At 61.1% G+C, this 57671-nt stretch carries 42 protein-coding genes (1 of these 42 only partly in view); 15 read left to right on the plus strand and 27 right to left on the minus strand.

Translation table 11 applies throughout. The features are described from left to right. The first annotated feature begins 499 nt into the window (after nucleotides 1-499). Complete coding sequence (gene pgi / locus IG627_RS06375; protein WP_193191232.1) at nucleotides 500-2125, plus strand: glucose-6-phosphate isomerase; 1626 nt, start codon at nucleotides 500-502, stop codon at nucleotides 2123-2125. On the opposite strand, the gene IG627_RS06380 is transcribed toward pgi, so the two are convergent. From IG627_RS06380 to sbcB, 7 genes are all read right to left on the minus strand, one after another. Beyond that, nucleotides 2102-3520: a serine hydrolase domain-containing protein gene (locus IG627_RS06380; RefSeq protein WP_377518283.1), complete on the minus strand. Its 1419-nt coding sequence runs from the start codon at nucleotides 3518-3520 to the stop codon at nucleotides 2102-2104. The genes pgi and IG627_RS06380 overlap by 24 nt on opposite strands. Before the next feature lie 201 nt (nucleotides 3521-3721). Further along, nucleotides 3722-4246: an ArsR/SmtB family transcription factor gene (locus IG627_RS06385; RefSeq protein ID WP_193191235.1), complete on the minus strand. Its 525-nt coding sequence runs from the start codon at nucleotides 4244-4246 to the stop codon at nucleotides 3722-3724. A 178-nt stretch (nucleotides 4247-4424) separates the two neighbouring features. Further along, a complete protein-coding gene (locus IG627_RS06390) occupies nucleotides 4425-5048 on the minus strand; it encodes a MarC family protein (protein WP_193191237.1) in 624 nt (207 codons plus the stop codon). Further along, complete coding sequence (locus tag IG627_RS06395) at nucleotides 5048-5806, minus strand: slipin family protein (RefSeq protein WP_193191238.1); 759 nt, start codon at nucleotides 5804-5806, stop codon at nucleotides 5048-5050. The genes IG627_RS06390 and IG627_RS06395 overlap by 1 nt, the downstream gene beginning before the upstream one ends. Before the next feature lie 40 nt (nucleotides 5807-5846). Further along, entirely contained in the window at nucleotides 5847-7337 is a 1491-nt protein-coding gene (locus tag IG627_RS06400; protein ID WP_193191239.1) for an NfeD family protein, read from the minus strand. An 89-nt stretch (nucleotides 7338-7426) separates the two neighbouring features. Continuing rightward, entirely contained in the window at nucleotides 7427-8443 is a 1017-nt protein-coding gene (locus tag IG627_RS06405) for an aspartate carbamoyltransferase (protein ID WP_193191241.1), read from the minus strand. Between the two features lie 208 nt (nucleotides 8444-8651). Continuing rightward, nucleotides 8652-10091, minus strand: coding sequence for an exodeoxyribonuclease I (gene sbcB / locus IG627_RS06410; protein ID WP_193191243.1), 1440 nt, complete (start codon nucleotides 10089-10091; stop codon nucleotides 8652-8654). A 276-nt stretch (nucleotides 10092-10367) separates the two neighbouring features. On the opposite strand from sbcB, the gene IG627_RS06415 reads away from it, so the two are divergent. From IG627_RS06415 to IG627_RS06425, 3 genes are all read left to right on the plus strand, one after another. Continuing rightward, the gene (locus IG627_RS06415) at nucleotides 10368-10817 is read left to right on the plus strand and encodes a VOC family protein (RefSeq protein WP_193191244.1); all 450 of its coding nucleotides are present in this window, start codon (nucleotides 10368-10370) and stop codon (nucleotides 10815-10817) included. Nucleotides 10818-10912: 95 nt separating this feature from the next. Then, nucleotides 10913-12649, plus strand: coding sequence for an arginine--tRNA ligase (gene argS / locus IG627_RS06420; protein WP_193191246.1), 1737 nt, complete (start codon nucleotides 10913-10915; stop codon nucleotides 12647-12649). Nucleotides 12650-12706: 57 nt separating this feature from the next. Continuing rightward, entirely contained in the window at nucleotides 12707-13588 is an 882-nt protein-coding gene (locus IG627_RS06425; protein ID WP_193191248.1) for a dTDP-4-dehydrorhamnose reductase family protein, read from the plus strand. 27 nt (nucleotides 13589-13615) lie between these two features. Here IG627_RS06425 and IG627_RS06430 read toward each other — a convergent pair whose 3' ends face one another. The 4 genes from IG627_RS06430 to IG627_RS06445 form a co-directional block, all read right to left on the minus strand. Further along, nucleotides 13616-13936 carry a hypothetical protein gene (locus IG627_RS06430; RefSeq protein WP_193191251.1) on the minus strand — a complete coding sequence of 107 codons (321 nt, stop codon included), beginning with the start codon at nucleotides 13934-13936 and terminating at the stop codon, nucleotides 13616-13618. Nucleotides 13937-14149: 213 nt separating this feature from the next. Next, nucleotides 14150-15868: a diguanylate cyclase domain-containing protein gene (locus IG627_RS06435; RefSeq protein WP_193191259.1), complete on the minus strand. Its 1719-nt coding sequence runs from the start codon at nucleotides 15866-15868 to the stop codon at nucleotides 14150-14152. Between the two features lie 123 nt (nucleotides 15869-15991). Beyond that, nucleotides 15992-17248 (minus strand): hypothetical protein, encoded by a 1257-nt coding sequence (locus IG627_RS06440; protein WP_193191262.1) that lies wholly within the window; start codon nucleotides 17246-17248, stop codon nucleotides 15992-15994. Next, nucleotides 17214-17669, minus strand: a complete 456-nt coding sequence (locus IG627_RS06445) for a substrate-binding domain-containing protein (protein WP_226864788.1) — start codon at nucleotides 17667-17669, stop codon at nucleotides 17214-17216. The genes IG627_RS06440 and IG627_RS06445 overlap by 35 nt, the downstream gene beginning before the upstream one ends. Before the next feature lie 482 nt (nucleotides 17670-18151). Between IG627_RS06445 and gcvP the strand changes: the two genes are divergently transcribed. Then, entirely contained in the window at nucleotides 18152-21043 is a 2892-nt protein-coding gene (gene gcvP, locus IG627_RS06450; protein ID WP_193191264.1) for an aminomethyl-transferring glycine dehydrogenase, read from the plus strand. 327 nt (nucleotides 21044-21370) lie between these two features. Here the strand turns inward: gcvP and IG627_RS06455 are convergent, their stop codons facing one another. From IG627_RS06455 to purU, 4 genes are all read right to left on the minus strand, one after another. After that, a complete protein-coding gene (locus IG627_RS06455; protein WP_193191266.1) occupies nucleotides 21371-22108 on the minus strand; it encodes an MHYT domain-containing protein in 738 nt (245 codons plus the stop codon). 69 nt (nucleotides 22109-22177) lie between these two features. Further along, nucleotides 22178-22957 carry a 4-vinyl reductase gene (locus IG627_RS06460; RefSeq protein ID WP_193191268.1) on the minus strand — a complete coding sequence of 260 codons (780 nt, stop codon included), beginning with the start codon at nucleotides 22955-22957 and terminating at the stop codon, nucleotides 22178-22180. 518 nt (nucleotides 22958-23475) lie between these two features. Then, nucleotides 23476-23913 (minus strand): hypothetical protein, encoded by a 438-nt coding sequence (locus tag IG627_RS06465; RefSeq protein WP_193191270.1) that lies wholly within the window; start codon nucleotides 23911-23913, stop codon nucleotides 23476-23478. A gap of 65 nt (nucleotides 23914-23978) precedes the next feature. Continuing rightward, nucleotides 23979-24815, minus strand: coding sequence for a formyltetrahydrofolate deformylase (gene purU, locus IG627_RS06470; protein ID WP_193191273.1), 837 nt, complete (start codon nucleotides 24813-24815; stop codon nucleotides 23979-23981). Nucleotides 24816-24906: 91 nt separating this feature from the next. On the opposite strand from purU, the gene pepQ reads away from it, so the two are divergent. From pepQ to IG627_RS06490, 4 genes are all read left to right on the plus strand, one after another. Then, complete coding sequence (pepQ, locus tag IG627_RS06475; RefSeq protein ID WP_193191275.1) at nucleotides 24907-26217, plus strand: Xaa-Pro dipeptidase; 1311 nt, start codon at nucleotides 24907-24909, stop codon at nucleotides 26215-26217. 319 nt (nucleotides 26218-26536) lie between these two features. After that, entirely contained in the window at nucleotides 26537-26944 is a 408-nt protein-coding gene (locus IG627_RS06480) for an ATP-binding protein (protein WP_193191277.1), read from the plus strand. A gap of 16 nt (nucleotides 26945-26960) precedes the next feature. Continuing rightward, nucleotides 26961-27299, plus strand: a complete 339-nt coding sequence (locus IG627_RS06485) for an STAS domain-containing protein (RefSeq protein WP_193191279.1) — start codon at nucleotides 26961-26963, stop codon at nucleotides 27297-27299. Between the two features lie 200 nt (nucleotides 27300-27499). After that, nucleotides 27500-29557: an amidohydrolase family protein gene (locus IG627_RS06490; protein WP_193191288.1), complete on the plus strand. Its 2058-nt coding sequence runs from the start codon at nucleotides 27500-27502 to the stop codon at nucleotides 29555-29557. A 362-nt stretch (nucleotides 29558-29919) separates the two neighbouring features. Here IG627_RS06490 and IG627_RS06495 read toward each other — a convergent pair whose 3' ends face one another. From IG627_RS06495 to IG627_RS06505, 3 genes are all read right to left on the minus strand, one after another. Continuing rightward, a complete protein-coding gene (locus IG627_RS06495) occupies nucleotides 29920-31209 on the minus strand; it encodes a sugar MFS transporter (RefSeq protein WP_226864789.1) in 1290 nt (429 codons plus the stop codon). A 236-nt stretch (nucleotides 31210-31445) separates the two neighbouring features. Beyond that, entirely contained in the window at nucleotides 31446-34271 is a 2826-nt protein-coding gene (locus tag IG627_RS06500) for a TonB-dependent receptor (protein WP_193191291.1), read from the minus strand. Nucleotides 34272-34421: 150 nt separating this feature from the next. After that, nucleotides 34422-35789, minus strand: a complete 1368-nt coding sequence (locus tag IG627_RS06505; RefSeq protein ID WP_193191293.1) for a Gfo/Idh/MocA family protein — start codon at nucleotides 35787-35789, stop codon at nucleotides 34422-34424. A 261-nt stretch (nucleotides 35790-36050) separates the two neighbouring features. On the opposite strand from IG627_RS06505, the gene agaR reads away from it, so the two are divergent. The 5 genes from agaR to nagA are packed head-to-tail and all read left to right on the plus strand — an operon-like array spanning nucleotide 36051 to nucleotide 41380. Further along, the gene (gene agaR / locus IG627_RS06510; RefSeq protein ID WP_193191296.1) at nucleotides 36051-36821 is read left to right on the plus strand and encodes a transcriptional repressor AgaR; all 771 of its coding nucleotides are present in this window, start codon (nucleotides 36051-36053) and stop codon (nucleotides 36819-36821) included. 35 nt (nucleotides 36822-36856) lie between these two features. Next, on the plus strand, nucleotides 36857-38131 hold the full coding sequence (locus tag IG627_RS06515; RefSeq protein ID WP_193191306.1) for a D-tagatose-bisphosphate aldolase, class II, non-catalytic subunit: 1275 nt from the start codon (nucleotides 36857-36859) through the stop codon (nucleotides 38129-38131). A gap of 14 nt (nucleotides 38132-38145) precedes the next feature. Then, nucleotides 38146-39273 carry an SIS domain-containing protein gene (locus IG627_RS06520; protein ID WP_193191317.1) on the plus strand — a complete coding sequence of 376 codons (1128 nt, stop codon included), beginning with the start codon at nucleotides 38146-38148 and terminating at the stop codon, nucleotides 39271-39273. Beyond that, complete coding sequence (locus IG627_RS06525; RefSeq protein WP_193191319.1) at nucleotides 39270-40187, plus strand: ROK family protein; 918 nt, start codon at nucleotides 39270-39272, stop codon at nucleotides 40185-40187. The genes IG627_RS06520 and IG627_RS06525 overlap by 4 nt, the downstream gene beginning before the upstream one ends. After that, the gene (nagA, locus tag IG627_RS06530; RefSeq protein WP_193191322.1) at nucleotides 40184-41380 is read left to right on the plus strand and encodes an N-acetylglucosamine-6-phosphate deacetylase; all 1197 of its coding nucleotides are present in this window, start codon (nucleotides 40184-40186) and stop codon (nucleotides 41378-41380) included. The genes IG627_RS06525 and nagA overlap by 4 nt, the downstream gene beginning before the upstream one ends. Nucleotides 41381-41549: 169 nt before the next feature. Here the strand turns inward: nagA and metE are convergent, their stop codons facing one another. Continuing rightward, the gene (gene metE, locus IG627_RS06535; RefSeq protein ID WP_193191324.1) at nucleotides 41550-43784 is read right to left on the minus strand and encodes a 5-methyltetrahydropteroyltriglutamate--homocysteine S-methyltransferase; all 2235 of its coding nucleotides are present in this window, start codon (nucleotides 43782-43784) and stop codon (nucleotides 41550-41552) included. A 256-nt stretch (nucleotides 43785-44040) separates the two neighbouring features. On the opposite strand from metE, the gene IG627_RS06540 reads away from it, so the two are divergent. Then, nucleotides 44041-44961, plus strand: coding sequence for a LysR family transcriptional regulator (locus IG627_RS06540; RefSeq protein WP_193191326.1), 921 nt, complete (start codon nucleotides 44041-44043; stop codon nucleotides 44959-44961). Between the two features lie 104 nt (nucleotides 44962-45065). On the opposite strand, the gene IG627_RS06545 is transcribed toward IG627_RS06540, so the two are convergent. The 8 genes from IG627_RS06545 to IG627_RS06580 all read right to left on the minus strand — a co-directional run. Then, nucleotides 45066-46817, minus strand: a complete 1752-nt coding sequence (locus IG627_RS06545; RefSeq protein ID WP_193191335.1) for a DEAD/DEAH box helicase — start codon at nucleotides 46815-46817, stop codon at nucleotides 45066-45068. A gap of 344 nt (nucleotides 46818-47161) precedes the next feature. Beyond that, nucleotides 47162-48415, minus strand: a complete 1254-nt coding sequence (locus IG627_RS06550) for a capsule biosynthesis protein (RefSeq protein ID WP_193191338.1) — start codon at nucleotides 48413-48415, stop codon at nucleotides 47162-47164. Nucleotides 48416-48763: 348 nt separating this feature from the next. After that, nucleotides 48764-49810, minus strand: a complete 1047-nt coding sequence (locus IG627_RS06555; protein ID WP_193191347.1) for a phytanoyl-CoA dioxygenase family protein — start codon at nucleotides 49808-49810, stop codon at nucleotides 48764-48766. 175 nt (nucleotides 49811-49985) lie between these two features. Continuing rightward, nucleotides 49986-52085: a capsular polysaccharide biosynthesis protein gene (locus tag IG627_RS06560; RefSeq protein ID WP_319024512.1), complete on the minus strand. Its 2100-nt coding sequence runs from the start codon at nucleotides 52083-52085 to the stop codon at nucleotides 49986-49988. Next, nucleotides 52076-52972, minus strand: a complete 897-nt coding sequence (locus IG627_RS06565) for a glycosyltransferase family protein (protein ID WP_319024513.1) — start codon at nucleotides 52970-52972, stop codon at nucleotides 52076-52078. Before IG627_RS06565 ends, IG627_RS06560 begins: the two co-directional genes overlap by 10 nt. Before the next feature lie 83 nt (nucleotides 52973-53055). Beyond that, a complete protein-coding gene (locus IG627_RS06570) occupies nucleotides 53056-54789 on the minus strand; it encodes an SLC13 family permease (protein ID WP_193191349.1) in 1734 nt (577 codons plus the stop codon). A gap of 164 nt (nucleotides 54790-54953) precedes the next feature. Then, on the minus strand, nucleotides 54954-56012 hold the full coding sequence (locus IG627_RS06575) for a GSU2403 family nucleotidyltransferase fold protein (RefSeq protein WP_193191352.1): 1059 nt from the start codon (nucleotides 56010-56012) through the stop codon (nucleotides 54954-54956). Nucleotides 56013-56217: 205 nt separating this feature from the next. Beyond that, nucleotides 56218-57671, minus strand: partial view of an MBL fold metallo-hydrolase RNA specificity domain-containing protein gene (locus tag IG627_RS06580; RefSeq protein ID WP_193191354.1) — the 3' portion only. The gene runs 49 nt beyond the window's last position; the window shows 1454 of its 1503 coding nt (coding positions 50-1503); its start codon lies off the right edge, out of view — the gene reads right to left on this strand; it ends in the stop codon at nucleotides 56218-56220.

The raw sequence follows: 57671 nt of genomic DNA on the forward strand, positions 1-57671 counted from the left end.
GGCTATGCTAATGGCTAACATCAACGGAAAGGAGTTAGGGGATGAATTTCACTCCAGCCAAGTACTTAATGGGAATTATCAGTGCACTGGTTCTGGCGGGCTGCTGTGCGGCACCTGCGCCACCGGCATCCTGCCCTCCGGGCTCTGAGCAAATTCCGCTTTCAATGGCCTGTCCCGCAGACGCGGATTGTTGGATGGCTTCCGACAGCGTGCGCTGCATGAAAGTGGTCAAGTAAGATCACTTTCAAACAGGACCTGTGTGGTGATTCATACTAAATGACGTTTTACCGCGAACCGCTCCCGAACCTCATTTAGTATGAGTCACCACACCGAATGCCGCTTTCCGAAGCGGCATTTGTATTTCCGGGGCCCGCATATTTCTCTCCCCTACCGCCTGCCTCTGGCCGACCGCGTCGAATACCGCTAGCATTGTCGCTCTATCCGGGCCGGGCATCCCCCTGTCCGCGAATGCCCCAAGAAGCCATAACCCAGAATTACCATGACAAGCGATTCCCTTGCAGTCAGCCGCACCGCTGAAATTGCGCGACTGAAATCCCACCACCAGCAACACAAGTGGTCCCTGCGCGACCTGTTTGCCAGCGATTCACAGCGGGCGCAGCGCTTTAGCACCGAGGCCGCCGGCATCTACCTGGACTACAGCAAAAACCACCTGCGCGACGACACGCTGCAGTTGCTGCTGGATTGCGCCGATAAGCTCGACCTGCGCGGACAGATAACTGCGCTGCTCGATGGAGCCAATATCAATAACACCGAGCACCGCCCCGCCCTGCACACGGCGCTGCGCTTTCAGGGGCAGCCGCAAACCGAGCACGAACAGGCGGTGGCTGACTGCCGTATCCAGATGCAGAAATTTGCCGAGAAGGTCCACAGCGGCAACTGGCGCGGTTTTTCCGGCGAGCCCATCAGGCATATCGTCAATATCGGTATCGGCGGCTCCGACCTTGGCCCACGCATGGTGGTGGAAGCCCTGCGCCCCTGGCAACGGGAAGATATTGCCGTTCATTTCGTAGCCAATATTGACGGCGCCGACCTGAGCGACACCATTGCGGAACTGCCGGCGGAAAACACCCTGTTTATCGTCGCCTCCAAGTCCTTCTCCACCCTGGAAACCCGCCAGAATGCCCTGTCTGCGCGCCAGTGGATACTGGACGCCGGCTGCCGCGAAGACCAACTGGCGCAGCACTTTGTCGCCGTCAGTAGCAATATCGTCGCGGCGCAGGATTTCGGCATAGCCCCCGAAAACATCTTCCCCATGTGGAACTGGGTCGGCGGCCGCTATTCACTCTGGTCCGCCATCGGCCTGCCGATAGTGCTGGCCTGTGGCTATGAAACCTATGAAGAGTTGTTATCCGGCGCCCACGCCATGGACGAGCATTTCGCCAGCGCACCGCTAGAGGAGAACCTCCCTGCGCTGCTGGCCCTGATCCATTTCTGGTATCGCCAGTGCTGGGGCGCGGGCAGCCAGGTGGTACTGCCTTATGCGCAGCGGCTGGCCAAATTCCCGGCCTGGCTGCAGCAGCTGGATATGGAAAGCCTGGGCAAGAGCGTGGCCCGCGATGGACACCAACTGCAATACCCGAGCGGCAGCGTAATCTGGGGTACCGAGGGCAGCAACGGCCAGCACTCCTTCCACCAGCTACTGCACCAGGGCACCGATCTGATTCCGGCGGACTTTATTGCGGTGAAGGAGCCGACTTCGGAATTGCGCGAACAACACCAGTGGCTGCTGGCCTGCTGTATCAGCCAGAGCCAGGCGCTGCTGCGCGGCAAAAGCCTGCACGAGGCCCGGCAGGAGCTGGAAAAACAGGGCCACACCCACCGCGAGGCCCACGCGCTGGCGCCGCACAAGGTGGTGCCGGGCAACCGCCCGAGCAATACTTTGATTATGGAGCGCCTCGACCCCTATCACCTCGGCTCACTGCTGGCACTCTACGAACACAAGGTGTTTGTGCACGGCTGCCTGCTGGGTATCAATCCATTCGACCAGTGGGGCGTGGAGCTGGGCAAGCTGTTGGGGGCGCAGATTCATGAGGCAATCGGTGGTGAAGCGCCGGCAGACTGGGACGGGTCTACCCGGCAGCTACTGGCGCTTTTGATCAACTGATATTGGGGCCGGTTTATTCCGGCCTCCCCTTCTCCAAAGCAATCGCATCAATATTGCAACCGAAACGGCCGCGGACACCCAGGCGAGCCATATCGGCAGCGTCTCCCAGGCCCCCAGCGCAATAATAAAGGTGTAAAGGACGACGCACACAAGCAGCCAGGCCAGATACTCCGCGCGCCCTCCCCTGAGGCGGCGCCAGCGCCAGCCGCCGGCGAAAAGGAGCCGACACCACAGCAGCACCCCTCTCCCCTCGCCCCCTCGCCACCAATGAAAGAAAAGGCTGAGAGGTATCAGCAGCAATATTCCACCACGGAACCAGATCCACAAATACCCCGGCTGCGGCGCAGGTGCCGCGCCGATTCCCAGCAACTGCGCTCCAAGGTATTCTACAGGTACAGCGCCATTGGAAAGCACAACCACGCCCTGCCTGCGCTCGGGAATAAAGCCAACAAAACTGCGGAAACCGCCAGTTGCACCGTTGTGCCACACCAGCTGTTGGCCTTCGAAGTCATTTTCCATCCAGGCCAGGCGCAGGCCCGCGCTCTTTTCTCCACCGGTGCAGTAATCCCAGATTGGACAGGATTCCACCATCTGCTGCTCGAGCAACTGCTTCAGGTCGCGCGCGGAGGCAACCAGGCTGCCGGCAGGAGAATAGGCACCCATACTCCACCAGGGAGTGGGCAATCCGTTGCGCCTGTGCCCCTGCAACAGTCGCTCTCGCGGCGCATCTGAAAAATCCAACCGGATGTCTTCAAGCCCGCGAGGCTGTAAGACCCTTGTTCGCAACAGCGACGGGAAGTCCTGCCCCACCCGCTCTGCCAGCAGCTGCCCCAGCAGTGCCACTCCCAGATTGGAATAGGCGAACTCGCCGTGATCATTTAGCCGTGTGGCTTGCAGGGCCTGAAAGAGATCTTCCCGGGTCAAACCGGCATAGGGGTCCGCCGCGCGAATGAGTCCCCGAAAGAGGGTACCCAGGCTCACCGGCAGGCGCGGCAATCCCGATGTGTGTTGCGAAAGCTCGGCCAGGGTGATCGACGCTATTTCACTCGGGAGATCCCGCGGCAGAATTTCCCCGACGGTAGTTTCCAGGGTTACCTCGCCGCGCCCGACCATATCCGCCAGCAGGAGCGAAGTGAACACTTTGGTCACGGAGCCGATTTCAAAGAGGCTGTTCGCCGTCGGCGGCTGCTCACCGGCAATGGCATAGCTGTAGAAGTGGCTCTGTGATTCACCGCCCTCCAGATCCACTAACATGGCGACTATTGCAGTACCCGCACCCCGCTCTGTCACATGTTCTCGCAACAGCAACTGCGGATCCGACGCGGCCATTGCCGGGCAAAGATGGGCTATAAAGCCCAGAAGAACAGCGAAGTACAATCGCGCCAAATAGCCCATCGGGTGCCTCCCTTTGCCTAGTGGGCCATGCGGAAAGTTGTGTAACAGTTCGCGTCGCCAAAGCGCTCAGCTCTGCGTTGAGAAAGCTTGAAATAACGCTGCTATTCCTGCGCTTTCTCGCCTTGATCTGAACGCTTTGGCTGTGCTCCTTTGTTACCGAACTTCCCGCATGGCCCACTAGATGGAATTAGAGCCGAGATATCAAGGGCTGGAAGTGGCGGCGAGCACCGTCAGCAAAGGCACAATCCGCTCCGCGGGCACGCCATAGATCCCACGGCGCAATGGCTGTATCCAGCCACCGTTCTCCAGTGACTTCAGGTGGTGGTATAGCTGCCCGCGGGTACCCAGCTCCGGCAACTCGGTCAGCGATGCTATGTCCCCGCTACCCGATAGAACACTGTGCAGTATGGACAGGCGCACCGGATGCCCCAGCGCCTCCAGCGGTACCGCCGCCTCGCGCCAGTCCGCCGACAGGCGGTCTTTCAGTTTCTCCCCCCACTGCCACTCGTAATGAGTGCCATCCGGCAGATCGACCAGGCCCCCGAAGGCGACGCCGCCCGGTGCCTCTAGCTGCTGGCGCAGGCCCGCCAGCAGCCAGAGACGATCCGCTCCGACGGTTTCGCTTTCGCTGTCTCCCGATAGCATCGCCGCCGGCCTTCCAGACTCCAGCACCTCGACGCGCCGTCGCAGTAGCTCTAACTCCTTCCATATAGTTTTCTTTTCCATACTTTGAATGTTATTACGGATTACCATACTCCGCAATGTTCTGTTCAGCCGGTGTGCATTGTCAGCTGCACCAATCAGACCGGTGATGAGGTACGAAGATCGAGGCTGGAAAATAGTGAAGGGGGAGAGGACAGGTGTGCGCGAGAGAGAGACCCAGATCTTCACCAAAAAGGCAATATCAAGGTAGCTGCAGCCACCGCTCCAGCCCTTTCAGGATCATATCCACCGCAAAGGAACCGGTGAACAGCGCCGTGAGCCGTCCGGCGATTTCCACATAGCGTTCCACATATTGCTCGTGACGGGTCTGCACCCAGTCGTGTATGGCCTTGAGGAGAATCATGGAGCCGGCGGCCACTACCATGGCCAGCACTATGGCGAGGGAGGCACCGGGAGCGCCGACGCGACTACCGGCGATCACACAGGCGCTGATGGTGCCGGGGCCGACGATAAACGGCATGGCAATGGCGCCCGCCACCTCGCGGGACTGCGGATTCATGGTGCTGACCGGCGGCCCCACTCCGAGAATCAGGCGGACGCCGATAATCAGGAAGGTGATGCCGCCGAAGATCATAAAAGCCAGGAAACGCACCTGAAAGACGTTGTCGAAAACCCGCTCCCCCAGCCAGGCAAACAGCAGGAAGACCACCAGGCTGATCAGGAAGGCGCGCACGATCAACTGGGTAAAAACCCGGAGCTCCACCTGCTTGACCAGATCCAGCAGGTAGATACTCATGATAAAGGGATTCAACAGGACCAATAACAGCAGAAATGAATTGGTGAACTGGTCCCAGTCCAGCTCCATTATTTATTTTCCACCGCCTGTTTCAGCAGCGGCTGTATCAGATCCAGCGGCAGGGGAAATACGATGGTGGAGTTCTTTTCCCCGGCGATATCGATCAGCGTCTGCATATAGCGCAGGGTGATTGCATTGGGGTTTTTCGACAACTGGTCCGCGGCCTCGGTGAGTTTTACCGCGGCCTGGGCCTCACCCTCGGCGTGGATCACCTTGGCGCGCCGGGAGCGCTCCGCCTCCGCCTGCTTGGCGATGGCGCGGATCATGCTTTCATCCAGGTCGATATGCTTGATCTCCACATTGGTGACCTTCACGCCCCAGGCATCGGTCTGCTCGTCGAGAATTTTCTGGATATCCACATTGAGTTTGTCGCGCTCCGACAGCATCTCATCCAGTTCGTGCTTGCCCAGCACCGAGCGCAGTGTGGTCTGCGACAGCTGGCTGACCGCCTCATGATAGTGCTCAACGTTAATGATGGCGGACTGCGGATCGACCACCCGGTAGTAGACCACCGCATTGACCTTGACCGAGACGTTGTCGCGGCTGATCACGTCCTGGGTGGGTACGTCCATGACCACCACCCGCAGGTCCACCCGTTCCATGGTCTGGATCACCGGGATGATGATGATCAGGCCCGGTCCCTTGACCGCCTGGAAGCGGCCGAGGAAAAACACCACCGCCCGCTCGTACTCGCGCATGATACGGATCGCATACATCACCAGCAGCACCACCGCCGCAATCAGCAATCCCATAAAGTAACTGACCATCCCGCTTCTCCTTTTCCCTAGTGTCAACAGGCCCCAACTTTTATTCGGGCTCCACGTGCAGTGTTAGCCCCCGCTGTTCCACCACTCTTACCCGCTGCCCCGGCTGCACTGGCGAGTCGCAGTGCGCTTGCCAGATTTCACCGCGCAGGTGCACCAGCACCTCGCCATCCTGGACTTCACTGACCACCGCGGTGCACCCCTCCAGGGCCTTTTCTATGACCGGTCGCGGCTTGCGCAGGCTCTTGCCCACCGCCAGCAGTATCCCCAGCAGCGCCAGGCCGCTGACGCCAGCGATGGCACCGATCAGTTTGCGCGACACCTGCATGCCCGGCACGTCCGTATCGATCAGCATCATCGAGCCGATCACCAGCGCAATTACACCGCCGATGCCGAGGGCGCCAAAGCTGGGCATAAACACTTCCGCCACTATCAGCAGTGCGCCGACAATAATCAGCGCCAGCCCGGCGTAGTTGACCGGCAGCACCTGCAGCGCATAGAAGGCCAGCAGCAGGCAGATAATGCCGACGATGCCAGGCACCAGCGCACCGGGGTTGTAACCCTCGAAAATAAGGCCGTAAATGCCGATCAACAACAGAATATAGGCTATCTGCGGATTGGTGATCAGCGCCAGTATCTCGTTGCGCCAGTCCGGCTCGTAGGATTCCACCGGCAGCTCGGTAATATTGGCGGAAATAGTAAGCTCTCCCTCTTCGAGCGCGACCTTGCGCCCGGCCACCTGCTTCAGCAGGTCCTCGTTGTTCCTGGCCACTATATCGATGACATTCTCTTCCAGGGCCTCTGTAGCGGTCAGCGTGGCCGCCTCGCGCACCGCTTTTTCCGCCCAGTCGGCATTGCGCCCGTGGCGCTTGGCCAGGCCGCGGATAAAGGCCACCGAGTCGTTGACCATCTTGCGCTCCATCGCCGTGCCCGAGGCAGGCGCTCCCTTTTCCTCCGCGGATTTCTCGTCTTTTTTATCCTCCCCGTCTTTTTTTTCTGAGGACTCCTTACTGGCTGAAGGCTCCTTGCCGGCTGAGGGCTCCTTGCCGGCCGAGGGCTCTTTATCGGCTGAGGGCTCTTTGTCGGCTGGCGGTGCCTGGCCGGGCATACCGCCCATCTGCACCGGCGTCGCTGCACCCAGGGTGGTGGCTGGCGTCATGGCCGCGATATGGCTGGCGTAAAGAATATAGGTGCCGGCACTGGCGGCGCGGGCACCGGCCGGGTGTACATAGGTAGCGATGGGGACGGGTGAGGCGAGGATATGCTGGATGATATCGCGGGAGGCGGCGTCGAGGCCGCCGGGGGTGTCCATCTGGATGACGATCAGCTCCGCACCCCACTCCTGCGCCTCTTCTGTCGCACGCACCAGGTAATCGGTGGTGGCTGGGCCTATGGGACCCTCAATCGAAAGCAGGGCTACATGAGGGCGAACCTGCTCCTGACCGCTGGCAAGAAGCGCCATCCCCGCCAGAATCAGGAGCGCGGCGGTTTTGGCGACGCGCGAGTAAAGGCTTCCCGAAGTCCGATTCAGCATGGCATCTATCCCGGATGCAGAGTGAATAAAATCAGGTTATCAGAAATAACCTGATTTATGCGGCTGAAACGGAAATCGTAGCTGGAAGGTTAAACCGGATTGCGGCGACTGTGCCAGCGCACTTCGCGGGAATACTGATTCACCTTTTCCTCCACCCCCAGCAGCAGCGCGAACAGCGCCATGCGCACCAGCAGGCCGTTGTCGGTCTGGCGGAAGATGGCCAGGCTGGGGTGTTCGTTGAGATCTGTGTCCAGCTCGTTGGCCTCGGCGCGGGAATCCCGCGGCAGCGGGTGCATGATCACCGTGTTGGGCTGCGCGTGGCGGGTGAATATCTCCCGGTTCAGGCGAAAGCGGCCGCGGTAGAGATTGGCCTCTTCCTGGGAGGCAAAGCGCTCCTCCTGGATACGGGTGGAGTAGACGATATCCACCTGGGCGATGGCACTCTCCAGCTGATCCGTTACGGTCACCCGGTGACCGGCCTGGCGCAGCTTCTCCACCACCTCTTCCGGCATCGCCAGTTCCGGCGGCGATACCAGCATTATCTGTACTTTGCTGAACAGGCACAGCAGCTTGCACAGGGAGTGCACGGTGCGACCGTGCTTGAGGTCGCCGATCATGGCGATGCGGAAGTCGTCCAGGGAGCGACCGTGGCCCTCCAGTTCCTTGCGGATGGTGTAGAGATCCAGCAGTGCCTGGGTCGGGTGTTCATTGGCCCCGTCGCCGCCGTTGACCACCGGCACCCGGCTGGCGGCGGCGAACTCGGCCACCGAGCCCTCCTGCGGATGGCGCATGCAGATGACGTCGCTGTAGCCGGACAGCACCCGCGCCGTGTCGTAGAGGGATTCGCCCTTGGCCATGGCGCTGGCGGTGATTCCGACGGTTTCCCGCACTGTGCCACCGAGCAGGTTGAAGGCGGCGCCGAAGCTGAGGCGAGTGCGGGTGCTCGGCTCCAGGAACATATTGCCGAGAATAGCGCCCTCCAACACCCGGGTGACCTTCTCCCGGCGCGCATAGGGCCCCATGGCGTCCGCCACCTGAAAAACGCGGTCGATATCAACCCGCTCGAACTGGCTGACGGAAAGGATATTGGCTCCGATAAAGTCCATTGCTGCTCCGTTGGTTGCGCCTTTTGGGCGCCTGGCTTGAACGCGGGGCATTCTACTCGCGCGCCGGCAAAGAACATAGCTGCGCAGGGTGCGCCGTGCGCACCGATCGGGCCGATGGTGCACACGGCGCACCCTACGGGAGCCGAAATATTGGGGCCAAGGGCGTAGGTTGGGCTGGGCTCCGCGAAGCCCAACCTACCGCCACAATTCAGGCCAACAGGCCGTCGCCCCAGCTCTCCAGCTGATCCAGCAGCTGCACCTTGTCCGGAAACTGCTCGCGCAGGGCGGCAATCTGCTCGAAGTAGGGCTCCAGGGTGATACTGGCACCGGCGGCGGGATCGGTCAGGCGGCGGTAGCGCCATTCCTGCCAGCGCTGCTGCTCTTCGGCGGACAGCGTCCCGGGGAAATTGCGCGCGCGCAGGCGGAACAGCAGTTCCGGCAATCGCTTATCGGCAAAAGGTACCTGGCCGGACAGCACCTCGGGGCCGCGCTCGGCCAAATCCCGGTGCAGCTGTCGGCACAGATCGCGATCGGCGTCATTCAGGAAACCATCATAGAGACTGGCCTCCGCATCCCGCTGCGGGAAATCGCTGTCGAGATAGACCCTATGCAGCTTGTCCGTCAGGTCTGCGCCCCGCAGCCGCTGCCAGTTGGCCTCGCAGGCGGCCTTGTCGATGCCCAGCTGGGCCGCGCGCCCGTCGTCGAGCATATTGGGCGGAGCCAGCACCGGGCACTTGTTCAGGTGCACCAGCTTCAGGCCCGCCGGCAGTTCCCCCTCACCCAACTGGTCGCGGGATGTATAGAGACGCTCGCGCAATGCCTCGGCGTCCAGACTGAACAGCGGCTCCGGGTCCATGGCCAGGTTGGCGGCGATTATCGCGTTGCGATTCACCGGGTGCGCGGCCAGCGGGACTATATAGGTGAGGTGACCCTGGGTAGCGGGCACCTTGCCGGAGATATGCAGCAACGGCTTGCGCTCGCGCAGATCGATCAACTTGGCCGCTTCCTGCTTGCGGCGCAGCTTATAGCAATAGTCGTAGAGTTTCGGCTGTTTGCTCCGCACCAGCCGCGCCATATCGATGGTGGCGCGCACATCGGACAGGGCGTCGTGAGCACCTGCGTGGGCAATGCCATTGGCGGCGGTCAGCTCTTCCAGGCGGAAGGACGGTACTCTCTCGCCATTCGCGGCCTCCCGCTGCGGCCACTGGATCCCGTCCGGGCGCAGGGCGTAGGTCAGGCGCACCATATCGATGATGTCCCAGCGGCTGTTGCCGGAGCGCCACTCGCGCTCGTAGGGATCCAGCAGGTTGCGATAGAGGGTGTGGCGGGTCATCTCGTCGTCGAAGCGCAGGCTGTTATAGCCGACGCCGCAGGTGCCGGGCGCGCCCAGTTCGGCGAGGATACGCTGGATGAATTCTATCTCCGGCACCCCCTCGGCCAGGGCCTTTTGCGGACTAATGCCGGTGACCAGGCTGGCCATCGGCTGTGGCAGGCAGTCGCTGCCCGGCTGGCAGTAGACCATCAGTGGCTCACCGACGATATTGAGCCCCTCGTCGGTGCGGATGCCGGCGAACTGGGACGGCTTGTCCGCGCCCGGATCCGTGCCCCAGGTTTCGTAGTCGTGCCAGTAGAGAGTGGTATTGCTCACATGTCCCCCTGTTTTTGGGAGGCATCATAGCATCGGGGCGGTAAACCAGGGACTCGTGAAAAGATACTGATGCTGAAAGCTAAGGTCCCGTTGCCGGTGGCTGTTTGCGGGACCTTTGAGGCATGGATGCCGGTTAGAGCTTACAGGGACGTATTCACAGCGTGTCCCGCAAACAGCCACCGGCAGCAGGGCCGCCACAAGGCTTGAAACAGAGGGCTGGACAAGGGCCCTGTCGCGGCACAAGATTGCCAGACACCAAAAACAAGGAGAATTGATATGGCAGTCAAACCCGTGCCCGAGGGCTACCACAGCGTCACCCCCTACCTGAGTATCAACGGCGCAGCCAGGGCCATCGAATTTTACGAGCGCGCCTTCGGCGCCAAAGAGCTGTTCCGCTTCCCCATGCCGGACGGCAGCATCGCCCACGCGGAAATCCAGGTTGGCGATACCCGCATCTCGCTGGCCGACGACAATGAAGAGGGCGGCCTGCTGAGTCCCCAGGGCAGCTCCCCGGTGGGCCTGCTGCTATATGTTGAGGATGTGGACAGCGTCTTCGCCCGCGCCGTCGAGGCCGGTGCATCCGTCAAGCGCCCGCTGGAGGACCAGTTCTACGGCGACCGCAGCGGCACCCTGCAGGATCCCTTCGGCCACGTCTGGTTCCTCGCCACCCATATCGAGGACGTACCCGAGGACGAGCTGGAGCGCCGCGCCGCGGAACTCTCCTGACCTGCCCCACACCTCGACGGGGGCGGCCGGTTGCAAAGCCGCCCCCCTCCATTACAATCCCGCGATTCCACGGATTACAGCAGCAGTTTCCCCCTATGAATATTCGCCAACTCCTCTCCGACAAATTCCAGGCCGCCATGATTGCCGCGGGCATCCCCGAAGACTGCGGCCCTGTCGTGGCGCCGGCGAAGAAGGCGGGCTTTGGCGACTACCAGGCCAACGGCGCCATGGCTGCAGCCAAGCGCATGGGCACCAACCCGCGCGAGCTGGCGGGCAGGATCCTGGAAAAGCTGGATCGGGGCGACATGATCGAAAAGGTGGAGATCGCCGGTCCCGGCTTCCTGAACATCCACCTGAGTGAGGGGTGGCTGGCAGGCCAGCTGGCCGCGGCCGAGAGTGACGGGCGCCTGAATATCGCCCCGGTGGCCGAGCCGCAGACGGTGGTGATCGACTACTCCCACCCCAACCTGGCCAAAGAGATGCATGTGGGCCACCTGCGCACCTCCATTATCGGTGACGCCCTGGCGCGGCTGCTGGAGTTCCAGGGCCACAAGGTAGTGCGCCAGAACCATATGGGCGACTGGGGCACCCAGTTCGGCATGCTGCTCGCGCACCTGTCCGACAAGCTGGAAAACAACGATGCAGAGGTGGCCCTGGCGGACCTGGAGGTCTTCTACCGCGAGGCCAAGGTGCGCTTCGACGACGAAGAGGGCTTTGCCGACCGCGCCCGTGAATACGTGGTGAAACTCCAGGGTGGAGACCAGCAGTGCCTGAAGCTGTGGAAGCAGTTTATCGATATCTCCATCAGCCACTGTGAGGAAATCTATTCCAAGCTGAATGTCACCCTCAAGCAGGGGGATGTCTACGCCGAGAGCCAGTACAACGACGACCTGCCGGTACTGGTGAGGGAACTGCTGGACCGTGGTATCGCCGTCGAGGACCAGGGCGCGATCGTGGTCTTCCTGGAAGAGATGGCGGACAAGGAGGGCAACCCCAGCCCGATGATCATCCAGAAGAAGGGCGGCGGCTACCTCTACGCCACCACCGACCTGGCCGCCATCCGCTACCGCGCCAATACGCTCAATGCCGACCGCATTCTCTACGTAGTAGACGCGCGCCAGTCCCTGCACCTGCAGCAGGCCTTCACCGCCTCGCGCAAGGCCGGCTTCCTGCCGGAGACTGTGTCTCTGGAACACTGCGCCTTCGGCACCATGATGGGCGACGATGGCAAGCCGTTCAAAACCCGCACCGGCGGTACCGTAAAGCTGGCCTCACTGCTGGACGAGGCGGTGGAGCGCGCCGAGAAGCTGGTGGCGGCCAAGAACCCGGAACTGGACGCGGCCGCCTGCGCAGAGATAGCACGCAAGGTGGGTATAGGTGCGGTCAAATACGCCGACCTGAGCAAGACCCGCACCAACGACTACGCCTTCAGCTGGGACGCCATGCTGAGCTTCGAGGGCAATACCGCCCCCTACCTGCAGTACGCCTACACCCGCGTGCGCAGTATCTTCCGCCGCGCCGGCGTAGAGCCGGGCCAACTCAAGGGCGAGATACAGCTGGGCACCGCCGAGGAGCGCGCCCTGGCAATCAAGCTGTGCCAGTTCGGAGAAATACTGGACCAGGTGGCCAGGGACACCTTCCCGCATATGCTGTGCAGCTACCTCTACGACCTGGCCAGCGCCTATATGGCCTTCTACGAGGCCTGCCCGGTGCTCAAGGAAGGCGTCGGCGAAGCGCAGAAGCAGAGTCGCCTGCAGCTGTGCGACCTGGTCGCGCGCACCATCGCCACCGGGCTGGATCTGCTCGGTATCGAAGTGATGGAAAAAATGTGATTTGGGGACCCTCGTAGGGTGCGCCGTGCGCACTCTACAGGGTTGGAGCGAAATTCCGTGAAAATATTGATCACCGGCGCCTCCGGCCTGCTCGGGCGCAGCGTCTTCAAACTGCTGGACTCGAATCCCGAGCTCTCGGTGACCGGCACCGCCCACTCCCGCGCCGGTGACAGGCTGCTGCGACTGGACCTCAACGATTCAGCTGCAGTGCGGGAAACCCTGCAAAAAGTTCAGCCGCATGTCGTCATTCACTGCGCCGCCGAGCGCTGGCCGGATCGCTGTGCCGAAGACCCGGATGCGGCCTGGAAACTGAATGTGCGAAGTACAGAAGAACTGGCGCAGCTGTGCAGCGGGGCCGGCGCACAGCTGGTGTATATCTCCACCGACTATGTTTTCGATGGCGCAGAGCCGCCCTACTCCAGCGACGACCGACCCAACCCGATCAATTTCTACGGTCGCAGCAAGCTGGCGGGGGAAGAGGCGGTACTGGAAAACGGCGATCACTGGGTACTGCGCCTGCCGCTGCTGTTCGGCCCGGTAACCCAGCTGCGCGAGTCCGGCGTCACCGCATTGCTGGAAACTCTACGCAATCCGGAACCGGTTGCATTGGACGACTGGGCAGTGCGCTTCCCTACGAGTGTCGAGGATGTCGCCGAAGTTCTGGCCCAGTGTCTGCAGAAGATACGCGCGGGAAGCCGGTTTGCCGGCATCTACCAGTGGAGCGGCGATACCGCCTGCACCCGCTACCAGCTCGCGAAAATGGTCGCGGACAGCTGCGGCCTGTCGGCAGATCACCTGAGCGGTGACCCGGCACCGCAATTTGCCGAACCGAGACCACGCAATTGCCAGCTGGACAAGTCGCGCCTCACCGATATGGGCATAGTGGCCGGGGAATCGCTGGAGAAACAGCTGGCGCGCTACCTGGCACCTTTTCTTTGAGAGGAAATCAACGGGCGGAAATCGCCTTCAGGCGATTTCCGCAGGAGGGGATGAAGAGGGGGAAACCCGGTTGGCCAGTTGTGTCAATAGGGGCACGTTTTCCGCCAGCCAGTCCGATTCCCGCCCGGATTCGGCAGCCAGTACCCGGTCCAGCAACCGCGATGCGGTGTCCAGCTGGCAGCCCTGCATAACCCACAGTTCCGAATACCAGGCCAGGGGCCCGCTTTCCTCCTGCGGTACATCGACCACAGACTTTTGCATCAAAACAGAAATACCAGCTCTTTCCAGCAGCGTGTACAGGTGACTTACTAGCAATTGGTCGCTGGCGATGAAGATCCTTTGCGCCATGATGAGATTTTCCGCAGTCCTTGCCGGCTGGCAGCCTCAGCAGTTTCGTTATCTTTATCGGAGCCCGAAGGATAGAAATATTGCATCGGGTATCCTTAAAAGTAGACCAGCGGCAGACACTGCGCGGCAATCATCAAAAATATAGGGTGAGAATCCGCGTCAGGCGCAGGAAATAGTGGCCCGGGCCCAATCCCTCTGGATTCCCGCCATAAGTCAGTAGGGGGAATCGCTACCGGCAATCAATTCCACGTCTTCCCGCTCCAGACTCTCCTCTCCAAGGGTTTCCATGCCCGGCAGATCCGCGGAGTAGAGCTGGTAGTTGTTCTTGCCACGGAACTTGGCGTGGTACATGGCGATGTCCGCCTTCTGCAGTATGGCCTCGAGGGTATTGCCGTGCTCCGGAATGGCCACCACCCCGATACTCAGGGTGACTCGCACCATATCGTCGCCGATTCGCACCGGCTCGGCGACGATACTCAACATCTTCTCCGCCAGGGTGCGATAGGTACCGTCGCTGGACAGGGAGCGCACGAACACGCAGAACTCGTCCCCGCCCAGGCGCGCGACCATGTCGCCGAAGCGCATCACGCTCACCAGCCGCTGGGCGACCACCCGCAGCAGGTCGTCGCCTCCCTGGTGCCCGAGCGAATCATTCACCTGCTTGAAGTTGTCCAGGTCGACAAAGAACAGATAGCCGGTGCCATCGCCGAAATCGCCACCGTGCAGGTATTTCTTCAATTCCTCGACGATATTGTGCCGGTTGGCGAGGCCCGTCAGGGTATCGTACATGGCGATGCGCTCCAGCTCCGCCGTATTCTGCGAGACGATCTCCTTCATTACTTCCAGCTGGTCGCACACCGCCAGTCCGGTGGAATCCAGCACATCGATTTCATCGTAGTGGGCATTGCGCTTGGAAACAGGCCGGATCAGGCCGCGCGCGGCATCGAATTTCCCTTCACTCAACAGTGGCAGCGCCTCTGCCAGGCGGCGCAGGCGCAGGATCGGTCGCCACAGCATGCTGGTAATGGCACTGATAAAAATAAAGGCACCGAGCACAGAAAACAGCAGCAGCAACTTGAGCGAGCTGTCTATCTGCGCTATCTGGTCGGAGACATTGTCGACAATCACGAAGTGGGCACCATTCTCTTCGGTACTGTTAACCGGAATGGTTTTCACATCGAAATGCTTGCTTTCAAACAGGTGGCTCTTGGTGTAGCGCAGCCCTGGCATCTGCGACTGCTCGGCGGCGATCTGACGCAGCAGTGGCATCAGCATTTCCTTGGAAGTGAGCGCCAGCACTTCGCGTTTCCAGCTGTCCAGGTAGTCGTTGGTGTGGAATGCCGGTGTGCTGTGGGCAGCCGACAGTATGCCGATATCCGAGCCGGTGATCTCGCGAAAGGTGACCAGTTTATCCGCCAGGGATCTGTCCACCTGCAGTACATAGTCGGTACTGTCCCCGGCGATCACCGGCACTGCCAGGCTCTGCACGCAGATTCGGCTGCAGTGCACGCTTTCCAGCGGCTGCCCACTGATGATGACTTCACGTATCTGCTCCGGCGTCAGGCGCCGGGTGGACTCCCCCCAGTGGATCGGCGGCTGCCGGTCATTGGTGTACAGCTTGAGCGATTCCAGCCCCCAGCTGATCTGCACATATTCCCATTGGCGATCGAAGAGTCCGCGCAATATCTCCGGGCTGGCGGAAGTGCCGCCGCGCCAGAGCACAATCAGGTCGGAGAGCTGGACCAGCTCCTCCCGCGATTGGTTGAGCAGTCCGGAAATCTGATATTGATAGGTGAGATAGCGGTTCTCGCGGCTTTTCTCCAGCAGGGATTGCATGCTGCCGTTGCCAAGTAAAATAAAAAACAGGCACATCGCCACTATCAATAGCAGCGAAAAGACACTGGCCTTTACCCGCAAACTGTGTAACCGCATTTCCGTTGCAACTCCCAGGTTACTGCTCTTTCCGCAGCCTGTCGCCAGAGGGCGAAAGTACTCCGGTTACTCCGTGACGAATCGGCGCTCTATCGCCGTTTCAGGAAAATTTTTATCGCCATCCTAGAAACGATAACTCACCATCGCCGCCAGCAGCTGCCAATCGTTTTCCAGTTCGGCGACATCCATATTATCGGCCGGTGACAGCCAGGTTATGCCCTCCACCCGATGGTATTCGACAGCCGCCATCCAGTGATTGTCGTAGTCGTAGCGCAGCCCCAGCGACAGGTCACGGGTGCGCAAATCACCGGTATCCCTGTCCGGTCGATACTGATCGAAACGCAGCAGTGCACGCCACTTGGGCCGGAACAGCCAGGCGCTCTGCAGGTACCAGGATTCCGAGGTACCCAGTACCGCCGGCACTCTCTCCGCGCGACTCCAGGTCTCCAGCTGCTGGTACTCGGCGGTGAATATCCACTGCTCCAACAGGTATTCGCCAGAGAGCAGGTTGATCGCCTCGCGCACCTCGCCCCGCTGCAGATGAATGGGCGCGCTGGTGGAAAAGTCCAGTGCCGTCTTGCCGAACGTATAGGCCAGTTTCCAACTGCCCACATCGCTGCCGACACTCATCCGCGCCAGGCCGATATAGCGGCTGTCCAGATCCGCGTCATAACCCGGCAACCGCACCCGCGCAACCGTTTCACCGATGGCATCCGAGCGGCCGTAAATGCTGTCGAACCTGAATTCAAGTCCGGCCGGGAAACCGTAGTAGTAGGCACCGATAGAGTCCGCCGAGTGCCAGACATCGCGCAGCGGATCCGAATAGATGGATTGGGGCAGCAGTACCGACGGTCGCGTCGCCGCCACATCGCGGGTTTCGTTGTAAAACCCGTAGGGGTTCTTGATACGCCCCAGCCGCAATCCCATCCTGCGCTCACTGTCATCGGCAAAGCGGTAATCGACGAAGCCATAGTCCAGGCTGATTTCCTCCGGCGAGTTCTCCCCGGCACGGCGGTAATTCAACTGCGCGGACACCCTCAGGTTGCTCACCGGATTCAGGGTGCCATTGATGCCCAGTTCGGTGAACTCGAAACTGCCTTTTTCGCTATCCCCGAAGAAGCGGTTGTGGTCCGTTTTGATGTAGCCCTGGGACAGGAAACCGTGGTACTGCGCCGAAGAAAGCCAGCTCTGTGCCCCGTCCTCCCTCTCCTCCGCTTCCTCCGCCAGTGGCGCAGCGGCAATGAAGAGTGCCAACAGCCCCACAGAGCCGGCGGGGGCACTGAAGCGCAGGCAGTTACCGACAGCTGCACCCAGGTGCAACAGCCGTACTTTCGCATCGCGCACGTTACTGATTAATGGCAACCGTATACAGCCGCTCATCTCGCGGGTCCTCGCTCAGGTAGCCGATGGCACCGGGGTTGTTCAGAAGCCTGCGGGTCATCTCCTCTTCGGAGGAGACAACCTCGGGGGCCTCGCCCATCCCGGAATAAATTGCCCTGTCCCAGCTGCGGCGCAGCTGATGTGGATACATGCGCAGAATTTCGCGCACGAATTGTCGGTGGGTTGCGTCGTTATCCGGCAGAACAAAGACACGGACTTTGCTGCCGTCTTCCCAATTCTGTAGTCGCATAGAGAAAATGGCGCGCAATGCCTTCTGGTCCAGGGCGTCGACCGAGTCCCGGTTGACGACCACGAACACATAGCGCTCCTCCTCCGCCCGGCCCGGGCCGGCGAGAAAAAGCAACAGCGCTAGTAGCAGGTGGCAGGCCAGGCGCAGCACGCGGCGATCCCTCTCTGGCAAATTCCTTTATTCTTCGGTTTTCAGTTCCGTATTCCTGTACCCGGCGCCCCATGGCCGCCTTTCCGATCGCGGATGCCTATCGGCCGGGCACCAACGAGGGGCCTGCGACGAAGCCACCTCTCCCGAAGCTTCCAGGGAGTATGGATGAAAGTCCGGCCAGGCTCCGGGCGACGCGAGTGGCTATTAGAATAAAATTGCGCCACCACTACAATAACAGGATTTAGTTCACATTTATTGACACAAAATAGCACTTTTCTCGCTAAATATCGGCAGATTGCCGGCATCGCCTGCGATTGCTAAGATGCGCGCCGGCCGAGAGCCCGCATTCCGCCGGCCTGGCGGCCGCCAGCCCGTCTTTCCCACGAGCATTTCGACGCGAATCCGCCCTGCGGAGGCCGCGGCCATTTGCCGGAAAACGGAACAGTTTCCAGGTGCTATTTTTGCACCAGCGACGATTCCCTGCGATTACAGGAACGAAGTTTATGACCCAGCCATCCCTTCAGCTGTTGGAACAACACGACGCCTTTATCCATCGTCATATCGGCCCCGACGAGTCACAGGTGGAGGCGATGCTGAAAACCCTCGGCGTTTCCAGCCTCGAAGAGCTGATCGAGAAGACGGTGCCGGAGTCGATTCGCAAGACCGACGAACTGGACCTGGCGGATGCGGTCAATGAGGTGGAGGCCCTGGCGGAGCTGAAAAAGCTGGCGAGCCGCAACAAGATCTACCGCACCTTTATCGGTATGGGCTATCACGACACCATCACTCCCAATGTCATTCTGCGCAACGTGCTGGAGAACCCGGGCTGGTACACCGCCTATACCCCCTACCAGCCGGAAATCGCCCAGGGCCGCCTGGAGGGCCTGCTGAACTTCCAGCAGATGATCATGGACCTGACCGGCATGGAACTGGCCAACGCCTCCATGCTCGACGAGGGCACCGCCGCCGCCGAGGCCATGGCCATGTGCAAGCGCCAGGTGAAGCGCAATAAGTCCAATATCTTCTTCGTCGATAAGGATTGCCACCCGCAGACCATCGCCGTGGTCGAAACCCGCGCCGAGCACTTCGGCTTCGAGATAGTCGTCGGCGATCCGGAGAAAGACATCCCGGCCGAGCTGTTCGGCGCCCTGCTGCAGTACCCGGGCTCCACCGGCCGCGTGCGCGACCTGAGCGACATCATCGCCAAGGTGCACGAGGCCAACGGCCTGGTAACGGTCGCCGCCGACCTGATGAGCCTGGTGGCGCTGAAGGCACCGGGCGAAATGGGCGCGGATGTGGTAGTGGGCTGCAACCAGCGCTTCGGTATCCCCATGGGCTACGGCGGCCCCCACGCCGGTTTCTTCGCCTTCCGCGAGGCCTACAAGCGCTCCGCACCGGGCCGCATTATCGGTGTCTCGGTGGACAGCAAGGGCAAGCGCGCGCTGCGCATGGCCATGCAGACCCGCGAGCAGCATATCCGCCGCGAAAAAGCCAACTCCAATATCTGTACCTCCCAGGTACTGCTGGCGGTGATGAGCGCCTTCTACGCCATCTACCACGGCCCCCGGGGCCTGAAGACCATCGCCGCGCGCATACAGCGCCTGGCCGATATTCTCGCCACCGGCCTGAAGAAAGAGGGCTTCGACCTGGCCCACGACAACTGGTTCGACACCCTGACCGTGGTGACCGGCAGCAAACAGGGCGAAATCTACCAGCGCGCCCTGGACGCCGAGATCAACCTGCGCAGGGTCGGCGAAGACGCCCTGGCTATCAGCCTGAACGAGACCAGCGCCCTGCAGGACGTATCCGACCTCATCAGTGCCTTCACCGGCACAGAGCACAGCCTGGACCTGCGTGCGCTGGACAGCGAGATTGCCGCCAAGGGTCCCCAGGGCGTGCCCGCGTCTCTGGTGCGCGCGAGCGAATTCCTGACCCACCCGGTCTTCAACAGCTACCACTCGGAAACCGAGATGCTGCGCTACCTCAAGTCCCTGGAAGCCAAGGACATAGCGCTCAATCACTCCATGATCCCGCTGGGCTCCTGCACCATGAAGCTGAACGCCACCGCGGAGATGATCCCGGTGACCTGGCCGGAGTTCGGCAAGCTACACCCCTTCGCCCCCGCCGACCAGGCCCAGGGCTACGCCGAGATGTTCGCACAGCTGCAGCAGATGCTGGCCGCCTGCACCGGCTACGACGCCGTCAGCCTGCAGCCCAACGCCGGCTCCCAGGGAGAGTACGCCGGCCTGGTGGCAATCAAGAAATACTTCGAGGCCAAGGGCGAGAGCCAGCGCGATATCTGCCTGATCCCCGCCTCCGCCCACGGCACCAACCCGGCCTCGGCGATGATGGTGAGCATGAAAGTGGTGGTCGTCGCCTGCGACAGCAAAGGCAACGTCGACATTGAAGACCTCAAGGCCAAGATCGAAGAGCACGGCGACCGCATCGCCGCACTGATGGTCACCTACCCTTCCACCCACGGGGTCTTCGAGCAGGGCATCCGCGAGGTCTGCGACCTGGTGCATCGGGCCGGCGGCCAGGTGTACATCGACGGCGCCAACATGAACGCCCTGATTGGTGTAGCCGCGCCCGGCCAGTTCGGCGGCGACGTCTCGCACCTGAACCTGCACAAGACCTTCTGCATTCCCCACGGCGGCGGCGGCCCGGGCATGGGACCCATCGCTGTCGGCGAGCACCTGAAGCCCTACCTGGCCGGCCACCCGGTGACCCAGGTGCCGGAAACTGACACCGCCAACGGCACCATCTCCGCGGCCCCCTGGGGCTCCGCCAGCATTCTGCCGATCAGCTGGATGTATATCCGCATGATGGGCAGGCAGGGCATGAAGAGAGCCACCGAGATGGCAATCCTGAACGCCAACTATGTGGCCAGGTGCCTGAGCGAGGACTACTCGCTGTTGTATACGGGAACAAATGGTTTCGTCGCCCACGAGTGCCTGGTGGATCTGCGTCCGCTGAAAGAGACCAGCGGCATCACCGAGGAGGATATCGCCAAGCGCCTGATGGACTTCGGCTTCCACGCCCCCACCATGTCCTTCCCGGTGGCCGGCACCCTGATGATCGAACCCACCGAGAGTGAATCCAAAGAGGAACTGGACCGCTTTATCGAGGCCATGGCGATTATCCGCAAGGAAGTGGAAGACGTGGCCAGCGGCAAGTACAGCGCCGAGGACAATCCACTGCACAATGCGCCGCACACCCTGGAAGACGTGATGGCGGACCAGTGGTCCCACAGCTACTCCCGCGACGTGGCCGGGCGGCCGGCGGCGTGGCTGAAGGAACACAAGGTTTGGCCGGCGTCCAACCGCATCGACAATGTCTACGGCGACCGCAACCTGATCTGCTCCTGCCCCCCGGTAGAAAGCTACGCGGAGTGATGACAAATTTGTCTGGAACAAATTTGGACAGCCGAAGGCTGCCCGCGTAGCGGGTGAGGCGCAGGGACGCGCCTCATGAATGCGGAATGCGGAATGCGGAATGCGGAATGCGGAATGCGGAGTAAAACGTAGCCAGCTATTAGCGTAACCACCAAACGCAAAAGGCCGGGAAATTTCCCGGCCTTTTGCTATTCAATAACACCGATCAACCAACCTACCTACGACCAGCCCTTTGCACCCGCAATCAAACTCTGTTCGCGGCCCTGAAGTAATGGGTCGAAATGAGTCTTGATCGCGTAATCCGCATTCAGCATTCCGCATTAAAATTCATATTGCCAGCTGCGCGCGGCGGCGGCGGCGCGCCTGGGTAATGGTCAGTGCGAACATCAGCAGCCCGACACTGATCACGAAGATCGACAGGCCCAGATATTCGCCGCTCATGGACCCGGCAAAGGTCGCTTCATTGGGGATCTCCACATGGCGGTACTTGGCCGCCGCCATACCGGTGTAGTGCATACCACAGACCGCCACCCCCATAATCAAGGCACTGCCAAACCGCTGCAGGGGGCCGCGCATATGGAAGGCCATCCACAGGGCCACGCAGGAAGCGATCACGGCGATAATCACCGAAATCATCAGGATATTCAGGTCGTAGTAGACTTCCGCCGGCATCAGCATGGCCGCCATACCGGCGTAGTGCATACCCGCAACACCGCAGCCCATGAAAATACCCGCCGGCAGCAGTTTGTCGAAGCTGAATACGCCGGTGCCGGCAATCGCCAGGCCCACGGAACAGGACGCTATACCGATCAGGGCCGACACCAGGGTGATAAATGTATCGTAGGCGACCGGCATATCCATTTCGAAGGCCAGCATGGCGATAAAGTGCATCGCCCAGATGGCACCGCCTCCCATGGCCGTGCCCGCCGCCAGAATCGCATTGCGCCGCTCCCTGCCCGGACTCGCCTGCGGAATCGCTATCGCCAGCTGCAGTGCGGTAAATGAACCCAATACGGATACCAGGTAGGAAAGAGTCACCAGGACCAGATTGTATTGACCCAGCATAATGTATTCCCCTTTATCGGCTTTCCCGCCGTCGTTATCGCTTTAAAAATACTCTTCGAGCGCGCGTGATCAATTCACAATCTCGAAAACGCAGTCCTCTGCACCGTCACTGCGACAGTAAATTTCGCGTACGGTGACCTGTCCACCCACGCCAGACTCGTCGAGCAGCCCGCGCAGGAAACCGCAGAAGAACTCCCCGTTGCGGCAGTGGCTGCCGGGCATACACAGAGGGTTATTCTTCACTCTCAATGAATTTTCTTTCAGGTCGGTGGAGAGCAGATTGCGCATCGCGGGCAGGGCAATATGTTTGAGAGCGCCTGAAAGATCCAGCTTGCCGCCCAGGGCATAGTCCCTCTTGTAGACCCAGGCCCCGACCCTGCGCCCGGCGAATTCCATACTCGGGGACTTCTGACCTTCCGGCAGCTTGCCCTGCATACTCAGCAGGCGGGGGAAGATACGCGGATAGTCTTGAGCCAGCCCCGGCAGCTCGGCCTCTATCTGGCCTACCGCGGGCCCGGCACCGCGACCGCCCTGCAGGCTTCGCCCCACCCCCTGGGGGGGACGCTTGGGCATCACGGGTTTCGCAGCCGGAGCTACCGGCGCCGCCGGCCCGTCGGTCACCTGGTGTTCAGATTCAAAACTGAGCACCAGCGGATGGGAACCCAACCTCTCTTCCAGCTCGAGCAGGCGGTCCTCGCGGCCGCTGACTCGCAGCCACAACTGAACCCCCGATTCAATTGTCGACATCCTCTGGCGCACCAGCGAAAAACCGCTGTGAATAATTAAATTCCCCAACTCGCGCAGCAGCCCCTCGCGACGGTCGGAAAGCACTGTAAATTCGACTTCCATTGCGTACCTTTTGCTAGAACTTGTACTTATTTCCAGTGAAATACCCAATTGCGACATCGACCGCCGAAGCAATCAACGCAGACTGAATTGAATCAGGCAGTTTTGTTCCGAAATATTTCGCTCGAGCTGGCTGTACATTGAACAATCATTTTTTGTTTTTTTAATCAAACTTATACATAGCACTAATTTGTAGCTGCACAAGAAATTGGCGTCAATTATTTCCTTGTATTTATTTGTCGTGACTGTCGTCACATACCGAGAATCAGTTTAAATGTCAGTTAAGGGCAGATAGCCAGTGGATCGCTGGCAGGTGAGACAGGTCATCAAATGCAAAACGGCGCCCCCCGCGCCGCACAGAAAAGTGCCTGATTCATAGATTCTTTCTGAATCAGGGTGGCAGGCCTGAAGATTCCCATAAGAAGGTTTATGGCAGAAAGGTTACGAATTGATCGGCGGGATCAATGATGGGGGAGCAGGATGCTCCCACGAAATGAACAGACAGCCGGTTTGCAATACCGCTATTGCGCCCCCTCCCGGCATTCACCCCGAACCTCACCGGAAAAAGCGGAGACACTGCGCTCCAGCTCGAAATATCCCCGCCGGCAGAACCCGGACTCCATCAGCTTCTGCTCCATGGCCCTGTCAAACTGCAGGTTATCGCGGCGCCCCTGCAGTGAGGAGCGATTGGTGGCCACGACGACATCCCGGCCAATGCGTCGATTACCGGATCCGTCAGCGGTATAGGGGCGGGGAATATCCCGGCGCTGCATTTCCAGCGAATAGGTAAATCGCTTGGCACCGTTGGCGGAAACCTCGGTGTGAAAGGACTCCTTCAAACCCGGTATCGGCAGCGGCCTTTCACTGGCACAGGCGACTGCAAGCATCGACAGGGTCATTGCCAGCCCGCGGCGCCACTGCAACGCGATAGCAGCAGCGAGATTGCTTCCGACTCTCAAAACAGTGCTCCTATTTTTCGGTTCTCGATTCTTGATTTTCTGTAAGTTCTTACCTGCCTATTCGGCTATTTGAACACAACCGTTTTATTGCCATGGATAAACACCCGTTCCTGCAGCAGCAGCTGCAATGCGCGGGTCAGTACCAGCTTCTCCACATCGCGCCCCGCCTCCGCCATGGCCGCAGCGGAATAGGCGTGGTCCACGTGGATAGTATCCTGTTCGATGATCGGCCCCTCGTCCAGATCGTCGGTAACGAAGTGCGCGGTGGCGCCGATGATTTTCACCCCGCGCTCATAGGCCTGCTGATAGGGCTTGGCACCGATAAAGGCCGGCAGGAAGGAGTGGTGAATATTGACGATGCGCCCGCGGTAGCGGGCCACGAATTCCGGGGTCAGTACCCGCATATACTTGGCCAGCACCAGGTAATCCGGCTGGTAGCCGTCCACCAGGGCCATCACCTGCTCCTCGTGCCGGGCCCTTTCCAGATCCCCCGCGGGCAGGCAGTGGAAGGGGATATCGAACTTCTCCACCAGGGCGCCCAGATCCGGGTGATTGCCGATCACCGCGGCTATCTCCACATCCAGTGCACCCGAATAGCACTTCATCAGGATATCGCCGAGGCAGTGGGGTTCGCGGGTCACCATCAGTACCAGGCGCTTGCGCCCGCTGGCCACCAGACACCGCTCGGCGCCGGCCGGCAGGGCCATATCCAGGTCCTCCAGCAGGGTGTCGTCATTGAAGTTACCCTCCAACGCGGTGCGCATAAAGAAGCGCCCCCGCTCGCGGTCGACGAACTCGTCGTTCTTGGTGATGTTGAGCTGGTGCTTGTAGCAGATGTTGGTGATTTTGGCGATCAGGCCCTTGGCATCGGGGCAGTCGGTCAGCAGTATCTTCTTTTCCATGGTCGAAATACAGGCCAAATATCCAGAATCAAGACTATACACTATGCCGAATAGTCAATTCACATCTCCTTTCATCCTTCCCGGGGAAACCATGGACAAAAAGCTCTACGCCGAACATATCGCCACCCTGCGCAGCCGCTACGACGAGATACTGGATCAGTGCGGTTACGACACCCTGAATGTATTCAGCGGCTCCCCCAAAGTGCAGTTCCTGGACGACAACTACTACCCCTTCAAGGTCAATCCCCAGTTCAAGGCCCTGGTGCCGGTCACCGACAACCCCCACAGCTGGGTGATCTACCGCCGCGGGCAGAAGCCCAAGCTGCTCTTCTACCGCCCGGTGGACTTCTGGCACTATGTGCCGGCGGCGCCGCAGACCTTCTGGAGCGAACACTACGATATCGAGCTGCTGGCCAAACCGGCGGACGCCAAGCAGTTCCTCAGCGCCGACGGTGCGGCCTTTCTCGGCGAGGACGCGAATCTGGACGGCTGGCCCATCGGTACCCCCAACCCGGAAGAACTGCTGGCCCGGCTGCACTGGAACCGCGCCTACAAGACCCCCTATGAATTCGCCTGCCTGCGCGAAGCCAACCGCATCGCTGTCCGGGGCCACAGGGCCGCCGAGGAGGCCTTCCGCAGCGGTGCCAGCGAGTTCGAGATCAACCTCGCCTACCTCAAGGCCGCCGGCCAGGGCGAGAACCGCATGCCCTACGGCAATATCATCGGCCTCAACGAGCACGCGGCGATACTGCACTACACCCACCTGTCCGGGCAGCGCCTGCCGGAGGCGGAGCTGAAAACCTTCCTGATCGACGCCGGCGCCGACTGCAATGGTTACTGTGCCGATATCACCCGCACCTACGCTTTCCGCAGCGGCGAGTTTGCCGACCTGGTGGCGGCGATGGATGAGAAGGAACAGGAACTGGTAGCCGGCCTGAAGCCCGGCCTGCCCTACCCGGACCTGCACCGGCAATGCCACCTGAAGGTCGGCGAGCTGCTGAACCGCTTCGGCGTGATCAAGGCCTCCGCCGAGAGCGCGGTGGAATCCGGCCTCACCCGCCCCTTTATGCCCCACGGCCTGGGCCACTTCCTCGGCCTGCAGGTGCACGACGTCGGCGGCCACCAGACTGGCCCACAGGGCGGCACCACCCCGCCGCCGCCGGAATACCCCTTCCTGCGCACCAGCCGCACCATCGAGGAAGATCAGGTATTTACCATTGAGCCGGGGCTCTACTTTATCGACAGCCTGCTGGCCGATTTGAAAGAATCCGAACTGGCCGGGGAAGTACACTGGGGCAAGGTGGACGCCTTCCGCCCCTTTGGCGGCGTGCGTATCGAGGACAATGTCATAGTGCATGCGGATCGCGTCGAGAATATGACGCGGGACTGCAGCGCAGAGTAATCATCGACTTCCGAAGCCGGAATTATCATTTATCACCCAGGGATCGGGTGATAAATGAAATCCATTTTTGCACTTGTCAAAAGCCTGGTTTTCAGGGGATTCCGCCCGCAAGTAAACTGTTGCTGCTGCCAGCCTGCTATTCGACAAAATTTCACGAAACAGATTTCACTCCCCGATAAAAAAACGCGACATATTCTTCCAATCTCTCTCATCTGAAAAAACTGCCACGCACTGCAATTTTCTCTTTGACAAAGAAACAGGCTCAACCTACATTCAATCGGCTTCAAACAATAAATATATCAGCCAATCATATGGCCAAATGGAAGTTGAACTAAAGTTCCAAAGCGAAACCAGGCATATTGAGTTTGTAACGGAGGTTTCCGACAGCCTCAGCAAGCTTGTGGGATTCAATGAAACAGACCGCCATCGGATAGCCCTTGCGGTGAGCGAGTCTGTCGCCAATGCCGTCCGGCATGGCAATCAATTCGATACCCACAAGGAAGTGCAAGTGACCTTTACTGCTACCAGCGATGCCCTGCAGATATCGGTCAGTGATCAGGGCGACGGCTTCGACCACAGCAGCCTCCCCGACCCAAGAGCCCCTGAAAACCTACACAAACCCGGTGGACGGGGAGTCTTCATTATTTTGAATGTTATGGACAGTGTGGGCTTTAACAGGATGGATGGAAGCATGGAAGTATGGATGGAAAAGCGGTTAAATCTGTAAAACCAAGGAGACAGAGATGAAAATTGAACAGCGTCAAGTGGATGGAGTATCGATTCTTTCAATTTCCGGGAAAATCACCATCGGAGAAGGTGACATCAAGGTCAGGGAAAAGGTCGCTGATCTGCTGGAAAATGGCAGCAACAAGCTCCTGATGGATATTGAGGGTGTCAATTACATAGACAGCAGCGGACTCACTGAACTGGTGAACTGTCATTCAAAAACCAGTGATCGAGGCGGCCAATTGAAACTACTCAACCCAACACCTAAAGTAGCGGAACTCCTGTTCGTTACCAGACTGAACAGTGTATTTGAAACTTTTCATGACGAAGGTGACGCTGTCGCCAGCTTTGCGTAAGAGGGTGGAATGAAATCGGGGGCATGGCCGCAACACTGGAATGTCGCCCCCCTCTCCCACTGTAGGAGCGGCCGGACCGCTCCCGGCCGGACCGCTCCTACAACTGATCGCACCACAGGCCCATCTGATCGTCTTCGCCTGCCAACCCACGCCAAAAGGCTTCATGCTTCCCGAGCAATTCTAATAAGAAGGGAAACCCAATGAAGCGCTCGATTCAATTCACAAGTATCCCCGCCGCACTCACCGCGGCAATCGTTACCTTCAGCAGCCAGCTGCACGCCGATACCCTGGAGTATGTCTTCTACGACAAGGAGGGCATAGCCGGCACGGAAATCATCGAACAAACTGGCACGAAAGTCTCAGGCGAACTCAAGCTGGGCTGGAACAACCGCCGCCTGAACCTGACGGAAAATTTCACCATCGGCAAGGGGGAAATGCCCAGCCAATTGCATATCGAGGGCATCAGCCCCTTCGGCGCACCGGTTAATGAAGAGTTCTCCATAAAAGATGGCGTCGCCAGCTGGAGCAGCACCGACGAGCGCGGCAATGCCAAGTCCTCGGAGCCGCAATTCTACATCCCCAAAAACTCGACCCTGGCGGTGAACTCGCAGCTGGTCAAGGCACTGCTGGCGGATACAGACCGCACCATCGAGCTGCTGCCCCAGGGGCAGGCCCAACTGCAACAGCTCGACAAAATAACCCTGACTCAGGGAGACAAGAAGCAGACGGTGTATCTCTATGGTGTCAGCGGACTCTGGTTTACGCCACAACTGGGCTGGTATGACGAAGACGGCAACCTCTTCGCGGAAGACGAGGGTGGCTGGTTTGCGATTCTGCGCAAGGGCTGGGACAAGTCGCACCTGGAGCAGCTCAAACAGCGCCAGATCAGCGCCGCCGACGACTATCTGCAACAACTGGCGGCAGAGCAGACACACAAGTCCGTCGGCCCAATCCTGATCAGCAACGTCGACCTGGTGGATGTGGAAGCCGGCGAGTTGCTGGAGAAGCGCCATCTGCTGATCGAGGACGGCAAGATAGTGCGCATCAGCACCTCCCCGATCAGCGCAGCCGGCGCCACCCGTATCGACGGTCGCGGCATGACCCTGATGCCGGGGCTCTGGGATATGCACGGTCACCTGTCGCCCTCCGACGGCGCGCTCAACATGGCCGCCGGGATCATCAACGTGCGCGATATCGGCAACACCCACGAAAACATCATGCGCGTCACCAAACTGTTCGATTCCGGCAAGATTATCGGCGGCGATGTCTATCGCGCGGGCTTTATGGACCGGGAAAGCGAAAATGCCATGCGTATGGGCAAGACGGCCGAAAGCCTCGAACACGCCAAGGAAATCGTCGACTGGTATGCGGATCGCGGCTACCAGCAGATCAAGACCTACAGTTCCATGGAGCCCGAGTGGATAGCGCCACTGGCGGAGCATATCCACAGCAGGGGGCTGCGCCTGTCCGGCCATATCCCGGCGTTTATGACCGCAGAAGAAGCCGTGGATGCGGGCTTCGACGAGATACAGCATATCAATATGCTGTTCCTCAACTTCATGGGTTCGATAGACACACGCAAGAAGCTGCGCTTTACCGAGGTGGGCGAGCACGCCCATGAGCTGGACCTGGACAGCGAGGAAGTGGCGGCATTCCTGGACAAGCTGGCGAAGAAAGGCACGGTTGTAGACACCACCACCACGGTATTCAGCTCCATGCTGCTGCGCGAGCCAGGTAAACTGGATCCGGAGTTTGCCAATATCGCCGACCACCTGCCCATCAATGTACGCAGGCAGTTTATCGGCGCCGAGCTGGACGTAAAACCGGAGCACCGGCACGACTACGACCTGTCCGCCGAGGCGCTGCTGAATATGGTGCGCAAGCTGCACCAGCACAAGGTGTCAATGGTCGCAGGCACCGACGGCATTCCCGGCTTTACCCTGCTGCGCGAGTTGGAACTCTACGCCAAGGCCGGTATTCCCAATGCCGATGTACTGCGCACCGCGACAGTGGTACCCGCCAGAGTCGTCGGCGCCCTGAATCGCAGCGGCACCATTGCTGTCGGCAAGGAAGCGGACCTGGTACTTCTGGACGGCAATCCGCTGGAGGATATCAGCGCACTGCGCCGCACCGCGCTGGTGATCGAGGGGCAGAACCTGTACAGGCCCGACCGGCTGTACCGGGCCCTGGGTATCGAGCCCTTCCAGGAATCGGTACCATTCAAGCTGAACGGCTCGGCGACCGTGGCCACCAACTAATTCCCGCTCCACGCATCCACGGTGCCTTTGGCCCTACAACATGCTTTCGTCATTCCGGCGCTGGCCGGACTGCGAAGGCATGGATGCCGTAGCGAGCATTCGCGAAGCGAATGGCCCGAAGGGCGTGGCGCAGGAGCGCTACCTAATCCAGGTACCACCAAACTGGATCCCGGCCTGCGCCGGGATGACGACCGCATTCCTTTTAGAATTTAGCCCGGAGGGAGCCAAGTGGATTCCGGGAATATTCCACTGACCGATCGCGACCTTGGACGGACGGCCACCCCGCCCCCTCTTACAGAAACAAAAAAGCCCTCACGAAGAGGGCCAAGACAATGGGGAGAGAGAAATTACACTGAAATAAATCAGCCCCAACTGCGCAACCTGCATCCCTTAATCGCATAAAACAGGATAAACAGGTAGCAGGGCAGCGCTATCCAATATGCATTCACAATACCGCCGGCACTCTCAGCGATCCTGCCGAAGGAAAGGGGAATCACCGCGCCGCCGGCGATGCCCATAATCAGCAGCGCGGAACCCTGGGCGGTAAACCTGCCCAGCCCATCCAGGGCGAGCGGCCAGATGGTCGGCCACACCAGTGCGTGGGCCAACCCCATCAGCGCCACAAAAGTCACCGTATCGGGTATCACCGGAATGCCACTCCAACCCCAGAGCAGATCGGCAATCACTGTGCTCTCTGCGGAACCGAACAGCACGCCGAAAACGCAGAAGCCGCCGGCAATCGCCGAGCCCAAGAGTGCCTGCCGCTGGCTGATAAAGCGCGGAATGGCGAAGACGCCGATCAGGTAGCCCACTACCATAAACGCCATGGTATAGGAGGTCAGGGAGGCGAAGTTCGCCACCCCCAGGCCCTCGCCATAGAGGCCAATCGTATCTCCGGCGATCACCTCCACGCCCATATAGGCAAACAGGGCCAGCGCGCCCAGTACCAGCTGTGGAAACTGCCAGATACCGGACTTCGAGCCACCATCCACCGGATTTTCGTCCTCGATATCCGGCAGCCGGGAGAATTTCACCAGTCCCACCAGCAGGAACAGCAGCACCGCCATGGCGATATAGGGCGCTATCAGCCGGTTGGCCACCGCTTCCATCCTGGTCGCACGCTCGACATCCGAGAGATGCGCGACGGCCTCGACATTGAAATCCGTCAGGCCGGACAGCACCAGGGCGGTAAATACCACCGGGGCCAGCACACCGGCACTCTTGTTGATAATCCCCATTACGGCGATGCGGGTTGCCGCACTCTCCAGCGGACCGACTTTTACCACATAAGGGTTGGCCGCAGTCTGCAGTATCGTCAGTCCGGCCCCCAGGCCGAACAGGCCCAGCAGGAAGACCGGATAGCTGCCGGTCTGCGCCGCGGGAATAAACACCAGTGCCGCCACCGCCATGATGGCGAGACCGATGGCCATACCGTCCCGGTAGCCCGTGCGACGCAGGATAAAGGACATGGGCAGCGCCATCACCGTGTAGGCAATATAAAAGACAAAGGTAACGAATAGCGCCTGGAAATCGTTCAGGTCGCAGAGAATTTTCAGGAATGGAATCAGGGATCCATTCAGCCAGGTGACAAAGCCGAAGATAAAGAACAGCAAACCGATAATCGCCATCGGTATCAGGCTGCTCTTCGACATACTCGCCGAATTATTGTGAACTACAGCAGTACTCATTGATGCTCCAGCTTATGATTTTGTTTTTAACGGTGCCTTTGCAAATGCACATTCTCGTCACCCCCTCGAAGGCGGGGGTCCAGCAGTCTCGAGACTTCTGGATTCCCGCCTTCGCGGGAATGACGATTCTCAGAAACACCTCTAAAGGAGTCCAGGTCACCCGGACAGCTAAACTGCCGGGGCGGGCCATTTTCGATAGATTAAAAGTTCGCGCTCAGGCCGAGATTGACCAGCCGCCCATAGCGCGCCAGGTGGCTGACCTGGTCGGACCGCATGATGTAACCCCAGTTGCGCTCGTTGGTGATGTTGTTCACGCTCAGACTCACATTGATATTGTCGTTCCAGTCGTAATCGGCACTGAGGTCGAACTGCCCGTAATCCGCATCCCAGCTTGGGCCGCCCCAGGCCTCGGGATTGGTCATTACCTTGCCGCGCCAGTTGTAAGCCAGCCGTGCCTGGAAGGCATCGCCCTCGTAGTAGACCACCGCGTTGTATGAGTTTTTCGGCATACCCTGGAAAGGCAGGCCCGCGGCGCGGCGCTCGCGGTCGTCATACTCGCTGTCCACGTAGGTGTAATTCAGCTGCGCCCCAAGGCCGCCGAAAGCACCGGGCAGAATCCCGGCGAAGGACTGTTGATAACTCAGCTCGGTACCGCGTATCTCCGCGCCCTCGTCACCGTTGATAGCGCTATAGACAGTGAATTCGCGGCCGTCGATGGTGCGCCTGCCGTTGCGCCCCGACTCGATAAAGGACTCGATATCCTTGAGGAAGAAGGTGCCGGTCACAGCACCGTAGTCGGAGAAATACCACTCGAGGCCGGTGTCAAACTGGTTTGCGCGCATCGGCTCCAGTCCCGGGTTGGAGGTGTAGAGCTCGAACTCGCGCAGGTTCAGGTAACTGTAGGCCGTGAGGGAATCTATCTGCGGCCGCGTGATCACCTTGGCGGCGCTGAATCGGTAGACCAGGTCGTCGCGCAGATTCCATTTGAAATTCAGGCTCGGCAATACATCGGTGTAGGAATCCTCGAAGTCCATCTGGCGCTGGTAGTCGGAGACATCGCCGACATACTGCAGCTCGCCCGGCTCGTCCGCGTCCTCGAAGCGCACCGCGTCCACATCCAGGGAATAACCGGAGCTGGTCACACTGGTCTCTATGACCCGCGTGCCCAAGTTCAGGGTGAAGGGCAGCTCCAGCAGCTCGCCCTGCAGGTCGGCCTGCACATAGGCCGCCAGGGTGGACTCGCCCACCGCAAAGGAGTCGTTGGGGCGAAACTGGGCCTTGACCAGGTCGTTGGCGGCATCGGCGCTGATCGACTCGTAGAAAGCGAACAGCTTGTCGTAATCGAAGCTGGCCCAGGGTGCCGGGTGCGAACCCGCCTCGCCGTCGAGGAAGTTGTCGAAGCGCGGGGCGACCAAAACGTCCGCGGGCAGGCGGAAGAGATCGAAACCGGCGATATTCTCCGCCGCCGACATATCCGGTGAGTACTGCGGGTATCTTTCAAAGTGCTCGCCGGCGTTGCTGAAGATGGACGGGTTGACCGAGGAGTAGGAATCCCGCTCCTTGGTCTGGTCACCGTAGTTGATGCCGAATTGCACCGAGGAGACGATGGAGTCCAGCGGCGCCCAGTCGCCGTCGAACTTGAACTCGCTCACCTTGTCCCGGATCTCGTCGCCGGAGTTGTAGCTGTAGTGGGCACCGAAGGGCGAGGTGTGGGACAGCGCCGGGGTCATGCTGATATCCGGCAGCAGGTTGCCGCCGGACTGGTCGATGCGGATCTCGTCCACGAAGCCCCGCGCAACGATATAGCGGTTGTCGCCGCTGTTGGTGTTTTCCGACTCCGAGTGGGAGACGTCCATGGCCAGGGTCAGGTTGTCGCGGATATGCCAGGCCACATTATTGCCGATCTGGAAGGTCTCGGTCTTGCGCGGGCGCGAGGTGTTCAGCAGCTCCGCCATGGCCCCGTCGCTCAGGGTCAGGGCATTGACCAGGCCGTCCTTATCGAAGCCCAGGTCGGAGACATTGGGAATACCCGGCGTCCAGCTCTCGTCGTAGGTTACAAAGGAGATCTCGTACTGCTCGCCGTTGGTGTCGTAGGCGGAGTAGATACTGTCGAAATTCACCTCGATATCGTCCCGCGGCTGCCACTGCAGCGCCAGGCTGGCACCGATGCGCTCGCGGGTATCCTGCCAGTTGGTGTAGCGCACATAGCCGGGAATGATGGAGCCGAACTCGTTGTCTACCGCCGGGTCGAATTCGCCGTTGCCATCCACATCCTGGCGCACGGTGATCCAGTCCTCGTTGCCCTCGTTGTAGAAACCCTCACCCTGGTAGGCATCGGTGCGCAGGGTGCGCTCCGAATAGACGGCGGTCAGCAACGCACCGAAAGTGCCGTCGGCAAAGGTGTTGCTGACCAGGAAGGAGGCCTGGGGATTCATCTCCTCGGTGCGGTCCTCGTAGATGCCCTTGACCGAGCCGGACAGGGTCAGGCCGGAGAAATCCAACGGACGCCGGGTCTGGATATTGATCACCGATCCTATGCCGCCCTCCTGGGTCTTGGCCACCGGCGACTTGTACACCTCTACGCCCTTCAGCAGTTCCGCGGCGATCAGGTCGTAGTTGAAATCGCGGCTGCTGTGCTCCGAGGCCATGCGCCGCCCGTTGATGGTGGTCACGTTGTAGTCACCACCCAGGCCGCGCACGGTGATGTTCTGTCCCTCGCCGGCGTTGCGGGTGATGGTGATACCACTCATGCGCTGCAGCGCCTCGGCGATATTCTGGTCCGGGAACTTGCCGATATCCTCAGCCATGATGGCATCCACCACATTGACCGAGTTTTTCTTGATATCCAGCGACGACTTGATACTGCTGCGGATTCCGGTGACCTGCACCTCTTCCACCACCGAATCCGACTGGGGTTGCAGCTCGTCGGTATTGCGCTCTGCTTCCGACTCCTGCGCCAACCCCTGAGACGCCAAGACCAGGGCACCGATTGCCAGGCTGAGGGTGTGTTTTTTACTTTTAATCATGGTTCACCTTCCCTTTTTATAGTTTTGAGAGTTGTATTCGGGCACATCGCACAAAACGCGGGCGTACAGCGGCCCCTTCACCTTTTACGGGCGAATAGTCGTTATCGTTGGTTTGGAATACTTCGGGGCGGGCCCAGGGGCCCGCCGCAGTCAGCTGACGACGCCCAGCGGTGTGCCCGTCTTCCAGGCACCGCGGGAAAAGTCCGGGAAGTCCACACTGTCACCGCGGTTCTTCACCGAGGCCTCGGACAGCGGCGTTACCGCGGACCAGGCAGCCGCGTCGTAGACATCCTGGTCCAGGGGCTGGCCGTTGCGCAGGCAGTAGACCAGTCGCCAGAACATCAGGAAGTCCATGCCTCCGTGGCCGCCGTTGCGCTCCGCCACCTCGCCCATGCGGCGCCACAGCGGGTGGTCGTAACGCTCGTACCAGTAGTCCATGTCGTAGTCCCACTCGTGGTAGCTCTTGCGGCCACCCTCCTCCAGCGCGATGCGATTGGGGAAGCCAGCAAAGACGCCGTTGGTACCCTGAATATGGTTGTGGCGGGTGTAGGGCCGTGGCGTGGTGGTATCGTGCTGGACCATGATGGTCCGGCCTTTTACCGTCTTGATCAGGCTGGTGTTGATATCACCGGCGATATAGTTGAGCCGGTTGCGCTGGTGGCCCTCGGGGAATTCACGCTCGGCGTAGGCGGCACGCCCCAGCGCCGGGCTGCTCATGGAATTCAGGTAGTCGAAGCGGTCGCCGCGGTTGATGTTCATATACTGGGCGACGGGCCCCAGGCCGTGGGTAGGGTAAAGATTGGCATCGCGTATTGCGTGCCACTGGGTGCGCCAGGAACCGGTCTTGCGATCGATTTCCTTCATCTGCCAGCGCAGCTCGTGGATATAGGACGCCTCGCCGTGCAGCAGATCGCCGAGCAGGCCCATGCGCACCATATTCAGGGCCATCAGCTCGTCGCGCCCGTAACAGACGTTCTCCAGCATCATGCAGTTCATCTGGGTCTGCTCGGCGGTATCCACCAGCAGCCAGGCCTCTTCGATGGTCAGCGCCGCCGGCACCTCCACCATGGCGTGCTTGCCGGCCACCATGGTCTCCACGGCCATGGGCGTGTGCCAGCGCCAGGGGGTGGAGATGATGACGATATCGATATCGTCGCGCGCCAGCAGGTCGCGGTAGGCGTGCTCGTTTTTGCCATAGGCCGCCGGGCGCGGCATGCCTTTGTCCACCACTATATTGACGGCGCGATCCAGTACCTGTTGGTCGATATCGCAGATGGCATTGATCTCCACCCCATCGATATTGCAGAAGTGCTTGACCGCACCGACACCGCGCTGGCCCACGCCGATCAGGCCGACCCGGACTGTTTCCATCGGCGGCACTACCAGCCCCATCACCGACTTCTGCCCGGCGACTGGAGCCCCGCCCTGGGTACCCCCTGTAGCGCAGCCGGCGGCGGCAGCGGCGGTGGCTGCCGCCAGGCCCGCCTTGAGGAAATTGCGACGATCGATCGAACTCATTTTTATATTCACCCCTTGTCCAGACAGTCGGAATTCGCAGGCTTCCGACAATAGCCAAGCGAAACCCGCCGTTCAACCAAAAAATGCTTCGAAATCTTTCACTTTACAGGGCGTCAAAAATGATATGCCACCCATATATCCCACTAACTCATTGAAAAAAAAGAACTTTCATAAAACGAAAGTTTCGGGAAAATAAAATCATATTGAAAGCAAATGAAAGTTTCGTAGAATATCGGCAGGACCTCAGCGAGAAAAAGCCCCGTGCCCAAGAACACGATTGAGAGAAGACACGACATCATCCAGACCGCCGCCGATGCCGGGCGCGTGCAGGTACCGGAGCTGGTAGAGAAGTACGGCGTCTCCGCGGTGACCATCCGCGGCGACCTCAACTACCTGCACAAGAAAGGGCTGCTGGTGCGCACCCACGGCGGCGCCGTGGCCAGCAACCGCGTCTCCCAGGAGCTGTCAGTGCAGGAGAAGGTCACCGAGCACCTGGATATCAAGCGCCGGCTGGCCGAGGCCGCCGTCAGCGAGATCCGCGAGCAGGACACCATCATCCTGGACTCGGGCACCACCACCGCCGAGATAGCCCGGCGGCTGCGGGATTTCGAGCGCCTGCTGGTCATGACCAACGGCCTCAATGTCGCCCAGCAGCTGCTGGATGCCGAGGGTGTGGAAGTGCTGATGACCGGCGGCACGCTGCGCAAGAAGTCGCTCTCCTTCTACGGCCGTCCCGCCGAGGAGATGCTGCGCTGCTACCACTTCGACAAGGTATTCCTGGGCGTGGATGGCATCGACTTCCAGGGCGGTATCACCACCCACTTCGAATACGAGGCCAACCTGAACCGGCTGATGTGCAAGGTGGCGCGCCAGGTGATCGCAGTGACCGACTCCTCCAAGTTCAACCGCTCTGGCGTGCACAAGATCTGCGATTTCGCCGACATCGACATATTGATCACCGATGCCGGTATTCCCCACGCCTTTCACCAGGCGATTGCCGATGCTGGCGTAGAGGTGGTGATCGTCGATTGATCCCAATTCAAATAAAGAAACAACAAGGAGTTTCCATGCTGCAAGAACTGATCGCCGCCAATCTCGGAGGGCAGCCCCAGGGCATCTACGCTGTCTGCTCTGCCCACGGCCTGGTGCTGGAGGCGGCCATGGAGCAGGCGCTGGCGGACGGCACGCCCCTGCTGATCGAGGCCACCGCCAATCAGGTGAATCAGTTCGGCGGCTATACCGGCATGCAGCCGGCGGACTTCTTCGACTATGTGATGACGCTGGCCGATCGGGTCGGGCTGGCGGCCTCGCGGATTCTGCTGGGCGGCGATCACCTGGGGCCGGTTTGCTGGCAGGCCGAGGCCGCCGAGACGGCGATGGCAAAAGCCGGGGACCTGATCGACGCCTATGTGACGGCCGGCTTCAGCAAGATCCACCTGGACTGCAGCATGCCCTGTGCCGACGACCAATTGCCGCTGGCGGACGAGACGATCGCCGCGCGCGCCGCCGATCTCTGCCGCGTCGCCGAGCAGGCTGCCCGGCACTGCGGCGACAACCGGGACATCGTCTATATCATCGGCACCGAAGTGCCGCCGCCCGGTGGCGCCAGGGAGACGATCGCCGAGCTGGAAGTAACGGATCCTGCCCATGCGCGCAATACGATCGAACTGCACCGCGCCGCCTTCGAAAGGCTGGGGCTGACGGATGCCTGGCAGCGGGTAGTCGGCCTTGTGGTGCAGCCGGGTGTGGAGTTCGATCACACATCGGTTATCGACTACCAGCCGGCCAGGGCGGTAAAGCTGAAATCCCTGGCCGAGGAAGCGGGCGGCATCGCCTTCGAGGCCCACTCCACCGACTACCAGACCCGGAACCACTACCGGCAGCTGGTGCGCGACCACTTCGCGATCCTGAAAGTCGGCCCCCAGCTCACCTTCGCCCTGCGCGAGGCCCTGTTTGCACTGAGCCATATCGAGGAAGAGCTGCCCGGTATCGCGCAGAAGTCCCGGCTGCGCGAAACCTGTGAGCAGCGTATGCAGGACGAACCGAAATACTGGCAGTCCTTCTACGAAGTGACGGAAGAACAGCGGCCGCTGTATCGTCGCTACAGTTACAGCGACCGCATCCGCTATTACTGGCCCGACGCGGAAGTGCAGCGAGCCAGCGCACGGCTGTTCGATAACCTGTCGGGTAATCCGCTGCCGTTGCCGCTGGTCAGCCAGTACTTTCCGGAGGAGTACCGCGAAATCCGCGAGGGCCGGCTCGCCAACGAGCCGCGCGCACTGGTCAAGGCGCGTATCCGCAAGGTCACTGCCGACTACGCCCACGCCTGCTGGAAGCAATAAGAAGGATCACAATGATGTACGAGCATTTAGCGATCGACGACGCAACACTGCGCGAGCAAAACGGCGAGCACACCGCCCGGGAAATCGCCCAGCAACCGGAAATCTGGCTGCGCACCGCCGAACTGGTCGAGCGCCAGTGCGCGCGGCTCGACGCCTGGCTGGCCCCCATTCTCGCGCAGCCGGCGCTGCGCATTATCCTTACCGGCGCGGGCACCTCCGCCTATGTGGGAGAAACCCTGGCCCCCTACCTGACCCGGGCGCTGGAACGTCGCATCGAAGCCATCAGTACCACCGACCTGGTCAGCAATCCGCAGGACTACCTGCTGCGACAACAACCCACCCTGCTGATTTCCTACGCCCGCTCCGGCAACAGCCCGGAGAGCGTCGGCGCCTACGAACTGGCCGATCAATGCATCGATGACTGCTACCACCTGGTGATTACCTGCAACCGCGATGGCGAGCTGGCCCGCCGCGCGCAGGACAACAGCAACAGCTACTCTCTGCTGATGCTGGAGGAAACCCTCGACCAGAGCTTCGCCATGACCAGCAGCTTCACTGCCATGATCGTCAGCACCCTGCAGGTATTTGCCCCCCGGGCCGGACAGGTGGAAACCCTGGCCGCAACCACACGCCGGCTATTGGATAGCCGCCTCGATACGGTGCGCGCGCTGGCACAGCGGGATTTCCGCCGCGTGGTATTTCTCGGCGCGGGCGGCCTGAAAGGCATCGCCACCGAAGCCGCGCTGAAGATGCTGGAACTCACCGCGGGCCAAGTGGACTGCCACGCGGAGAGCCCCCTAGGTTTCCGCCACGGCCCCAAGTCGATGCTCGACGAATCCACACTGGTGATTTTGCTGCAGAGTAACGACGGCTACTGCCGGCGCTACGACGACGACCTGCTTGAGGAACTGCGGCGCGACGGCACTACCGAGTGGATTTCATGTCCGGCGGAGCTGGTCGACGGCAGCGGCCTCGAGGACGCCTGGCTGGCGCTGCACTATATTGTTTTCGCACAGCTGCTGGCTTTCTATAAATCCCTCGCCCTGGGCATTACCCCGGACAACCCCTGCCCTACCGGCGAGGTCAACCGGGTGGTCCAGGGCGTGACCATCCACCCGTTTTCTGCAGGGAAGAAGCGTTGATTTACGGCATAGACATCGGCGGCACCAAGATAGAGTTTGCCTGTTTCGACGCAGACCTGAGTAAACTCGAAAGCGAGCGGGTGGCCACTCCCGTCGACGACTATAAAAAGTTTATCGACATCCTGGCCGGCCTGGTGGAAAACGCGGATCGCCGCCACGACTGCCGGGGCCAGGTCGGTATCGGCATGCCGGGCCTGATCGACGCCGACGGCCGCTCGCTGTCCGCCAATATCGTCTGTGCCAGCGGCAAAAACGTGGCGGAATCACTGGCGGCGCGACTCGGTCGGCCGGTATCCGTCGAAAACGACTGCCGCCTGTTTGCGCTATCCGAATCCCGCGGCGGTGCCGGCGAGGGCTTTCGCCGCGTATACGGCGCGGTGCTCGGCACCGGCGCCGCCGGCGGCCTGGTAATCGACGGCAGCCTCTACCGCGGCCGCCAGGGTATTGCCGGGGAATACGGCCACCACCCACTGCCTGCCAGCCTGCAGGAAAAGTACAGACTGCCGCTGCGCCCTTGCGGCTGCGGCCTGCACGGCTGCCTCGAAACCTATATCGCCGGCCCCGGCCTGGCGGCACTACACAGGCACCTCGCCGGCGAAGATATCGAGATACCAGAACTAGTGCGGCGCTGGCGCGACGGGAATCGGCGGGCACTGCAAACCAGAGCCCTGCACCTGGACCTGCTGGGCGCGGCTTTCGCCAACCTGGTGATGGCGCACGACCCGGATATCTTCGTACTGGGCGGCGGCCTGTCCCGCATCGAGGAGTTCTACCGGGACCTGCCAGGCGCCATCGAAAAGCACCTGTTTGCCGGCTTCAGCGCCCCGCCGTTGGCACCTCCGAAATTCGGCGACGCCAGCGGCGCCCGCGGCGCCGCCCTGCTCACTCTCCAGACCGAAAATATCAATAAATGAAGACATCCAACTATTACCTCAGGGCCGCGCGCATCATTGCCGAAAGCGAGGACCTGGTCGATCACTGCCTGCGTATCGAAAACGGCCGCATTGCCGACATCGCGGTGGCACCCGACGGTGAATTGCCGCTAATCGACCTGCCCGGTGCCACCCTGATTCCCGGCATGATCGACCTGCATATCCACGGTCGCGAGGGCTGCGACGTGATGGACGCGACCCCCGAATCCCTGGACACCATCTCCCGCTCCCTGGCCCGCCACGGCGTCACCGGCTTTCTCGCCACCACCGTGACCAGCAGCTGGGAGGAGACACTGGCCGCGATGGACAACCTGGGCCGCGCCGCCCTGCAAACCCAACCCGGCGCCCAGGTGCTCGGCGGCTACAGTGAGGGCCTTTTCTTTGCCTGCAAGCACAAGGGCGCGCACAACGAGCACTACTTTCTCACCCCCAGCCGCGAGCGCATGGATGCGCTGCTGGAGGCCTCCCACGGACAGCTGAAACTGGTGGCGCTGGCGCCGGAAGTGGAAGGGGCCATGGAAATAATCCCCTACCTGACGGAAAAAGGCGTAAAGGTGATGCTGGGCCACACGGACGCCAGCTACGACCAGGCTGCGGCGGCACTGGGTGCAGGCGCCTGCGGCGGCGTGCACGTATTCAACGGCATGCGCGGTATTCACCACCGCGACCCCGGCTGCACCGGCGCCGTGCTGATGGAGGATGTCAACGTCGAGGTGATCGCCGACGGCGTGCACCTGCACCCGGCGATACTGCAGATGATCTGCAAACTGAAAGCGCCGGAAAGAATCACCCTGATCAGCGACTGCATCAATGCCGGTGGGCTGGCGGACGGGCGCTATATGTTGGGGAAAATGGAGGTGCAACTCGAGCACGGCGTGGCCAGAACCGACAGCGGCTCCCTGGCCGGCAGCACCCTGACCCTGGAAAAGGCCGCAGCCAACCTGCACAAACTTGCCGGCATAGACTTCCGCGACGCGGTGCATATGGCCAGCCTGTCACCGGCGAAGTTTCTCGGTATAGACAACCGGACCGGATCGATTGCGCAGGGGAAGGATGCGGATATCGCCGTACTCGACTGTGACGGGAATGTGCGGGCCACTCTGTACCGCGGCGAACTGATCTACTGCAACGAAAAACTACGCGACCAGTTTGAAGGACAGTTAAAGGACATGTAGGAGCGGCCCATGGCCGCGATCATACTACGGGTTAACCCCGAACATCGATCGCGGCCATGGGCCGCTCCTACAACTATTCTTTCGTCATTCCGGGGCAGGCCGGAATCCAGGTACCACCAATCTGGATACCGGCCTGCGCCGGTATGACGAGCGAGGTCTTCATCAGGGTTCAGGCCAACTCTGCCCGCACGGCCCGCGCCGCCTCCACCATATTCAGCAGCGACGACCCCACCTCCGCCCAGCTGCGCGTCTTCAGCCCGCAATCCGGATTCACCCACAATTTCTCCAGCGGAATCACCTCGGCGATTTTCTTCAATCGCGCCACCAGCTCCTCCCGCTCCGGCACGTTGGGCGAGTGGATATCGTAGACACCGGGGCCTATGTCGTTCGGGTAGCCACCGTTCTTGCCGACAAAGGCGCGCAACAGCTGCAGATCCGAGCGCGCCGATTCGATGGTGATGACATCCGCATCCAGCGCCACAATCGCATCCATGATCGCGTTGAAATTGCTGTAACACATATGGGTGTGAATCTGTGTTTCCGGCTTCACTTCACTACACGTGTAGCGGAAACAGGCCACGGCCCAGTCAAAATAATTTTTATGCTCCGACTCGCGCAGCGGCACCCCCTCGCGCAGGGCCGGCTCGTCTATCTGGATGATACCGATACCGGCCGCCTCCAGGTCCAGCACCTCCTGGCGCAGCGCTTTCGCTATCTGCAGACAGCTCTCGGACCTGTGTACATCCTCGCGCGGGAAGGACCAGTTCAAGATGGTTACCGGACCGGTGAGCATACCCTTGACCGGTTTCTTGCTCAGGCCCTGGGCGTAGCTGCTCCACTCGACGGTCATGGGTCGCGGCCGCGAGATATCGCCAAAGATGATCGGCGGCTTCACACAGCGGGAGCCGTAGCTCTGCACCCAGCCGTTGCCGGTGTGCACGAAGCCGTCCAGCTGCTCGCCGAAATACTCCACCATATCGTTGCGCTCCGCCTCGCCGTGCACCAGCACGTCCAGACCGAGAATTTCCTGGCGGCGTATGGCCTCGGCGATTTCCGCGCGCAGGTGATCCCGATAGTCCTGTTCGGCCACTTCCCCGCTGCGGAATTTCCTGCGCACCTGGCGCAGCAGATCCGTTTGCGGGAAGGAGCCGATGGTGGTGGTGGGCAGCACGGGCAACTGCCAGCGCTCGGCCTGCAGGATTGCGCGCTCGGTGTAGGGCTGCTGGCGCCAGGTATCTTGCAGCTGCTCCGTGACGGCGGCTGCGCTCGTCGCCGCCACCTCCCCGGCAGCGTCCGCGACAGGATCCTGCTGCAGCAGTGTTTGCAACTCTTCCAGTTCACCCAACTTCTGGCGGCTGTAGGCGAGCTTCTGCAACTGCTGTGCCGGCAGTTTTGTCTCGGTTTCCAGGTCCACCGGGCAGTGCAGCAGCGAACAACTGGCGGACAGCCACAGACGCTCGCCCAGCTGCTCCGCCAGCGGTTTCAACTGGCGCTGCCATTTGGCCAGGTCACCGCGCCAGACATTGCGACCGTTCAGCACGCCGACGGACAGCACCTGGTTGTCGGCCAGCGCCTCCACCGCCGCGGGCAGCTCTTCCGGTGCGCGCACACAGTCGATATGTATTCCATCCACCGGCAGCGCGAACGCCAGCGACAGGTTTTCCCGCAGCGAAGAGAAATAGCTGGCCAGCAGCAGCTTCAGCTGCCCCGCCACGCTATCCAGTTTTTGATAAGAGGGTGCGAAGGCGTCGCGCCACTCGGCCGGCAGATCCAGGCCCAGTATCGGCTCGTCTATCTGCACCCACTCGACGCCGGCGTCGGCCAGCTGCTGCAGCAGCTGCCCGTAGCAGGGCAGCAGCTTCGGCAGCAGCGCCAGGGCCCCACCCTCGGCGCGACTGAGCCACAAGTAAGTGAGCGGCCCGATAATGACCGGTTTCACCTTGTGCCCAAGGGCCTGGGCCTCGCGCACCTCATCCAGCAGCCAGTCACTGGCCAGCGCAAATTGCTGGTCGTCGGTCAGTTCGGGGACCAGGTAGTGGTAGTTGGTATCGAACCACTTGGTCATCGCACTGGCCGCCACCGGCTCACCGGAAGGCGCGCGGCCGCGGGCAGCGCGGAAGTACTGGTCCAGCCTGTTGTCCGCGGCACCCTCGGCGAAGCGCGCCGGCAGGGCGCCAAACAAGAGGGTGTGGTTCAGCACTTGGTCGTACCAGGCGAAGTCGCCCACGGTCACCAGATCCAGGCCGGCGTCCCTCTGCGCCTGCCAGTTGGCGCGACGTATGTCCGCGCCGACCGCCAGCAGTTCCTTTTGCGAGATGTCCCCGCGCCAGTAGGCCTCCTGGGCCTTTTTCAGTTCGCGGCCGGCGCCTATGCGCGGGTAGCCGAGGATATGTGTCTGTGCCATTTCAATTCCCCAAAATCCATTGATCGTGCAGGCAAGACCTTACGACTCACCCCAAAAGCTAATACCACGCCCCACGCATTGCGCTGGATTGCGGCCTGCGCCGCAATGACGACGGAGCAATAAACCTGTTCTCGTCATACCGGCATCCGGTGTTCACCGGGCCATAGACGATTGTGAAACTCGGGGTTGATTCTGCGGCGACACTGTTATTCAATCAATTTCATATTTTTTGACCACAACATGAATATTTCTAAAGATGATTGAACTGAGGCATTTGAGGGCGCTAACGATCCTGCGTGAGACCGGCAGCATGGTGCGCGCCGCCGAGCGGCTGCACCTGACCCAGTCGGCCCTGTCCCACCTGTTCCGCGAGATGGAGGATCGCCACGAACAGGCGCTGTTCGTGCGCAAGTCGCGCCCGCTGCGCTTTACCAGCGCCGGCCTGCGCCTGCTGCAGCTGGCGGATGAGGTTCTGCCGCGGGTGGCACTGGCACAACGGGACCTGGCGCGGCTGGCGTCCGGCCAGGCCGGGCGGCTGAATATCGCCATCGAGTGCCACAGCTGCTATCAATGGCTGATGCCGACCCTGGACAAATACCGGGATGACTGGCCGGAGGTGGAGCTGGACCTGTCCAGCGGCTTCCACTTCGCCCCCCTGCCGGCGCTGGTGCGCGGCGACCTGGATCTGGTGGTCACCTCCAATCCCGACCCGGAACTGAAAGGCATCCACTACCAGCCCCTGTTCGGTTTTGAAATGGTGCTGGCGATCAGCCGCAAACACACCCTCGCGGAAAAAAAGCGTTGGGTGGCACCGGAAGAACTAAGCGGGGAAGTGCAGATCATCTACCCGGTGGAGCGCGAGCGGCTGGATATCTTCCAGCACTTTCTCGATCCGGCCGGCGTCGAGCCCGCCGATGTGCGCACCGCCGAACTGACGGTGATGATGGTGCAGCTGGCGGCCAGCGGCCGCGGCGTCTGCGCCCTGCCCAACTGGGCCCTGCACGAGTATTTACAGAAAGGATTTGTCGCGCAGCTGCGCCTGGGTGAGAAGGGGTTGTGGAGCACCCTCTACGCAGCGGTGCGCGAGGAGATGCTGGAGCAGGCCTATGTGGAGGATTTTCTGCAGACGGCGCGGGATACCTGTTTCGCCAACCTGAACGGCATTCGTGCGGTTTAGTGTCGTCATTCCGGCGCAGGCCGGTATGACGAGCAATCTAGCCCGGATACGACAAGGGCGAACACAAGGTTCGCCCCTACGTGGCAACCGCTGTGCGCTAGCAATTAACTCTTCGGTTTGCGCTTTTTCGGTTTGCCTTTACCCTGCGGTTTGCCGCCTGCCTCTTCCGCCTTGGAAATCTTCATCTCCCTGCCCGACACCCGCACCTTCTTCAGGTGCTGGAACACCTCCTTCGGCATGCCCTCGGGCAGGTCGACGGTGGTGTGGTCCTGGTAAATCTCGATGCGGCCGATATAGGAGCTGTCCAGATCCACCTCGTTGGCGATGGCACCGACAATATTGCCCGGGCGCACATTGTGTTCGTGCCCCACCTCGATACGGTAGCGCTCCATACCCTCATCCGGCGGCGACATCTTCTTGTCCTTGGCGAAACCTTCCTTTTTCCGGCCGCGCCCGCGACCCTCGAAACCATCGCCACGCTCATGGCTGCCGTCGCGCTCGCGTCTTTCCCGGCGCGGCTTCTGCTCCACTTCCCTGACCAGCAGCGGCTGGTCGCCCTGGGCCATGGCGGCCAGGGCGGCGGCCACGTCCAGCGGATCTATTTCGTTCTGCGCCAGGTATTCCTCCACCAGCTGGCGGTAGGGGGCCAGGTCGGTCTGGCCCTCCAAAGTGCCGGTGATACGCTCGCGGAAGCGCTGCATGCGCGCGCTGTTGACCTGGGCCGCGCTGGGCAGCTCCAGCTGCTCGATCGGCTTCTTGGTGGCCTTCTCGATAATGCGCAGCATGCGGCGCTCGCGCGGGGCCACGAACAGGATGGCATCCCCCTCGCGCCCGGCGCGGCCGGTGCGGCCGATGCGGTGGATATAGGCCTCGGTATCGTAGGGAATGTCGTAGTTGATCACGTGACTGATGCGCTTCACGTCCAGGCCGCGCGCGGCCACGTCGGTGGCGACGACGATATCCAGCGCGCCCTTCTTCAGCTTGTCGATCACCGCCTCGCGCAGGTTCTGCGCCATATCGCCGTTCAGTGCCGCACTGGCAAAACCGCGCGCGGCCAGCTTGTCCGCCAGTTCCACGGTGCTGTTCTTGGTGCGCACGAAGATGATGGTGGCGTCCACCGGCTCCGCCTCGAGGATGCGGGTCAGCGCGTCCAGCTTGTGCAGGCCACCCACCGGCCAGTAACGCTGGCGGATGGTTTCGGCGGTCTCCTGCTTGACGCGGATCTTGACCTCCACCGGCTCGCGCAGGTGCTCGCGGGCGATGCGCGCGATTTCCTTGGGCATGGTGGCAGAGAAGAGCGCTATCTGGCGCTCCTCGGGAATCTGCTCCAGCACCCACTGCACGTCGTCGATAAAGCCCATGCGCAGCATTTCGTCGGCTTCGTCCAAAACCAGGGTCTTCAGGTTGGACAGGTCCAGCGTGCCCTTGCGCATATGGTCCATCACCCGCCCGGGTGTGCCCACCACCAGCTGCACACCGCGTCGCAGCTGCTGTATCTGGCCGCGGTAATCGGCACCGCCGTAGATGGGCGCCACATGGAAGCCCTTCAGATTGGCGGCGTAAGACTGGCAGGCCTCGGCCACCTGGATCGCCAGCTCGCGGGTCGGCGCCAGTACCAGCGCCTGGGGGCGCTTGTCTTTCAGGTCCAGCTGCGACAGCAGCGGCAGTGCGAAAGCGGCGGTCTTGCCAGTGCCTGTCTGCGCCTGGCCCAGCACATCACGGCCCTCCAGCAGGGAGGGAATCGTCTGCGCCTGGATTGGTGACGGTGTCTCGTAGCCCAGTTTCTGGACAGCGCTGAGGATTGAGGTCGGCAGGCCCAGCTGGTCAAAACCAACGGGATTAGGGGTATCGGTCATTTCGGATTTCACTTGATTCTACATAGGGGCCGGGCGGAAGCCAGGTGCCCAATCGGGTAACCATAGCTCACCGCAAAGTGTTGCTGGGCGTGGAGAATAAGCCCAGTCATAGCACCCGCTATTTCAAGCTCGTTCAACGCAGTACAGGGGCCTGTGGCGAGGAGGTCTGTTACCCAATTAGGCTGATGTCCCATTCAGGGGCCGATATGGGGCGGGGGACAAAAGGCCGCGCAGTCTATCAGGTTCGGCCGACGCGATACAGTCTAATTTTTAATCAGATAGTGAGGGAGATTTGTGCACAGCGGTCGTACACAGAGAGGCCGGCTCTGCGGCTAGCGAGTAGCTTAACCTGCTTCGGCTGCCGCAACGGCTGTGGAGGACGCAGACACTGCAACCTTTTGCCGCACCGGAACAACATGCATCAGTCGACCCCAGGTATTATCGACGGTCTGGTCGATGTACTTGAAAAAACTGCCATCCAATTGCGTCATCTCATAGAGGTAGGTGTGGAATCGCTTGAATAACCCGGCATCCACCGCATCGGCCTGCTGCCAGAAACTGGCGAGATCTCCTTGATGGGTCAGGCCCGGCATATCGTAGAGTGCCCGCCCCATAATCTTGGTGGGTACGCGGTGCAGAAGGGCGGAAATGCCGACCGTACTGTTGATGGTGACCACGCCCTTGGTATGGTCCAGCAGGGTCGGCAGGTGCAGGTCGTGACAGTAAATCACCCTGCCGGTAACCCTATGCTGCGCCGCCAGGGCATCGATCAACTGCCGGTGGTGACTGAACCCCCGATCCATCGGGTGATGCTTGATCACCAGGACATCCTCTTCGGCTGCGTACCGCGCGAATGAGCTGATGACCACATCAATCGAGTGCTCGATCGAGAGCAGATCCGAATGCGTGCGTAACTGAAAGTCGTCGCGAGTCTGCAATGGAAACAGGTAGAAGCGGCCACCAAAGCGTTCCACCAACTGCGGTAATAGGGTTCGCTGGGTGATCTTATACAGTCCCTTGCGGAAGAAACTCCTCAGCCAGCACCCGGCTTCGGCCTTCCAGTCGCGATTGCGGTGGTGGTGGTAGTCGGGGAATTCCGATTGGGCGAGCCGCGCGGAAACATAGTAGCGGATGGCAAACCAGGCGCGCTGCCAGAAGGTCAGACCTACACGGAGGGAGGGCGTGCGTCCCCGAGGCTGATAAGCGTCAATGGCCTCCCGGGACCAGTCGATACCGGAGAAGGCGTTGACTCCGCCCCACTCCAATGTAACAAAATCCGGGCGCAGATATCCCTCTTCGAAGACCCCGAAGGCGATGCCCAGCTCATCGCAGACCTCCCGCGCCTTGCGGTGATAGAGGCGGCAATCACCGTACACGAACACCGCGTCCACGGCGTGCTCCAGCAGATAGGTGCGGAAATAGGCCGGCCAATCGCGGTCGTGCCCGGTAAAATCGGCCTGGAAATCGGCCCAGCTGAAATGCCGGTCACCACCATTGAAATTGATTTTATGCGTGACCACCCCGAAAGCGGAAAGCCTCTTAGCCAATTTGGCAAAGAAAGGACCGAGGGGGCCCTGTAAAAAAACAGCCGAAGACATGAATTCCCCCGATTACCGGAACGTGGCCATTACCGATCCGGTAAGTTCCAGCCCACAAGGCACTAAGGCCGACAAGTCCACATAGCGGCCTGTGCCCATGGCATATATTGCAGGCTGTCCCCAATAGATGATTTATGCGTTATTACTGCTCAACTTCTGGTCCCAGCGCATCGCAACCGCAGACGCGCCAACCGCCAATTACAAATTGGATCCCCGTGCGGAGGCCGAAGTTTATCGATTATTCAACGCAATGTCTCGCCCATGTAATCGCATGTAATGACACTGGTTTGTCAGGGCACACTTACCTGCACGCCCTCGACAGCAGGAAAAAGCATTCCAACGGAAGAATTAGCCCCTTGTCAATTGGCGACTAAAGCGCCCCCGGAAACTGCGCTGCTCGCCGCTGGCCAACTTGCCGCGGTCGAGGCGCTCGAGCACCCTGCCCCAGCCCCACTCGAAGGCCCGGGCCGTCGACCTTGGCCACAAAGTGAACAGCGGATTGAAGGGATTGTCCCTCGCCTGCATCCACACCGTCATGCGGTTGGACGGCGCCAGCGCCTCACCGCGACGGTGGAAGCCGTACACATTGCCGATCAGCAGGGTATTGGCGGGTACGCAGAATTTGCGCGGTGCAAAGCCCATCTCCTCCAGCGCCGCGGCCGATACCCGGAAGGAACCGTCCCAATAGCGACCCGGCGCCCGCGCAGCACCCTGCTTGCAAGCCTCCAGGCTCTGCCGGTACTCCCACTTCAGGCGCGCCCAGCTGAGTTTGTGGGAGCCGGGTACGTAGATATAGGGGCCGTTGCTGTCATCGACCGGGTCAATATAGAGCCAGCCCTTTACACAGGGATGAAAGGTGTCCGCGTGCATATCCCGCTGCGGGTCCGGTCGCGGCGTCACATTGGCGTGGTTGCAGAGATTCTCGATATAGAACAGCGGCGGCCGGTTCTTGGACGAGCAGTAGCGCATCAGGCAATCCAGCTGCCGGTTGTCTGCCAGCGCCTTCAGTTCCGCCATCCCGTCGCGGACATGGTGCGTCATGAAAGTGCGCTGAGTCAGCGTGGTGCCCTCCACAAACTCACGTACATCGCCCTCATAGCGCTCCAGCTCCTCTGCCAGCTGCGCGAACTGCTCTGCCGGCAGGAAGTTTTCCTTCAGGATAAAGCCATTTTCCTGGAACTCGCGCCTGTCCGCCGCCGGCACCAGCGGCGCCAGCAACAGCAGCCGGAAGCGGAACAACAGCTGCGCCAGCACCACCCGCGCGACGTGCAGACCGCACAGATTCAGCCAGTAGCTGCCGATAATCGGGTTGTTCTTGAAGCTCTTGCCCCAGGAAAGCAGTTCCAGCAGCCACTGGGGCCATTTCCACAGGAACCTGATTTTTGACTTGGCCATATATCCAAACACTAAGAAGTTGCTGTAGGAGCGGCGGGGCGGCCGTTCCTACGGTGTTTATTCGTCATTCCGGCGCAGGCCGGATCCAGGTGCCACTGAACTGGATACCGGCCTGCGCCGGTATGACGAGCGAAACATCGTTGAATTTGAAGCAGAGTATCTCCGGGGAGACCGTCTACCTTTTCATGAAACGGTTGCGGAACAACCGGTAGAGTCTGGTCCCCAACCTGGTCCCCTGCGGCCTGTCGCGCACATCGGCCAGAATCTGCACCGCCGTCTCAGCATTTACATGGTCGCCACTGCGCGGATCTATATAGAGCGGATACAGGATCAAAACCCCGGCCACCAGCTCGTCCAACGCCAGCTGTCGACCCCGCCGCTTCTGGATTCCGGCCTGCGCCGGAATGACCACGTCTTCTCCATCGTCATTCCGGCGCAGGCCGGAATCCAGTGCTACGGGGCCGGCAAGCAACCGATCCTCCGTCAGCCCCCAGCCCGCGTAAAACGGCAGACCATAGATCACCACTTTCACCCCGCGCAACAATGCCTCGAACCCCGCCAGGGAGCTGAGGGTATGCACCTCGTCCACCCGATCCAGCAGTTCGGCGATGGATATATCCGCAACCAGCGCATCGAACAGAAGCTCAGAATCCGCTTCCCCCACGGCGCCGAAACGCCCCCCGCCGACCACATCCGGGTGGGGTTTGTAGACGATAAAGGCGTGGGGGTTGCAGCGCCGCACCTCGCGCAGCAACTCGAGATTGGTCTTGAAGCGCGGCGAGCCGGTCGCGATGGAAGCATCCGTCTCCACCTGCCCGGGCACCAGGATCACTTTCCTGTTTGTGGGCGGATCGAACGGCAGCGGTGTTCCGCAAGCGCCCACATTGTATTTACTCAGCCGCAGCGCCACCAGGCGTTCGCGCAGTCGGCGCGCCCGCCCGAGCAGGGCTTCATCAAACTCGGTTTCGCCGAGAATGGTTTCCAGGTCGCTGGGACGACTGGCGTCGTAGTAGATACCGCGCCTGTCCAGCACCAGCGACAGGGGCATCACCAGATCCATCCCCAGGCCCACCGAGCGCAGAAAGCCGTCCTCCATGCGCCACAGTTCATGACCGCCTTGCCCGCAGGCGCGCGCAAATTCGCTCTTCAGGCCGCTGGCCCAGGTCGCGACCCGGCTGCCCCCTGAGACGCCGTGCAGCCGCTCGGGCTTCTGTGCGACGAAGCGCACCGATGCCGACGGCCCCAAAAAGGCCGGCACAAAACGGCGCTTCCAGGGAGAAAATCCGGCTCCAATCCAATTGCCGCGAAACTGCTCCCGCCGGCGCTTCTGCTCGCCGATCAGGTAGATGGTGTCCTCCAGCGTGCAACGCCGGCCGGTGTAGGGATTGATATAGCGGCAGTAGCGCAGGTAGGCGGCGGCGAAAACCTGCTCCAGGGAGCGATTCTTACCGCGGCGCTCGCAGCTGGCGTAGTCTTCGGTCAGCCCCCAGCCGGCATAGAAAGGCAGGCCGAAGCAGTGCACTTTCTTACCGGCCATCAGCGCCTCGAAGCCCAGCTGGCTGGTCACCACATAGACCTGCTCCACCGCCTCCAGCAGCGCCCAGGGGGAAATGTCCTCGGCGAGAATACGGCAGCCCCGCCGCCTGGCAGCCTCCAGCAGATAGCCGCGCTTCCTGCCCGCGATCACGTCCGGGTGCACCTTGACGCAGACTTCGGCGTCCGGGTGCGCGCGCAGCGCGGACTCCAGCATCTGCTCGAAGCGCTCCGCATCGGCGCAACCGTAGAGCACCGAGGCATCGCCAAAAGTCTGGTCCACCACCAATACCCGCGGCCGCGGGTCCGGCCAGCGGAGCGGCTTGTCCGGCGCATGGTTGTATTTGGAAAGGCGGTGTTTGCGTAGCAGCGCCATGCAACGGCGCGCGCGCTCCAGCTCGGCATCGCCGAAAGGTGCCTCGGCAATCAGGGATTCCAGGTCACAGGGGCGGGTGGCGTCGTAGTAGATACCGGAGTGGTCCACCGCCAGGCTGTGCAACGGAGAACCGCTGACACCCAGGCCCAGGGAGCGCAGGAAACCGTCCTCGATACCGATATACGGCAGGCCGCGCGACGCCGCCAGCCGGCGGGCTCGCTCCGCCGTGGGTTTCAGCCCCCAGCCGGCGATATGGGTAATTTCCCTGGCGGGCGCGCGCAGGAAAAAACGGCACCGAGCCTCCAGCAGCGCATCCAGGTGTCGGATACGGCGGATACCCGGCGCGCAGTAGCCGATCACAGACACGCTCGCGCACCTTCCAGCAGGCGCTCGCGCAGCGGCTCGTCAGCCACCAAACGCAGAATCCCATCCACCCAGGCCTGCCGCTCCATCGGCAACAGCAGGCCGTTCTTTTCGTGTGCGACGATACCGCCGTAAACGGGACCCTCAGCGTAAACCCCCACGGCACCGGCCGCGGTGATATCGAAAAACTTGGTGTGGGAGCGGGCGCGATTGAAACGTGAATCCACCAGCGGGGCCAGCCCGATACTGCGCCCGGGGCGGCTGATCAGTGCCCGATAGCTGGGCCATTTCATCGGGTGCAGCACCTGCACCCGCGGCAGGCCTTTAAATAATTTATTAACGGCACTGTCCCCGATCACCTCGAAGGCCAGCCGTTCATTGCGCTCCAGCACCTCCGCGATTACCGGGCGCAGCCAGCGCAGGTCCCCGCCGTGGGAGGCGGAGCCGTGGTAGAAAAGCGTCAACATCGGCGACGATTCGCGCTCGGCCAGTGGCCGCGGCGGCAATAGTTGCGGCTGCCAGTCGGCATATTTTCGTTGCAGGTAGGGCGTGGAAACCAGCAGCCGCGCGTCGATGGATTGCAGCCATTTGCGGTGCGACCAGCTGAGGCGAAATAATTTCAGCTGATAGCGCAGTGGCATGGCCGCAAAGGCGCGCCAGTCGAAGAGGTCATCGTCCATAAAGAAATAGACTGCGGCCATCCTGTCCCGGCAACTCTCCACCAGGGTCTTCCATTTGGCCGGAATATAGCGCACGAAAATCAGGGTGGCGCCGTCCAACTGTTCCTCAGACGGTATCTGCGAAAAGAAACGGCGCACGGGAGTCGTGTTGCCCTCCCGCAGAAACGGCATAACGAAGTAATCGGTGGAGGGATTTTCGCCCTCTTCCACGACAAAGCACCGTTTACCTGACACCAAAGAAGCTGCCCCCAATTCGCTATTCAATAACCAAGTCCCTTACCTGAGCTCATCGCTCATCCGTAAAACGGAAACACCACCGGCAACAACACCAGCACCGTCACCGAATAGGCAACGGTCAGCGGCAAACCCGCGCGCACAAAGTCCCGCAGGTGATAGCCGCCCAGGTTCTGCACCATCAGGTTGGTCTGGTAGCCGAAGGGGGTCAGGAAGCTGGCGCTGGCACCGTAGGCCACCGCCATCACGAAGGGCATCCAGCTGACGCCGAAGCTCTCCGCCAGGCTCCAGGCCAGCGGGAAAGCCAGGGCGGCGGCGGCGTTATTGGTCATCAGCTCGGTCAGCGCCAGGGTCAGCAGGAAGATACCCACCAGCCCGGCCAGTGGCCCCCAGCCCTGCAACAGGTTGCGCAGCCCGGACGCCAGCGCATCCGCCAGGCCGCTGCCGGCAAAGGCCTCCGCCAGCACCAGGGCGCTGGCGATAATCAGCCAGATCTGGAAGGGGAAGCGTCGCTGCAGTTCGGTGGTGGATAAGATACCCAGGCCGATCATGCCCCCGAGCAGTACCACCAACCCCTTCAGCAACGAAAAATAGCCGAGCGCCGCACCGGCCACAACAGCGGCAAAACCCAGGCCCAGCAACCAGTTGTCCCGCCGGGACAGATCCCGCCGCACCTCGGTGCCGCTGATCACATAGAAATTCTTGTCGATATTCAGGTGGTGCCTGAAGTCGGGCCCCACCGCCAACAGCAGCGCATCCCCGGCGCGCAACTCTATCTCCCCCAGCTTGCCCGACAGCCGCTCACCGCCGCGGCGCATGGCCACCACCGCAGCGTCGAAGCGGGTGCGGAAATTGCAGCCCTTCAGGGACTGGCCGAGGATGCTGGAACTGGGGGTTATCACCACTTCGGTGAGATTCAGGTCCAGCTTCTCGTCCTCCAGCGCAAACAGGCGCAGGCCCTCGATATCCTGCAAACGCCCCAGGTCGCGCACATCGCCACTGAAAATCAGTTTGTCCCCGCAGCGCAACACCTCCGTCGGCGCCACCGGGCTGATCACCTGGCCGCAGCGCACTATCTCGATCAGGTAGAGGGTCTCCAGCCGGCGCAGGCGGTTCTGCTCGACGGTCTTGCCGTCCAGGGGCGAATCGGCCACCACCTCCGCCTCCAGCAGATACTCGGTCACCGGCTCCTCGGATACTGCCCCCTGCGGCAGCAGGCGGTTGCACAGCAGCAGTACCGCCAGCCCCACCAGGGCCGCGGCCAGCCCCACCGGCAGGAAGGCGAAGAACTCCAGGCCGGGCAGGCCCCGGTCCAGCACAAAGCTGTTGACGATCAGGTTGGTGGAAGTGCCGATCAGGGTCAGGGTGCCGCCGAGAATGGCCGCATAGGACAGCGGCAGCAGCAGCTTGGCCGCCGGCAGGCGCCGCTGCCCCTTGACACTGGAGGCCAGCGCGGCCACCACGGCGGTGTTGTTGAGAAAGGCCGAGCTCAGCGCCGTCGCGGCGGTGAGGCGCAGCAGGCTGGCCTTCAGGGAGCCATTGATCAACCCCTCGGAAATCGCCCGCAACCAGCGCGCCTTCTCCAGCCCCAAAGACACCAGTATCAGCGCAACCAAGGTCACCAGGCCCGGGTTGGCCCCCTTCTGCAGTACCGACTCCGCCGGCACCAACCCGGTCAGGAAGCAGGCCCCGGCGGCCGAGGCGAAGACCAGGGATGGGCGGAAACGGGTGAAGATCAGCGAGCCGATGACCAGGGCGAAGATACCGGCAACAAATAATTGGGAAAGAGTCATAGGATCGGGGCGTCGCTCTGGTCACCGAAGCGGGTGTCTGTTTTTTATGCACGCCTATTGGCGAGGGCAAATTATGCCAAATCTGTCGTGAGTATGCCGCCCAACTCTATCGGGCTGCGCCAAATCCCGTGATCAATTTATCCGCCCATCCCGTCAACGCTCGATCAGAAGCCGCGCAGCCAGTTTACAACGTCAGGGAAATCTTTCTGGCACTTCTTCAGCGCCCTTTCGAACTTCTCCGCCCAGCCTTTGCCGCGGGACACCAGGTCGCTCTTGGCCGCTTCGACGCCGTCCGGCGCCTCCTGCAGCAACACCTGCAGCACCTGCCCCGCCTGCATCCGGTCCTTTTCCGCCTTGGCAGCAAAAGCAGAGGCCCGAGACTCGGAAACCAGCAATTTGTGCAGGGCAAAACGCTCCGGTGCCGGCACATTGGCCAAGACCTGTGTGCGCCTCCCCACCAGGGTGACCGCCACCGGGGACTCCAGCAGATAATCGAGAAAGCGCACCGGCTGGGCCAGCGCGTTCAGTGACGGCACAAAAACCGGTTCAGAGGCCGGTTTGCCGCGCAACGGAACCAACAGATCCACCCGAACTTCCTGCCCCCTCACCCGATAGGAGGTGGTAGGTGTTTTGGGGTCAAGAGTCGGCACCGGAATAAAACCCATGCCGAGCTGGTCGAGGATCTCCGGGGTAGGAATGTCCGGTCTGGACACACCGAGCTCGATATCCGCTGTGCCAGCCAGGTCGATGTCCTGTGTCCTTATCTGGCTGGCCCACCGCACTCCCAGAAGGTTGCCCAAGGCGATAAAGGCGTAAGTACCCACCAACTGGGCACAGCCCAGCCCCGGGCGCAGTACACCGCCATCCGCGAGCCCCCGCAACACTCTCATCGGCGTGTGTTCAATAGCAGTTCCGCCGGCGGCAATGAAAGCAGCACGGAGTTCATTCAGGCGAGCCAGGTCACTCTCCCGATCGGCGATCCGCGCTTCGATATCCTTCAACCGCGCCCGGGTGGCCTCATTATCCGGCCCGATATAGGCCTGGCGTGTGCGCCCGTCCAGATCCCTGTACTGGTAATAGAGATAGTCGGCGCCTTTGACCGACTTGCGGGAGATGGTACCGGGTGCCCTGCCCAGATGCTCGGACACTCCCAGGGAAATGGCCAGTTCATTCAGCTCCGAGTAGAGGGTGCGCGCGGTCAGGGACAGGGGGGTCGGCAGCATTGTGACTCCTTGCGGGTTATACGCAATTTAGGCCTTATTTGCGTATAACTCAAGTTTTGCAATCACTACCCGTTTGATACGTCCAAACTACCGGATTCTGCGGCGACAACTGTCCCTGCAGCGGGCAGAGCGGCGGCTCAGTGACATCGAGATCACACACTCCGGCCTTAGTCACCAGCCTGAGCTGGATGCCGACGTGAGGTGTTTACACCGAGTCATGGGCAACAGGCCCCGCCGGAACAACCACTCTCCCGGCCAACCCCTCCGCCTCCATCCGCCGCTGCAAAGCCAGCTTGGCCTGCGCATCGCCGTGCACCACCCGGATTATCTGCGGACGTTTTCTCATCCTGCGGACAAAACCGAGCAGATCATCCCGATCCGCATGGGCCGAATAACCGCTGATGGTCTCCACCCCCGCCCTAATGCGGTAGCGCTCGCCCTCAATATCCACGTAGCCATTTTTCGGGCCATAGGCCTGTATATCCCGCCCCGGCGTACCCCTGGCCTGGTAGCCCACGAAGAGTACGTTGTGGCGCTCCTCCTCGAGCATTGCCTTCAGGTAATTCACAATCCGGCCACCGCTGCACATGCCGCTGGCGGCGATGACGATGGCCGGGCGCTGGCTGTGGGCGAGCTCCGCCAGCACCCGCAGGTGCGCCTCGTGATCGTCTACCGTAATCAACTGCTCGAAACTGAGCGGGTGGCGGCCGCGCCTGAGCAAGCGCCTGGCCTCCGCATCCCAATAGGGCCGCAGGCGGCGGTAGACCTCGGTGAAGCGGCTCGCCAGGGGCGAATCCACGATGACGGGCAGGCCGCGCCAGGGATTGTTCTTTCTGTTGCGATTGGCCTGCCTGTGGATGATGCCCTCCAGCTTATACAGCAATTCCTGGGTGCGGCCAATACTGAACGCCGGAATCAACACGCTGCCGCGATCCTTCAGGGCCCCCTCTATGGCATTTTGCAAAATGCGCACGCGCTCTTTGCGGTTCTGGTGCAGGCGGTCGCCGTAGGTGCTTTCAATGACCAGCTCATCACAGCCCCTGGGCGCTTTGGGCGCGTACAGCAACGGCGTATTCGGCGCCCCCAGATCGCCGGAGAAAATGATGCGGCGCTTCTGCTCTCTCAGCTCGCACTCCACATAGGCGGAGCCGAGAATATGGCCGGCGCGCTGCAGGCGAATATCGAGGCGGCCACCCGCTTGCGCAACCACCGGTTGCCAGCGGTTATAGGCCAAAGGGCGCAGCTGCTTTTTGACATAGCCGAGAAACTTTTCGATTAAGGCCGCATCCCTGCTGATACCAATCTTCAGCGCATCCTCAAGCACCGGCGGCAGCAGCTCGGCGGAGGGCTCGGAGCAATAGATGGGGCCGCGGAAGCCGGCAGCGATCAGGTAGGGAATGCGGCCCACATGGTCTATGTGCATATGGGTAACCACCAGGGCCCGAACACTACTGATATCGAATTCGATGGCCAGACTGTTGTGGCCACGGCCGCCGGGAGAGGTTTCCGCGCCCTGGAACAGACCGCAGTCAATCAGGATGGAATTGTCTCTATCGGCGAACAGCTGGTGACAGGAGCCGGTGACACCATCTACCGCACCGTGGTGGATTATGTGGCCAGGGGGGATTTCTGCAGCCTCGACTGCCTGGGGGCGATTGT

Source organism: Microbulbifer taiwanensis (assembly GCF_014904815.1).
In the GTDB taxonomy this organism is placed as follows: Bacteria; Pseudomonadota; Gammaproteobacteria; order Pseudomonadales; family Cellvibrionaceae; genus Microbulbifer; species Microbulbifer taiwanensis.

Bases quoted from the DNA above. Each gene is read 5' to 3' on its own strand.
- pgi (WP_193191232.1), top strand. From the start codon at position 500: ATGACAAGCGATTCCCTTGCAGTCAGCCGCACCGCTGAAATTGCGCGA.
- IG627_RS06380 (WP_377518283.1), bottom strand. From the start codon at position 3,520: ATGGGCTATTTGGCGCGATTGTACTTCGCTGTTCTTCTGGGCTTTATA.
- IG627_RS06385 (WP_193191235.1), bottom strand. From the start codon at position 4,246: ATGGAAAAGAAAACTATATGGAAGGAGTTAGAGCTACTGCGACGGCGC.
- IG627_RS06390 (WP_193191237.1), bottom strand. From the start codon at position 5,048: ATGGAGCTGGACTGGGACCAGTTCACCAATTCATTTCTGCTGTTATTG.
- IG627_RS06395 (WP_193191238.1), bottom strand. From the start codon at position 5,806: ATGGTCAGTTACTTTATGGGATTGCTGATTGCGGCGGTGGTGCTGCTG.
- IG627_RS06400 (WP_193191239.1), bottom strand. From the start codon at position 7,337: ATGCTGAATCGGACTTCGGGAAGCCTTTACTCGCGCGTCGCCAAAACC.
- IG627_RS06405 (WP_193191241.1), bottom strand. From the start codon at position 8,443: ATGGACTTTATCGGAGCCAATATCCTTTCCGTCAGCCAGTTCGAGCGG.
- IG627_RS06415 (WP_193191244.1), top strand. From the start codon at position 10,368: ATGGCAGTCAAACCCGTGCCCGAGGGCTACCACAGCGTCACCCCCTAC.
- argS (WP_193191246.1), top strand. From the start codon at position 10,913: ATGAATATTCGCCAACTCCTCTCCGACAAATTCCAGGCCGCCATGATT.
- IG627_RS06430 (WP_193191251.1), bottom strand. From the start codon at position 13,936: ATGGCGCAAAGGATCTTCATCGCCAGCGACCAATTGCTAGTAAGTCAC.
- IG627_RS06435 (WP_193191259.1), bottom strand. From the start codon at position 15,868: ATGCGGTTACACAGTTTGCGGGTAAAGGCCAGTGTCTTTTCGCTGCTA.
- IG627_RS06440 (WP_193191262.1), bottom strand. From the start codon at position 17,248: ATGAGCGGCTGTATACGGTTGCCATTAATCAGTAACGTGCGCGATGCG.
- gcvP (WP_193191264.1), top strand. From the start codon at position 18,152: ATGACCCAGCCATCCCTTCAGCTGTTGGAACAACACGACGCCTTTATC.
- IG627_RS06455 (WP_193191266.1), bottom strand. From the start codon at position 22,108: ATGCTGGGTCAATACAATCTGGTCCTGGTGACTCTTTCCTACCTGGTA.
- IG627_RS06460 (WP_193191268.1), bottom strand. From the start codon at position 22,957: ATGGAAGTCGAATTTACAGTGCTTTCCGACCGTCGCGAGGGGCTGCTG.
- purU (WP_193191273.1), bottom strand. From the start codon at position 24,815: ATGGAAAAGAAGATACTGCTGACCGACTGCCCCGATGCCAAGGGCCTG.
- pepQ (WP_193191275.1), top strand. From the start codon at position 24,907: ATGGACAAAAAGCTCTACGCCGAACATATCGCCACCCTGCGCAGCCGC.
- IG627_RS06480 (WP_193191277.1), top strand. From the start codon at position 26,537: ATGGAAGTTGAACTAAAGTTCCAAAGCGAAACCAGGCATATTGAGTTT.
- IG627_RS06485 (WP_193191279.1), top strand. From the start codon at position 26,961: ATGAAAATTGAACAGCGTCAAGTGGATGGAGTATCGATTCTTTCAATT.
- IG627_RS06490 (WP_193191288.1), top strand. From the start codon at position 27,500: ATGAAGCGCTCGATTCAATTCACAAGTATCCCCGCCGCACTCACCGCG.
- IG627_RS06495 (WP_226864789.1), bottom strand. From the start codon at position 31,209: ATGTCGAAGAGCAGCCTGATACCGATGGCGATTATCGGTTTGCTGTTC.
- IG627_RS06500 (WP_193191291.1), bottom strand. From the start codon at position 34,271: ATGATTAAAAGTAAAAAACACACCCTCAGCCTGGCAATCGGTGCCCTG.
- IG627_RS06505 (WP_193191293.1), bottom strand. From the start codon at position 35,789: ATGAGTTCGATCGATCGTCGCAATTTCCTCAAGGCGGGCCTGGCGGCA.
- IG627_RS06515 (WP_193191306.1), top strand. From the start codon at position 36,857: ATGCTGCAAGAACTGATCGCCGCCAATCTCGGAGGGCAGCCCCAGGGC.
- IG627_RS06520 (WP_193191317.1), top strand. From the start codon at position 38,146: ATGTACGAGCATTTAGCGATCGACGACGCAACACTGCGCGAGCAAAAC.
- nagA (WP_193191322.1), top strand. From the start codon at position 40,184: ATGAAGACATCCAACTATTACCTCAGGGCCGCGCGCATCATTGCCGAA.
- metE (WP_193191324.1), bottom strand. From the start codon at position 43,784: ATGGCACAGACACATATCCTCGGCTACCCGCGCATAGGCGCCGGCCGC.
- IG627_RS06540 (WP_193191326.1), top strand. From the start codon at position 44,041: ATGATTGAACTGAGGCATTTGAGGGCGCTAACGATCCTGCGTGAGACC.
- IG627_RS06545 (WP_193191335.1), bottom strand. From the start codon at position 46,817: ATGACCGATACCCCTAATCCCGTTGGTTTTGACCAGCTGGGCCTGCCG.
- IG627_RS06550 (WP_193191338.1), bottom strand. From the start codon at position 48,415: ATGTCTTCGGCTGTTTTTTTACAGGGCCCCCTCGGTCCTTTCTTTGCC.
- IG627_RS06555 (WP_193191347.1), bottom strand. From the start codon at position 49,810: ATGGCCAAGTCAAAAATCAGGTTCCTGTGGAAATGGCCCCAGTGGCTG.
- IG627_RS06570 (WP_193191349.1), bottom strand. From the start codon at position 54,789: ATGACTCTTTCCCAATTATTTGTTGCCGGTATCTTCGCCCTGGTCATC.
- IG627_RS06575 (WP_193191352.1), bottom strand. From the start codon at position 56,012: ATGCTGCCGACCCCCCTGTCCCTGACCGCGCGCACCCTCTACTCGGAG.